This is a genomic window from Streptomyces mayteni (assembly GCF_054783955.1).
Genome location: NZ_BAAGPR010000002.1, coordinates 110,938 through 167,936 on the forward strand (window position 1 = coordinate 110,938; position 56,999 = coordinate 167,936).

A 56,999-nucleotide genomic window follows, 5' to 3' on the forward strand; every position below is an offset into this window, starting at 1 on the left:
CGATACTTCGGGTTCTACGACGAGCAGTCCGACGGGCAGTCCGACAAACAGGCCGGCGAGCAGGCCGGCGACAAGGCCGAGGAGGGCGACAAGTGAGTGGCAACGCGGCGGCGCTGAGCGCCGTGCTGGCGGCGGCCAAGGCGGCCGACCGGGCCGCGCTGATCGGCTACTTCCCGGCCGGTTTCCCCACCGTCGACGGCGGCGTCCGCGCCGTCACCGCCATGGTGGAGGGCGGCTGCGACGTCATCGAGATCGGCCTGCCGCACAGCGACCCGGTCCTCGACGGCCCCGTCATCCAGACCGCCGACGACATCGCGCTGCGCGGCGGCATCCGGATCGCCGGCGTGCTGCGCACCGTCCGCGAGGTCCACGCGGCCACCGGCGTGCCGGTGCTGGTCATGACCTACTGGAACCCGGTCGACCGGTACGGGCCCGAGCGGTTCGCCGCCGAGCTGGCCGAGGCGGGCGGCGCCGGCTGCATCCTGCCCGACCTGCCGGTCGAGGAGTCGGACGCCTGGCGGAAGGCGGCCGAACAGCACGGCCTGGCCACGGTGTTCGTGGTCGCCCCCAGCAGCAGGGACGCGCGGCTCGCCACCATCACGGCGGCGGGCAGCGGCTTCGTCTACGCCGCCTCCCTGATGGGAGTCACCGGCACCCGCGAGTCCGTCAGCCACGACGCGGCGGAGCTGGTGCGCCGCACCAGGGCCACCACCGAACTGCCCGTCTGCGTCGGGCTCGGCGTGTCCAGCGGCCGGCAGGCGGCCGAGGTGGCGGCGTTCGCGGACGGCGTGATCGTGGGCACCGCCTTCGTCAAGCCGCTGCTGGAGCACGACGACGAGGCCACCGCCCTGGCCAGGGTCAGGGAACTCGCCGCCGAACTCGCCGCCGGGGTACGGCGCACGGGCTGACCGCCCGTTCACCGGAACGCGGTCGCGGCGCCTGGGCCGGGCCGCGTTCCGGTAAAGTCGTGGGCCATGGGGACCGACGGGACCGCGGAAGACATACCGTGGCAGCCGCCCACGGCGGTGGAACAGGGCCTGTACGAGGCCGGTTCCAAGGGGGACTGGCCCGCGTTCTTCTCCGTCCTGGCCGGCACCGACCTGTTCTTCCCGATGTCCCAGGAGATGGCCGACGCCGTCCCCGAAGGCCTGCGCTTCAGCACCTTCAAGGACCCCCAGGTCGACGGGCTCTGCGTGGCCGTCTTCACCCGCGGCATGCTGCCGCCGCCGGCCGACGGGCGGATCTTCGAACGCGGCGACCTCGCCGGCCTCGCCAAGTCCTGGCCCAGACCCGTCCGTTGGCTGGCGGTCAACCCCGGCACCCCCGTCGAGACCTTCCTCCCAGCCGAGGCCAAGCGCTGGCGCAAGTACGCCAGGAACGCCACTCAGGAGAGCCAGCTCAAGACGCTGTGGACCGGGCACCGCTCCGGCCCGCTGGCGCACGGCATGGCGTGCGGCGCGCTGCTCTTCGTCAACAACGGCTCCCTCTGGAACCACCTCGGCTGGCAGAACGGCGGCTACCGCGAGGAGCGGGAACTGCTCCGCACCTGGTGGGGGGTGTCGGGGCGCGGCGACTGGCAGAAGATCCAGGAGCGGCTGCTGCGCGGCGAGGTCATCTCGCCCGCCTGGGAGTTCGTGCTGCGGGTGCGGCAGGCGCTGATCCAGGAGTACGGCCCGACGCCCGGCGCCGTGCGGTGGCGCGAGACGGCCGAGCGGGTGCTCGTCTCGCGGACCGCCGAGGTGGTCGACCAGACCGGCCGGCCGCCCGAGTTCGACCTCGACGCCGACATCGCCCTGGTGCAGGAGCTGATCGGCCGGGTGCTGCGCTACGAGGCGCGGTTCAGGGCCGACGGCCTACTCGCCGCCGAGGACTGCGTGCGCTCGGTGCTCGCCTGGGACTTCGGGCGCGCCTCCTGCATGGCGCGCTGGGGGCTCGGCGCTCGCTACTGCGAACTTCCCGAGACCGAGCGGGCGGTGCTGCGCGCCGGCTCCGCCGCCCGCCAGGCGTACCGCTCCTGGTCCGACTTCGCCGCCGGCTACATCCTCGGCCGCTGCCTGCACTTCGACAGCGAGGAGTTCGGCGACTGGTACACGGAGATGGTCGCCGCGCACCGTCTGCTGTCCACGGACCAGGACAGCCCCTGGCTGAGCGTGTCGTGGGAGCAGTCCGCGGCCGACCGCTCGGAGCACTGACGGGGCTTCGCGCCGACCGACTGGCCCGCTGGGCGTGTCCTGACCGGGCGCGGTTCGTTGGCTCAGGGCGTGAGCCAGAGAAATCGTGACGGAAAGCAGAGTGCCCGCGAGCGGATCAGGCGGGCGCGGGAGCGGGAGCGCACCTCGGAGCGTCGGGTGCGCGGTGCCAAGATGGCCGGCGTGTCGTTGGTGATCCTCGCGGCGGCGGCCGGGGTGGGGATCGTCGCGGCGAACAACGGAGACAGCTCCAGCGACGCCACGAACGCCGAGCCGATCACCGTGGGCCCCTCGGACGCGCCGGCGACGCTGACCGTCTACGAGGACTTCCGCTGCCCGGCCTGCGGCCAGTTCGAGGACAACTTCCGCACCACCATCAACGAGCTGACGGACGCGGGCAAGCTGCGCGTGGAGTACCACCTGGTCAGCATCATCGACGGCAACGTCGGCGGCGAAGGCTCCAAGCGCGCCGCCAACGCCGCCGCCTGCGCGCGCGACGAGGACCGCTTCCCGCAGTACCACGACGTGCTCTTCGAGAACCAGCCGGCCGAGCAGGACGACGCCTTCGCCGACACGTCGCACCTGATCAACCTCGCCAAGGACGTCGAGGGCCTCGACTCGGACGCGTTCCGCTCCTGCGTCCAGGACGGCACCCACGACGGCTGGGTCAGCGACTCGAACGCGGCCTTCCTGAACTCGAAGTACAACGCCACCCCGACGATCCTGCTGAACGGCGAGAGCGTCTACGGCGACTCCGCCAACCCGCTGACGCCCGACAGCCTCCGCGACCGGGTGAACGACCTGGCGGACGCCTGACCGTCGGTACCCGCCTCGTGGCGCCGCGTGACGCGTTGATCCTTCCGGGAGCCCCGGTGGCCCCCGGAAGGACCCGCGGATTACCCCATGGGCGCCGGGCAGGGTAGCGTCGGGGACACCATGGAGATCCTTGCCTCGATTCCCAGTCCCGGCGAAAGCGAGATCCACCTCGGACCGCTGCCGCTGCGCGGATATGCGCTGTGCATCATCATCGGCGTCTTCCTGGCCATCTGGCTCGGTGGCAGGCGCTGGGTCGCCCGAGGCGGGAAGCCGGGGACCGTCGCCGACATCGCCGTCTGGGCCGTGCCCTTCGGCCTGGTCGGCGCGCGGCTCTACCACGTGATCACCGACTACCAGCTCTACTTCGGCGACGGCCGCGACTGGGTCGACTCGTTCCGCATCTGGGACGGCGGCATCGGCATCTGGGGCGCCATCGCGGGTGGCGCGCTGGGCGCCTGGATCGCCTGCCGGCGCCGCGGCATCGCGCTGCCGCCGATGGCCGACGCCCTCGCGCCCGGCATCGCGTTCGCACAGGCGATCGGTCGCTGGGGCAACTGGTTCAACCAGGAGCTCTACGGCCGCGCCACCGACGTGCCGTGGGCGGTGGAGATCGACAACGGCCTCGACCAGGGCACCTTCCACCCGACCTTCCTCTACGAGTCGCTGTGGTGCGTCGGCGTCGGCGTGCTGGTGATCTGGGCCGACCGCCGCTTCCGCCTCGGCCACGGGCGCGCCTTCGCGGTCTACGTCGCGGGCTACACGGCGGGCCGCTTCTGGATCGAGTACCTGCGGATCGACGAGGCGCACGAGTTCCTCGGCCTGCGGCTCAACAACTGGACCGCCCTGATCGTCTTCGCGGCGGCCATCGTCTACCTGGTGCTCTCCGCGCGCCGCAGCCCGGGCCGTGAGGAGAACGTCGAGCCGGACGCCGATGCTCAGGCCGCGGAGGCCGAGACCGGCGAGACCACCCCCGAGGCCGGCGCGGCCACCGCCGAGGCCGGGGAGAAGGCCACGGAGGCGGACGCCGAGGCCCCCGAGAAGCCGGCCAAGGCGAAGGCACAAGGCGACGACGCCGCCGACACGAAGCCGGGCGACGAGGACGCCAAGGCCCCGGCGACCTGATCCCCGCCGCTTTCCCCCCACCCATCCTTTCCGGCGGCCCGCGCCTCGCGCGGGCCGCCGCCGTTTGCGCCAGCCAACGTTCGAAAGCCGCAGGTCACGGCGGTTAGTACGTCCTGCCTTGCTAGCCCGCGCAGCCGTTCGGTGTCAGGCTGGGGCCGATCCGTAGCCGAGGGAAGCAGGGCGGCACCGTCATGTCCGCAGAGGCGCACCACAGCCACCGCGACGTCACCGGGGGGTGGCTTCGCCCGTCCGTGTTCGGGGCGATGGACGGTCTGGTGTCCAATCTGGGGCTGATCAGCGGCGTGGCCGGCAGTTCCGCGTCCTCGCACGCCATCGCCGTCGCCGGGATGGCGGGGCTCGCCGCCGGGGCGTTCTCCATGGCGGCGGGGGAGTACACCTCGGTGGCCTCGCAGCGGGAGCTGGTGCTGGCCGAGATCGACGTCGAACGGCGCGAGCTGAGCCGGCATCCCTCGGACGAGCTGGCCGAGCTGACCGAGGTCTACGTGCGGCGGGGCGTCGAGCCCGAGCTGGCCAGGGAGGTGGCCAGGCAGCTGTCCGTCGACCCGGAGCAGGCGCTGGAGATCCACGCCCGCGAGGAGCTCGGCGTGGGCCCCGCCGACCTGCCGTCACCCGGCGTGGCCGCGGTGTCGTCGTTCGGTTCGTTCGCGGTCGGGGCGCTGCTGCCGCTGCTGCCCTACCTGCTGGGCGCCGCCAGCCTGTGGCCGGCCGCCGTGATCGCCCTGGTCGGGCTGTTCCTCTGCGGGGCCGTGGTGTCGCGGGTGACCGCCAGGTCGTGGTGGTACGGCGGCCTGCGGCAGCTCCTGCTCGGCGCCGGGGCGGCCGGGCTCACCTACGCCCTGGGCGCGCTGCTCGGCACCTCGCTGGGGTGACGGCGGCCGGTCGGCGCGATGCCGTGATGCCGGGAATAAGCTTGACCCGCATGGGTGCTATGTCCGCTGAGCGCGTTTTGGGTGAGCTTTGTTTCTGGCGGGTTTCAGTTGTTTGACGGCGGGCATGTGTCCCGCATCGACGAGCAGCGGTGCACCCGTCGACCCCGAAGTGCTTTGGGCGGTCCTGTCCGCCATTTCCGGCGCGGCCAAGTGGAGCTAAGTCCGTATCGTGGACAGTGCTATCCGCTTCCCGGGAACCGGGACATCGTGTAACCTGCACGAAATTTCGCGTATGCCAGGGCCAGCGTCGTCCCTAGGAACCAGCTACAAACCAAGACGACGACGGGAGAGCCGATGCGTTCTGCGTCCCATCCGGTAGCGCAGGGGATGTATGACCCGCGTAACGAGCATGACGCCTGTGGTGTCGGCTTCGTCGCCACTCTGACCGGTGAGGCCAGCCACGAGCTGGTCGACCAGGCGCTCACCGTCCTGCGAAACCTGGAGCACCGTGGGGCCACCGGCTCCGACCCGGACACCGGCGACGGCGCCGGCATCCTCATCCAGATCCCGGACGCCTTCCTCCGCGAGAGCGTCCCGTTCGCCCTGCCCGAGCGCGGCGCCTACGCCGTCGGCATCGGCTTCCTGCCCGCCGCCGAGGCGGCGGCCGCCGAGGCCGTCGCCCGGATCGAGGCCGTCGCCGCCGAGGAGGGCCTGACCGTCCTCGGCTGGCGCGACGTGCCGACCGCCCCCGCGCTGCTCGGCGCCGCGGCCCGCGAGACGATGCCCGCCTTCCGGCAGCTGTTCGTCGCCGACGCGGCGGGCGAGAAGACCGGCCTGGCGCTCGACCGGGCCGTCTTCGTGCTGCGCAAGCGCGCCGAGCGCGAGGTCGGGGTGTACTTCCCCTCGCTCTCCGCCAGGACCGTCGTCTACAAGGGGATGCTCACCACCGGCCAGCTGGAGCCGTTCTTCCCCGACCTCTCCGACCGCCGGCTGGCCAGCGCGATCGCCCTGGTGCACTCCCGGTTCTCCACCAACACCTTCCCGAGCTGGCCGCTCGCCCACCCCTACCGGTTCGTCGCCCACAACGGCGAGATCAACACCGTCCGCGGCAACCGCAACTGGATGCGGGCCAGGGAGTCGCAGCTGGCCAGCGACCTCTTCGGAGGAGGGAGCGCGGACCTGGAGCGGATCTTCCCGATCTGCACCCCGGACGCCTCCGACTCGGCCACCTTCGACGAGGTCCTGGAGCTGCTGCACCTCGGCGGCCGCTCGCTGCCGCACGCCGTGCTGATGATGGTCCCCGAGGCCTGGGAGAACCACGCCTCCATGGACCCGGCCAGGCGAGCCTTCTACCAGTACCACTCCACGATCATGGAGCCCTGGGACGGCCCGGCCTGCGTCACCTTCACCGACGGCGTCCAGGTCGGCGCGGTCCTCGACCGCAACGGCCTGCGCCCGGGCCGCTACTGGGTCACCGACGACGGCTTCGTCGTGCTCTCCTCCGAGGTCGGCGTCCTCGACATCGACCCGGCCAGGGTGGTCCGCAAGGGCCGCCTGCAGCCCGGCCGGATGTTCCTCGTCGACACCGCCGAGCACCGGATCATCGAGGACGACGAGATCAAGGAGCGGCTCGCCGCCGAGCACCCCTACGGCGATTGGCTGGAGGCCGGCCTCATCGATCTGGCCGACCTGCCGGAGCGCGAGCACGTCGTGCACACCCACGCCTCCGTCACCCGCCGCCAGCAGACCTTCGGCTACACCGAGGAGGAGCTGCGGGTGCTGCTCGCCCCCATGGCGGGCAGCGGCGCCGAGCCGATCGGCTCGATGGGCACCGACACCCCGATCGCCGCGCTCTCCGACCGGCCGCGGCTGATCTTCGACTACTTCACCCAGCTGTTCGCGCAGGTCACCAACCCGCCGCTGGACGCCATCCGCGAGGAGCTCGTCACCTCCCTCTACTCCTCGCTCGGCCCGCAGGCCAACCTGCTCGAGCCCACCGCCGCCTCCTGTCGCAGCGTCACGCTCCCCTTCCCGGTGATCGACAACGACGAGCTGGCCAAGCTCATCCACGTCAACGCCGACGGCGACCTGCCCGGGTTCTCCGCCGCCACCCTCTCCGGCCTCTACCGGGTCGGCGGCGGTGGCCAGGCGCTCGCCGACCGGCTCGCCGCCATCTGCGCCGAGGCCGACGCGGCCATCGCCGACGGCGCCCGGATCATCGTGCTCTCCGACCGGCACTCCGACGCCGAGCACGCCCCGATCCCCTCGCTGCTGCTCACCTCCGCGGTCCACCACCACCTGATCCGCACCAAGCAGCGCACCCAGGTCGGGCTGCTGATCGAGGCCGGCGACGTCCGCGAGGTGCACCATGTCGCGCTGCTCGTCGGCTACGGCGCCGCCGCCGTCAACCCCTACCTGGCCATGGAGTCCGTCGAGGACCTGGTCGCCCGCGGCACCTACCTGCCGGACGTCGAGCCGCAGGTCGCCATCCGCAACCTGATCAAGGCGCTCGGCAAGGGCGTCCTCAAGGTGATGTCCAAGATGGGCATCTCCACCGTCGCCTCCTACCGTGGCGCGCAGGTCTTCGAGGCCGTCGGCCTCGACGAGTCGTTCGTCGACACCTACTTCCACGGCACCACCACCAAGATCGGCGGCGCCGGTCTCGACGTCGTCGCCCGCGAGGTCGCGGCCCGGCACGCCAAGGCGTACCCCGCCTCCGGCGTGGCCCCGGCCCACCGCGACCTGGAGATCGGCGGCGAGTACCAGTGGCGGCGCGAGGGCGAGCCGCACCTGTTCGACCCCGAGACGGTCTTCCGGCTCCAGCACTCCACCCGTGAGCGCCGCTACGACGTCTTCCGCCAGTACACCGGGCGGGTGAACGAGCAGTCCGAGCGGCTGATGACGCTGCGCGGCCTGTTCCGGCTGCGGGACGGCGAGCGCCAGCCCGTGCCGCTCGACGAGGTCGAGCCGGTCAGCGAGATCGTCAGGCGGTTCTCCACCGGCGCGATGAGCTACGGCTCCATCTCGCAGGAGGCCCACGAGACGCTGGCCATCGCCATGAACCGGCTGGGCGCCAAGTCCAACACCGGCGAGGGCGGCGAGGACTCGGAGCGTCTTGTCGACCCGACCCGGCGCAGCGCCATCAAGCAGGTCGCCTCCGGCCGGTTCGGCGTCACCAGCGAGTACCTGGTCAACGCGGACGACATCCAGATCAAGATGGCCCAGGGCGCCAAGCCGGGCGAGGGCGGCCAGCTGCCTGGCCACAAGGTCTACCCGTGGGTGGCGAAGACCCGGCACTCGACGCCCGGCGTCGGCCTGATCTCCCCGCCCCCGCACCACGACATCTACTCGATCGAGGATCTGGCCCAGCTGATCCACGACCTGAAGAACGCCAACCCGGCCGCCAGGATCCACGTGAAGCTGGTCTCCGAGGTCGGCGTCGGCACCGTCGCCGCCGGCGTCTCCAAGGCCCACGCCGACGTCGTGCTCATCTCGGGACACGACGGCGGCACCGGCGCCTCCCCGCTCACCTCCCTCAAGCACGCCGGCGGCCCCTGGGAGCTCGGCCTCGCCGAGACCCAGCAGACGCTGCTGCTCAACGGGCTGCGCGACCGGATCGTGGTGCAGACCGACGGTCAGCTCAAGACCGGCCGCGACGTGCTGATCGCCGCGCTGCTGGGCGCCGAGGAGTTCGGCTTCGCCACCGCGCCGCTCGTCGTCTCCGGCTGCGTCCTCATGCGGGTGTGTCACCTGGACACCTGTCCGGTCGGCATCGCCACCCAGAACCCGGTGCTGCGCGAGCGGTTCGCCGGCAAGCCCGAGTTCGTGGTGAACTTCTTCGAGTTCATCGCCGAGGAGGTCCGCGAACTCCTGGCCGAGCTGGGCTTCCGCACCCTGGAGGAGGCCGTCGGCCACGCCGAGCTGCTCGACGTGTCCCGCGCGGTCGACCACTGGAAGGCCCAGGGCCTCGACCTGGCGCCGCTGCTCCATGTGCCGGCGCTGCCCGAGGGCGCCGCCAGGCACCACACCATCGCCCAGGACCACGGCCTGGCCAAGGCCCTGGACAACGAGCTGATCAGGCTCTCCGCCGACGCGCTCTCCGCCGACACCGTGGAGGCCGCCCAGCCGGTGCGGGCCCAGCTCGCCATCCGCAACATCAACCGCACCGTCGGCACCATGCTGGGCCACGAGGTGACCAAGAGGTTCGGCGGCGGGGGCCTCCCCGACGACACCATCGACATCACCTTCACCGGCTCCGCCGGACAGTCCTTCGGCGCGTTCCTGCCGCGCGGCGTCACGCTGCGCCTGGAGGGCGACGCCAACGACTACGTCGGCAAGGGCCTCTCAGGCGGCCGCCTCGTCGTCCGCCCGGACCGCGGCGCCGACCACCTGCCCGAGTTCTCCACCATCGCCGGCAACACCATCGGCTACGGCGCCACCGGCGGCGAGGTCTACCTGCGCGGCCGGGTCGGCGAGCGGTTCTGCGTGCGCAACTCCGGCGCCACCGTGGTCGCCGAGGGCGTCGGCGACCACGGCTGCGAGTACATGACCGGCGGCCGCGCCGTGGTGCTCGGCGCCACCGGCCGCAACTTCGCGGCCGGCATGTCGGGCGGCGTCGCCTACGTCGTCGACCTCGACCACGACCAGGTCAACCCCGGCATGGTCGCCATAGAGGAGCTCGACCAGGCCGACCGCGACTGGCTGCACGAGGTGGTGCGCCGCCACGCCGAGGAGACCGGGTCCACCGTCGCCGACGCGCTGCTCAAGGACTGGGACAACGCCGTCGCCCGGTTCAGCAAGATCATGCCCACCACCTACAAGGCCGTGCTCGCCGCCAAGGACGCCGCCGAGCGGGCCGGGCTCTCCGAGTCCGAGACCCACGAGAAGATGATGGAGGCGGCGTCCCATGGCTGACCCGAAGGGCTTCCTTTCCACCGAGCGCGAGATCGCCACGTCCCGCCCCGTCGAGGAGCGCGTCAGGGACTGGAACGAGGTCTACGTCCCCGGCTCGCTGCTGCCCATCATCAGCAAGCAGGCCGGCCGCTGCATGGACTGCGGCGTCCCCTTCTGTCACAACGGCTGTCCGCTCGGCAACCTGATCCCGGAGTGGAACGACTACGCCTACCGGGGCGACTGGACGGCGGCCAGCGAGCGGCTGCACGCCACCAACAACTTCCCGGAGTTCACCGGGCGGCTGTGCCCGGCGCCGTGCGAGTCCGCCTGTGTGCTCGGCATCAACCGGCCGGCGGTGACCATCAAGAACGTCGAGGTCACCATCATCGACAAGGCATGGGAGGCCGGCGCCGTCACCCCGCAGCCGCCGCAGCGGCTCTCCGGCAAGACGGTCGCCGTCATCGGCTCTGGCCCCTCGGGCCTGGCCGCCGCCCAGCAGCTCACCAGGGCCGGGCACACCGTCGCCGTCTACGAGCGCGCCGACCGGATCGGCGGCCTGCTGCGGTACGGCATCCCCGAGTTCAAGATGGAGAAGCGGCACGTCAACCGGCGCATCGAGCAGATGCGCGCCGAGGGCACCAAGTTCCGCACCGGCGTGGAGATCGGCCGCGACATCGACGCGACCGCGCTGCGCCGGCGCTACGACGCGGTCGTCATCGCCGCCGGCGCCACCACCCCGCGCGACCTGCCGGTGCCGGGCCGCGAGCTCAACGGCGTCCACCAGGCCATGGAGTACCTGCCGCTGTCCAACAAGGTCCAGGAGGGCGACTTCATCACCGCGCCCATCACGGCCGAGGGCAAGCACGTCGTGGTCATCGGCGGCGGCGACACCGGCGCCGACTGCGTCGGCACGGCCCACCGGCAGGGCGCGGCGTCCGTCACCCAGCTGGAGATCATGCCGCGGCCGAGCGAGGCCAGGCCCGGGCACCAGCCGTGGCCGACGTTCCCCATGACCTACAAGGTCACCTCGGCCCACGAGGAGGGCGGCGAGCGGGTCTACGCCGTCTCCACCACCCACTTCGAGGGCGACGAGGACGGCAACGTCCAGTGGCTCCACCTGGTCGAGGTGGAGTTCGTCGACGGCAGGCTGGAGCAGAAGCCGGGCACCGAGCGGCGCATCCCGGCGCAGCTGGTCACCCTCGCCATGGGCTTCACCGGCACCGACCGGGAGAACGGCCTCGTCGAGCAGTTCGGCCTCGACCTCGACGCGCGCGGCAACATCGCGCGGGACGCCGAGTACGCGACGAACGTCCCCGGCGTCTTCGTGGCCGGCGACGCCGGCCGCGGCCAGTCGCTGATCGTCTGGGCCATCGCCGAGGGCCGCGCGGCGGCGCGCGGCGTGGACCGCCACCTGACGGGCGAGTCCACCCTGCCGTACCCGGTGCGGCCGACGGACCGGGCGCTCGCCGCGTGACGGCCTGACGGCCTGAGCTTCTCGACCGTCCTTCCACCCCAGGCTCCGGGCGGGTGCCGGCAACGGCGCCGGCCACCCGCCCGGTTCGCGAGTCGTTCCGTACAGCGTCGTACGGACACCGCCGACGCCCGCCCTCCCCGACCGAAGGGCGGGCGTCGCCGCGTTCTCCCCCACCCACCCCCACGGTCCGGCGCCGCCTTCGGCCCCCGGGCCGCGGGGTCCCACCGCGCGGAGCGCGAAAAGGGGCGGGTGGGTGGGGAGAAAACACCAGCCGAGCCGGCACGGCGCCAGAGGTCCAGTCCACAAACGGTGCCGTTCCGTGATCCGCGGGCCTGGATCGCGTGATGTGGGCGCTGTCACAATCGACCCTCAGCCGGCCGAAGATCGAGTGCGCTTCAGGAGGGGTCTGGTCATGGTGCGAACTCCCGGGGGTGCGTCCCCCCAACCGCGTGGCAGGCGTCTCGACCGTCGATTCCTCGCCGGGGCGGCCGCGTTGTCGCTCGGGTTGTTGACCGCCTGCGGCGGCGGGGACGACGACGGGGACGGGTCGGGCGAGGGCACGACCATCGAGCTGTGGATCATGGAGGGCACCAACCCGGACGCCGATCCCTATGTCGAGGCACTCCAGGCCGCGTTCGAGGAACGGACCGGCGCCACGCTCGACGTGCAGTTCATCCAGTGGGCCGACGCCCACGACCGGATCACCACCGCCATGGCCGGCGGTGAGCTGCCCGACGTGGCGGAGATCGGCAGCACCTGGGCGCCCGAGTTCGGCGCGGCCGGGGCGCTCACCGACATCGCCGGGCAGATCGAGGAGAGCGGGCTCGCCGACGACCTGGTGCCCGCCCTTGAGGAGGCGGCCACGGTGGACGGCGCCGTCTACGGCATGCCGTGGTACGCCGGCACCAGGTCGCTGATGTACCGGGCCGACGTCTTCGCCGAGCACGACCTGCAACCCCCCACCACCTGGGAGGAGTTGCGTGAGGTGGGGCTCCAGCTCAAGGAGCTGGAGCCGGACATGATCCCGTTCCCCGTCATCGGTGGCGGCGAGTACAGCGTGGACGCGTTCATCTGGGGCGCCGGCGGTCAGATAGCCGAGCAGGGCTCGGACGGGCAGTGGGCCTCCACCATCAACGCGCCGGAGGCCGTCGAGGGCATCGAGTTCTACACCTCGCTCGCCACCGAGGACCAGCTGTCGGTGGCCGCGGCCAGCACCTGGCTGGAGACCGACCAGCTGGAGAGCTTCCAGAACGGCGAGGCCGCCATGGTCATCAACGGCAACTGGACCGTCAACACCCTGATCGCCGACGACGCCTCCTGGGCCGACCGGATCGGCGTCGTGCCCCTGCCGGGACAGGAGAGCGGCTTCAGCCCGTCCTTCGTCGGCGGCTCGCTGCTCGGCGACTTCAGCAGCGACGAGCCGGAACTCGCCTGGCAGCTCATCGAGTTGATGACCACCGGCGACCTCGCCACCCAGTGGGCCGACGCCTCGGGCTACTTCCCGGGGCAGCAGTCCCTGTTGGAGGCCGTGCAGCAGGAACAGGACCCGCTGGTCGCCCCGTTCGCCCAGCAGATGGGCGAGGCCGGCGCCAGCGTGCCGGTGACCGAGGCGTACGGCGCCATCCAGGGCGAGCAGCTGATCCCGCAGATGCTCCAGTCGATCCTCTCCGGTGACAAGAGCGTTCAGCAGGCGGCCGACGACGCCGCGGCGGCCATGGACCAGACCTTTGGCGGCTGAGCTCACCAGGAAGGACCCCGAGCGGGCGCCGGCCAAGGCCGGCGCCTCCGCGGGCCCGCGCGCCGCCGCGGCCCGGCGCGCGGCCCGGCTGCGCGCTCTCCGCCCCTGGCTGCTTCTCGCGCCCGCCCTCGCGGTCCTGGCCGTCCTGCTGTTCTGGCCGCTGGTCCGGGTCGTGCTGCTCTCGTTCCAGGACTACGGCCTCCGCCAGATCAACACCGGCGAGAGCAACTACACCGGCCTCGACAACTACCGCGAGATCCTCGGCGACTCGTTCCTCTGGCGGACGGTGCTGCCCAACACCGTGCTGTTCGCCGTGGTCTGCGTGCTGGCCACCGTCGTCGTCGGCACCCTCGTCGCGCTGCTCCTGCAACGCCTCGGCCGCTTCTGGCGGATCACCTGCTCCAGCGTGATCATGATGGCCTGGGCGATGCCGGCCGTCACCGGCACCTACGTGTGGGTCTGGATCTTCGACCCGCTCAACGGCGTCGTCAGCGGCGGCCTCGACGGCCTGGGCGCGATCGAACCCCGGGAGACCAACTGGTTCACCGACCGCTGGTCGTTCTACGCCATCGCCGCGCTCAACGTCGTCCACCACGGCTTCCCCTTCGTGGCCGTCACCGTCTACGCGGCGCTGCTCACCATCCCGCGGGAGCTGCCTGAGGCCGCCCTGATGGACGGCGCCAACGCCTGGCAGCGGTTCTGGAACGTCACCGTCCCCACCATCAGGCCCGTCTTCCTCGTCGTCACCATCCTGTCGACCATCTGGGACTTCAAGGTCTTCGCCCAGATCTACCTGATGCCGGGCGGCGCGGGATCCAACCCGGAGGTGCTCAACCTCGGCGTCTGGTCCTACATCCAGTCCTTCAGCCGCAACGAGTACGGCATGGGCTCCGCCATCGCGGTGCTGCTGACACTGCTGCTCCTCGGCATCACCGTGGCCTACGTCAGGGCGCTGTCCAACGAGAGGGACGACCTGTGAACCGCACCTCGACGGCCGGGCGGTTCTGGCTCGGCGTGGCCGTCGCCGCGCTCCTCTGCTTCACGCTGTTCCCCGTCTACTGGATGATCTCCTCGGCCTTCGACCCCGGCGCCGACCACCGCGGATCCGCCGTCCTGCCCTCCGGGTTCACCCTCGACCACTTCCGCTACGTCTTCGACACGGGGGAGTTCGGCCAGTACCTCGCCAACTCCGCCATCGTCGGCGTCGGGACCGTGCTGCTCTCCGGGGCGCTCGCGCTGTTCGCCGCCATCGCCGTGGCCCGCTTCCAGTTCCGGCTGCGCACCAAGATCCTGGTGATGATCCTGGTCGTGCAGATGGTGCCGCTCGAAGCGCTGGTGATCCCGCTCTTCCTCCAGATGCGCAGCCTGGAACTCCTCAACAGCCTCCTCGGACTGACCATCGTCTACCTGGCGTTCTCGCTGCCGTTCGCCATCTGGACGCTGCGGGGCTTCGTCGCCACCATCCCGAAGGAGATCGAGGAGGCCGCCTACCTGGACGGCTGCGGCTGGTGGCGGATGTTCTTCAGCGTGCTGCTGCCGCTCGTCGCCCCGGGGCTCGTCGCCACCAGCATCTTCGCGTTCATCGTGGCCTGGAACGAGTTCGTCTTCGCGTTCGTCTTCATGCAGGACGACGGCAAGTACACGGCGGCGGTCGGGCTGCACCGCTTCTTCGGCCAGTACAGCACCGACTGGGGCGCCGTCATGGCCGGCTCCACCCTGATCACCCTGCCGGTGCTGGTGTTCTTCGTCCTCGTGCAGCGCCGCCTCGCCGGCGGCCTGGCGGCCGGCGCCATCCGCTGACCCGGCCGGGGCGCCGAGCCGCTCAGGCACCGGCCGGCGCGGACGCCTGCCAGGCGGTGAACAGCGGCACCGAGCCCTCGCCGTCCAACACGACGACGCCGAACGGGCGGTCGAACGCCAGCTCGTGGATCCTGGCCGGTCGCGGCGCGGCGCCCGGCGCCATCGGCACCACCGTGACGGCCGCCGCCCGCACGCCCTCCTCGGCCAGCGCCACCACGCACTCCTGCGCGACCTCGCCGACGCTCAGCCGCTCGGGCGACAGCACGGAGAAGTCCGCGAGCCCCGACGTCGCGCGCCGCACCCCGAGGGCCGAGAGGTGCGGAAGCACCTCGAGCCGGGAGCGCAGCGTCAGCCGCGGCAGCAGCACCCGCACCCGGTCCGCCGCCATCCCGGCGCGCGCCCCCGGCGCGGCCCACGCCGCGGGCAACACCGACTCGGCCGGCGCGCCGGGCGCGCCCAGCACGCAGCGCACCACCGCGGGCCGTTCCCCGCCGGCCCCCACCGCGCAGCGCAACTGCACCACGTCGACCGGCCCACCGTCGCCGCCGGCCACCCGCCAGGCGTCCGCGGGCGAGACGAACGTCCGCATGGTCGGCACCTCGTGCCGCCGCCCGCCGGCGTCGGTGAACGGCGCCCGGCGGGTCGCGGCCGGCGCGAACGGCGACTCCCAACGGGCCCTGAACGCCAGCACGTTCACCAGCACCAGCAGCACGTCGGGCGACAGCGTCACCGGCAGCCGCTCGATCATCCCGCCGCTGGCCGCCCGCACCCAGTCGTCGATCGCCGTCGCGGCGCCCGGGCCCAACTGCCCGAAGCCGATGTCGGGCAACGACTCGCGGTACGCGCGGTAGAGCGGCGTCCTGGCCCAGACGCCCGTCACGGTCGAAAGACCGGCGCAGCGTCCGAGATCCCGCGCCACCTCCGTCGCGGCCGCCGCCGCCTCCTCACCGGCCACCCCCAGCAGGTCGCGCAGCTCCACCGCCGTCCCACCCGCCGCGCCGCCCGCCACGGCGGTCAGCGCCAGCCAAAGACCGGCCGGCGAGCACACGAAGTCCCCGCCGGCCCGCCGTATCGTCCCGTCGGCCGCCACCCGCGCCAACCAGCGCCCGGCCAGCCGCCGTATCGCCTCGTCGTGCGACGCCGCCGTCCCCGCCTCCGCCATCGTCCGCGCTCAACCCTGCCCGTAGCACAGGCAGAACGGCTTCCCGGCCGGGTCCGCGTACACCCGGAACCCGCTCCGCTCCCCACCGCTGTCGTGCAGCAGCGTGGCGCCGAGCGCCAGCACCCGCTCCTGCGCCGCCGCCAGGTCCTCGATCCGCGGCACGTCGAAGTCCAGGTGGAACTGCTGGGGGTACTCCGGGTCCGGCCAACGCGGCGGCCGGTACTCGCCGTGCACCCGCTGGAAGGCGAACCTGGCGCCGGTCGGCGGCACCAGCAACACCCAGTCCCGGTCCGAGTCGTCCACCTCACCGCCCAGGATCTCCCGGTAGAAGCCCGCCAGGGCCGCCGGTTCTGGACAGTCGATCACCGTGCACTGCAGAGTCGCGATCATCCCCGCAGCATAGGCTTGACGGCATGAACAGCAGCAGCACCGAGCTCGACGAGAGCGTGCGCGCGGAGCTGTCCGCGCTGCGCGACAGCATCGACAACATCGACGCCGCCGTGGTCCACATGCTCGCCGAACGCTTCAAGTGCACCCAGCGCGTCGGCCGGCTCAAGGCCGACCACCGGCTCCCCGCCGCCGACCCGGACCGCGAGGCCCGGCAGATCGCCAGGCTCCGCGAACTCGCCGAGAACGCCAAGCTCGACCCCGCCTTCGCCGAGAAGCTGCTCAACTTCGTGATCGCCGAGGTCATCAGGCACCACGAGACCATCGCCAGGGGCACCGCCGACGACCACGACCCGGAACCGACCTGACCGACCCGCCCCCACCGACCCCGCCCCTGGCCGCCCGACCAGCCGGAACCGCGGGCAAAAGGGCCTGCGGCGCCACCGGCCGTGCGGCAGCATGACCCCATGGCGACACCCACCGGGACCACCTCCCTCACCCGCATCGAAGCCGAGTCGCGTGCGGCGCTGCTCGACGTCCACCACTACGCGGTCGACCTCGACTTCGGCCGGGCGGTCGACGGCGCCGACACCTTCCCCTCGACCACCCGGATCCGGTTCACCGCGCGCCGGCCCGGCGACACCTTCGTCGAACTGCGGCCCACCGCTCTCCACGAGGCCACCCTCGACGGGCACCCGCTCGACCCCGCCACCCTCGTCGCCGGGCGGCTCCCGCTGCGCGCCCTCACCGCCGGCGAGCACGAGCTGCTCGTCCGCGCCGACATGCCCTACTCTCGCACCGGCGAAGGCGTCCACCGCTTCACCGACCCCGAGGACGGCCTCACCTACCTCTACAGCATGTGCTGCATGACCGAGGGGCCCCTCGTCTTCGCCGCCTTCGACCAGCCCGACCTCAAGGCCGCCTTCGACGTCACCGTCACCGCGCCCGTCGGCTGGACCGTGCTCGGCAACGGCATCGCCACCGAGGAGAGCCCGGGGCGCTGGCGCTGCGCCACCACCCCGCCGATCGCCACCTACTTCATGGCCGTCGCCGCCGGCCCCTACCACTCGGTCCGCACCGAGCACGCGGGACTGCCCTTCGGCATCCACACCCGGCGCTCCCTCGCCGCCCACCTCGACAAGGACGCCGAGGAGATCCTCGACATCACCCGCCGCTGCTTCGACCGCTACCACGAGATCTTCGCCGAGCCCTACCCGTTCGACTCCTACGACCAGGCGTTCGTCCCCGAGTTCAACGCCGGCGCCATGGAGAACCCCGGCCTCGTCACCTTCCGCGACGAGTACGTGTACCGCTCCGCCGTCACCGACACCCAGCGCGAGGTGCGCGGCGTCGTCATCGCCCACGAGATGGCCCACATGTGGTTCGGCGACCTCGTCACCCTCCGCTGGTGGGACGACACCTGGCTCAACGAGTCGTTCGCCGAGTTCATGGGCTACCAGGTCCTCACCGAGGCCACCGACTTCCGGCCCTGGACCGAGTTCGCCATCACCCGCAAGTCCTGGGGCTACGACGCCGACCAGCGCCCCTCCACCCACCCCGTGGCCCCGGCCCCGGACGCCGTCCCCGACACCGCCTCCGCCTGGACCAACTTCGACGGCATCTCCTACGCCAAGGGCGCCTCCGCCCTCCGCCAACTCGTCACCTGGCTCGGCGAGGACGCCTTCCTCGCCGGCATCAACACCCACTTCGCCCGCCACCGCTTCGGCAACGCCACCCTCGCCGACTTCATCGACGCCATGGCGGAGGCGTCGGGCCGCCCCGTCCACGAGTGGGCCGACGCCTGGCTGCGCACCACGGGACCCGACACCCTCACCCCCGAGCTGGACACCACGGGCGACGCCTGGCGGCTCACCCTCCACCACACCGGCGGCCGCCCGCACCGGCTCCGCCTCGGCGCCTACGACGCCACCGACGGCCGGGGGCTGGCCCCGCGCGGCGCGGCCGTCGAGGTCGAACTGCCCGCCGACGAGGCCACCACCGTCCACGAACAGCCGGGCACCCGTCCCGACCTGCTCATCGTCAACGACGGCGACCTCAGCTACGCCAAGGTCCGCCTCGACCCCGACTCCTGGGACACCGCGCGGCGCGCCCTCGGCGGCCTCCCCGACCCGCTCAGCCGCACGGTGGTGTGGAACGCCGCCCGCGACATGGTCCGCGACGGCGAACTCGCCCCCGACGCCTACCTCGACGCCGCCCGCCGGCACCTCCCTGGCGAGTCGGCCACCGCCCTGCTCGAAGGCGTCATCGGCTTCGCCAGGCACCAGATCGCCGACCAGTACCTGCCCGCCGAGCGCCGCGCAGCCGCCCTCCAGGTGCTGACCGAACTCGCCCACGACATCCTCGGCCGCACCGCCGACGGCACCGACCCCACCCGCCGGCTGATCGCCGTCCGCACCGCCATCGACGCCGCCACCGCCTCCGACACCCTCCGGGCCTGGTGGGCCGCGGGATCCGTGCCCGGCGGCCCGGAGCTCGACCCCGAGCTGCGCTGGCAACTCCTGCACCGGCTCGCCGTGCTCGGCGCCACCGACCAGGCCGAGATCGACGCCGAGGCCCGCCGCGACCCGTCCGCCACCGGCGAGGAGGGCGCCGCCCGCTGCCGCGCCGCACTCCCCGAGCCGGCGGCCAAGGCGGCCGCCTGGGAGGCCATGTTCGACCCGGCGGACCGGCTCTCCAACTACCTGTTCATCGCCACCGCCCAGGGCTTCTGGCACCCCGAACAGCGGGCGCTGCTCGCCGACTACGTGCCGCGCTACTACGCCGACGCCGCCGCCATGGCCGCCCGCCGCGGCCACTCGCTGGCCGTCGCGGCCGGCCGGCACGCCTTCCCCCGCGTCCTCGCCGAGGACCGCACCCTGCGCCTGGGCGAGGCCGCGCTGCGCGACACCGAGCTCACCACGGCGATGCGCCGCGCGCTCGCGGACCAACTCGACGACCTGCGGCGCGCGTTGGCGGCCCGGGAGCGGCGGGCGGACGACGTCGGCTAGCTCGTCACCGCCAGATGGGTCCTGCGGTGGCGCGGCGTCTCGACCTCGTCGAGCAGCGCCACCGCCAGGTCCCGATAGCTGATCAGGTCGCCCAGGTCCCCGTGGGCCGCCACCCGGTAGCGCCCGGACCGCGCGCCCTCCTCGTCGAACAGCCCCGACGGGCTCAGATACAGCCAGTCCACGTCCTCGCCCTCGGCCCGCAGCATCTCGAGACCCGCCCCGTGGGCCCGGCAGAACGGCAGCGACTCCGGCGGCAGCACGGGGGATTCGAGCAACGGCACGCCCGCCGCGTCCGGCAGCAGCGTCGCCAGGCCCACCACGACGAGCCGCCGTGCCCCCGCCGCCCGCGTCGCGCCGAGCAGCGCCCGCGTCGATGCCGCGAAGAACGCGTCGGGATCGGTGCCCGCCCCATAGACGACGGCCGCCGACACCACCGCCTCGTGCCCCGCGACGAGTTCCGCCACCCGCGCCGCGTCCGTGACGTCCCCGGCCACCACCCGCACGCCCTCGCCGGACAGCTCCGGATACCGCGCCGGATCCCGCACCACGGCCGTCACGCCGTGCCCACGCCGCCGCGCCTCCGCGACGACCACCCGGCCGGCCCGTCCGCCGGCCCCGAAAACCACCATCTCGCTCATGCCGCCGACCGTAGCGACCACCCCGGTATCTCCCGGGATACCCGCCGCGCGGCTACCGTGGCGGGCATGAGGGAGCCGCTGCCGCCCGACCTGTTCGAAGAGCTGTGCCCGTCCGGCTACGTGCCGATCCGCTTCGCCGACAAATGGGCCGGACTCATCCTCGCCTGCCTCAGGACCGGGCCCCGCCGCTACTCGGAACTCCGGGTGCCGCTCGCCCGCGTCACGCCCCGGGTCCTCAGCCGGACCCTCCGCAACCTGGAGCGCGACGGGCTCGTGACCCGCACCGTCGGCCGGCGGCCGGCCAGCGTCGAGTACGCACTCACCCCGCTCGGCCGCGGCCTGCTGGAGGTCTACGCCACCGTCTGCGGCTGGACCGCCCGGCACTGGGACGAACTCCTCGACGCCCGCGAGCGGTACGACGCCGCCCACCCCCAGGCCGCGGCCCGGTAGCGGTGGGGAACGAACCGCCGCGAGGCCCCGTCCCCCCTTCGGGGGAATGACGTGGGAAAGCCGGGACTTCGCCCGTCGGCCGGGGCGTACCTTGTGGCCGTTCCCCGTGGCCACCGACCGCGCAGCGCGGCACCGCCACCCGCCATCGGAAGAGGTCCGCCATGCCCGCGCCCGCCGCGCACGATGCCAGCCTGCTCGCGGGCGGCACCTCGGGCCCGCGCGCCCTGCGCCCCCTCCTCGACACCGTGCTCGACGCCCTCGCCGAGGGCGCCGCCGCCCGCTGCGGCCCGCTCCCGGCCGGCGGTCCCGAGGCCACCCGCCGGCTGCTCGCCGCCACCGGCCCCGCGCTCCCCACCCACGGCACCGGGGCCCACCCCGCGCTGCGCGAGTTGGTGCGGGCCCTCGCCGAGGGCGCCGCCGACCCGGCCGACCCGCACTGCGCCGCGCACCTGCACTGCCCGCCGCTGGCCGTGGCCGCCGCCGCCGACCTCGCCGCCAGCGCCCTCAACCCCTCCATGGACTCCTGGGACCAGGCCCCGCTCGCCTCCGCTCTCGAAGACCAGACCACCCGCGAACTCGCCGCCCTCGTCCACCCGCTCGGCCCGGCGCCCGACGCGCTCGTCACCACCGGCGGCACCGAGGCCAACCTCCTCGGCGCCCTCCTCGCCAGGGAACACCGGGCCCACGCCGCCCCCGCCGGCCGGCCCCCGCGAATCGTCTGCGGCGCCAACGCCCACCACAGCGTCCACCGCGCCGCCTGGCTGCTCGGCCTCCCCGCCCCCCGGGTGCTGCCCACCCCACGCGGCGTCCTCGACCCCGCCGCCGTGCGCGAGGCCCTGCTCCGGCTCGACGCCCTGGAGTGCGTCCCCACCGGCCCCACCCCGGCCCTCGTGGTGGCCACCGCGGGCACCACCGACAGCGGCGCCATCGACCCGCTACCGGCCCTCGCCGACGCCGTCGCCGCCGCCCGGCACGCCGGCCGCCCCACCCGCCTGCACGTCGACGCGGCCTACGGCGGCCCGCTGCTCCTCAGCCCCACCCACCGCGCCAAGCTCGCCGGCCTCGACCGCGCCGACAGCGTCACGCTCGACCTGCACAAACTCGGCTGGCAGCCGGTCGCCGCCGGGCTCCTCACCGTGCCGGACGCCGCGACCCTCGCCCCCCTCGGCCAGCGCGCCGAGTACCTCAACGCCGAGGACGACACCGAGGCCGGCCTCCCCGACCTCCTCGGCCGCTCGATCCGCACCACCCGCCGCCCCGACGTCCTCAAGATCGCCGTCACCTTACGAGCACTCGGCAGGTCCGGGCTCGCCGCCCTCGTCGACCGCACCTGCGCCGCCGCCGCCGACCTGGCCACGCTGATCGCCGCCGAGCCCCGGCTCGAACTCCACTCCCGACCGGTCATCAGCACCGTGCTCTTCCGCCCGGCCGGCGCCACCGCGCCCCAGGTCGCCGCCGTCAGACGCCGGCTCCTCACGGACGGCCGCGCCGTCCTCGGCCGCGCCACCGCCGCCGGCCCCGACGGCCGGCCCGGCCTCTGGCTGAAGGCCACCCTGCTCAACCCGCAGGTCCAGCAGAGCGATCTGACCGCCCTGATCAAGCTGGTACTCGACCACTACGACGGCACGACCCCGAAGGACCCCGGCGATGACCACCACTGAGACCGAAGCCCCACTCGACCTCGCCGGCATCGGCATCGGCCCCGCCAACCTGTCACTGGCCGCCCTGAGCTTCCCCATCCCCGGGCTGCGCGCCGCCTGGTACGAACGCCGGCCCGAGTTCCACTGGCACCCAGGGCTGCTGATCGAGGGCACCACCCTCCAGGTGCCCTTCCTCGCCGACCTGGTGACCCTGGCCGACCCCACCAACCCCTGGAGCTTCCTCAACTACCTGCGGCACCAACAGCGGCTCTACCCCTTCTACTTCGCCGAGCGCTTCCACAGCCACCGCGCCGAGTACGACGCCTACTGCCGCTGGGTCACCCGCCAACTCCCCGGTCTCAACTTCCGTCACCAGGTCGACGCCATCCGGTGGAACGCCGACGACTCCGTCTTCGACCTGGACTTCACCCGCCTCGGCTCCCACGGCGAGGCGGAGGCCGTCGGCCGCGCCCACGCCCGCCACCTCGCCATCGGCATCGGCACCGAGCCCCACATCCCCGAGGCGCTGCGCCCCCTCGCCGAGACCACCACCATCCCGGTGCTCCACTCGGCCCACTACCTCGACCACCGCGACCGGCTGCTCGCCGCCGAGCACGTCACCGTGGTCGGCTCCGGGCAGTCGGGCGCCGAGATCTTCCTCGACCTGCTGCGCCGCAGGCCCGAGGGCCGCGAGCGGCTGCACTGGCTCAGCCGCACCCCCGCCTTCGCGCCCATGGAGTACAGCAGGCTCGGCCTCGAGCACTTCACCCCCGACTACTCCCGCTACTTCTACGGGCTTCCCGAGTCCACCAGGGACGACCTGGTGCGGCGCCAGTGGCAGCTGCACAAGGCCGTCGACCACGAGACGCTGTCCGCCATCCACGACGAGCTCTACCGCCGCTCGCTGCACGGCGGTTGGCCGGACGCGGTGCTCACCCCCGGGGTCAGCGTCCGCACCGCGGGCCGCCTCGGCACCACCCAGATCGAGCTGCACCTCGACCACGAGGAGCAGGGCGAGCGCTCCCGGCTGACCACCGGCGCCCTGGTGCTCGCCACCGGCTACCGCGACCGGCCACTCGACCCCCTGCTGCCCGCCCTCGACCAGGAGCTCCGCCGGGACGCGGCCGGCCGGCCCAGGATCCACCCCGACTACCGGCTCGACCTCGACCCGGGCATCACCGGGTCGATCTTCGTGGTCAACGCGGAGCGGCACACGCACGGCGTCGGCGCCCCCGACCTGGGCCTGGTCGCCCACCGCAGCGCCGTCATCCTGAACACCCTGACCGGCGAGCGCTGCTACTCGCTGCCCGAACGGGCGGCCTTCACCACCTTCGGGCTCCGCCCCGCGGCCCGGGCCGGCCGCGCCCCCGAGTTTGCGGCACGCGGAAGGGGGCACTCTCCCTTTCGTTAGCCGGGGCCTCCCCCATACAAGAATGGGGGGCTCAAAAGAGCGGGCCGTTGCTCATTCTGTGAGTTGTCGGTCTCCTCTTTAAAATCCAGCCGCCGTGTGGTCACTTCCGGATAGCCTGCTACTGGCTGGTAACTCCTACAGTTGGCCTATGCGCCGAGCAAAAATCGTTTGCACACTTGGGCCAGCTACCGACTCATATGAGCGCATCGTCGCGCTCGTCGAGGCCGGAATGGACGTGGCGCGACTCAACCTCAGTCATGGCGCCCATCGCGAGCACGAACTGCGCTATCAGCGCGTGCGGCGCGCCGCCGAGGAAAAGGGTCGAAGCATCGGAATTCTGGCCGACCTCCAGGGCCCGAAGATCCGGCTCGGCAGCTTCCGCGAAGGCCCGGTCCTCCTCGAGAACGGCGACGAATTCACCATCACCACCGAGGACGTCGCCGGCGACGTCAACCGCTGCGGCACCACCTACCCAGGCCTGGCCTCCGACGTCAGGCCGGGTGAGCGGATTCTGGTCGACGACGGTCGGGTCGCCCTCGAAGTCACCGGCGTCGAGGGGCCGGAGGTCCGCACCGTGGTGGTCGAGGGCGGCCTCGTCTCCGACCACAAGGGCCTCAACCTGCCGGGTGTCGCGGTCTCGGTGCCCGCCCTCTCCCACAAGGACATCGAGGACCTGCGCTGGGCGTTGCGCACCGGGGTCGACGTCATCGCCCTGTCCTTCGTCCGCAGCGGCGACGACATCAAGGACGTGCACCGGGTGATGGCCGAGGAGGGCCGCTTCCTCCCCGTCATCGCCAAGATCGAGAAGCCGCAGGCCGAGGAGAACCTCCGCGACATCGTCGACGCCTTCGACGGCATCATGGTGGCCCGCGGCGACCTGGGCGTCGAAGTGCCCCTGGAGTCGGTGCCGTTGGTGCAGAAGCGGGCCGTCGCCCTGGCCCGGCGCAACGCCAAGCCGGTCATCGTCGCCACCCAGATGCTCGACTCGATGATCGAGTCCTCCCGGCCCACCAGGGCCGAGGCGTCCGACGTGGCCAACGCCGTCATGGACGGCACGGACGCGGTCATGCTCTCCGGCGAGACCAGCGTCGGCCGGTATCCCGTGGAGACCGTCAGGACCATGAGCCGCATCGTGGCCGCCGCGGAGGACGTGATGCTCTCCGGCGGCCTGCCGCCGCTGACCGAGGGTACCAAGCCGCGGACCCAGGGCGGTGCCGTGGCCCGCGCCGCGGCCGAGATCGGCGACTTCCTCGACGCCAAGCTGCTGGTGGCCTTCACCCAGAGCGGCGACACCGCCCGCCGGCTCGCCCGCTACCGGTCGCCCATCCCCGTGGTCGCCTTCACCCCCGACCCGGCCACCCACGCCCAACTCACCCTCACCTGGGGCGTGGAGACCCATCTGGCACCCACCGTGCAGACCACCGACGAGATGGTGGCCCAGATGGACGAGCGGCTGCTGAGCATCGGCCGGTGCCACAGGGGCGAGATCGTGGTCATGACGGCGGGCTCCCCGCCGTCCACCCCGGGCACCACCAACCTGGTCAGGGTCCACCACGTCGGCGAGGACGACTCCCCGCGCTGACCCGCGACAACCCTCGCTGACCTGCGATGACCCGGGTGGCGCCGGCCACCGGCCACCGGCCGGTGGCACCCGCCCGGTGTTACACCGTGGACACGGGTGGGTGTTTGAATCGGTGCCGGGTGCGGGATTCGAACCCGCAAGCCCTCTCGGGCAGAGGTGTTTGAGACCTCCGTGTATGCCATTCCACCAACCCGGCGGGGAAGCGCCCGGCGAGTGTATCGGCTCGGCCGCCGGGGTGGCGACTAGGTACTCTCATGAGTGCCCCATCAGGCAGGAAACGAGGAGCATCGTGAGCACCCCCGACGTCCCCGACGAGCCCACCACTCCGGCCCAGGCCACCACCGAGGCGGACACCGCTCATGTCCCGCCGAACACCACCCGCGTCGTCATCGCCGAGGACGAGGCCCTGATCCGGCTCGACCTGAAGGAGATGCTGGAGGAGGAGGGGTACACCGTCGTCGGCGAGGCCGGGGACGGGGAGCGGGCCGTGGAGCTGGCGCGCGAGCTGGGGCCCGACCTGGTGATCCTCGACGTGAAGATGCCGGTCATGGACGGCATCTCGGCCGCCGAGAAGATCGCCGGCGAGTCCATCGCCCCGGTGCTGATGCTGACCGCCTTCTCGCAGCGCGACCTCGTGGAGCGGGCGCGGGACGCGGGGGCCATGGCGTACCTGGTGAAGCCGTTCAGCAAGAGCGACGTGGTGCCGGCCATCGAGATCGCCGTCTCCCGGTTCAACGAGCTCAGGAGTCTCAGCCAGGAGGTCGCCGACCTCGCGCAGCGACTCGAGACGCGGAAGTTGGTGGACCGGGCGAAGAGCGTGCTGCAGACCCAGTACGGGCTCACCGAGCCGGCCGCGTTCCGCTGGATCCAGAAGACCTCGATGGACCGCAGGCTCTCCATGCACCAGGTCGCCGAGGCGGTCATCCAGGACGCCGAGGAGAAGCGGCAGAAGCAGCAGCAGAAGTAGCGCCGGAAGCAGCGCCGGAAGCAGCGCCGGAAGCAGCGTCCCGCCCATGAGTTAACTCTCTGTTAATTCATCCCAATTCGGGTCAGGGCGCGCCCGGGGTCCCCACCCCGGGCGCGCTCTTTGCGTTGGTGAACGAACTGGGTCCGGGATGAGCGGATCTTGGGTGGATCGTCCGGTGACCGGTGAGAGGTGTTCTGTTTCCGGCATGTGCCACAGGTCACGAGGCGATCACATCTGTCGCTGTGGTGTGTTCGCGCAGCACAGGGGGCAATAGATTCCGCTGCACGCCGCACCGGTGTGCCATGCGCATGGGAGTGTGCGGTGACGACACGTCTGGCTCGCTCCAGGGGGTTTTGGAAGTGCTCAACAAATCCATCGCGCGGTTCGCGATACCCGTCGTAGCTGGGGCGCTCGTGCTCACCGCCTGCGGCAGTGACGACGGGGGCGACGGCGGCACGACTTACAAGATCGCTTATCAGGGTCCGCTGTCGGGGCAGAACGTGGGCCTCGGCGAAAATATGCAGAACGGCGTCCAGCTCGCGATCAACGAGGCGAATGACTCGGGCGACTACGACTTCGAGCTGGAGTACTTCGCCGCGGACGACCAGGGTTCCGAAACCCAGGCCACCACCGCCGCGCAGAGCGCCATCGACGACTCCGATGTGGTCGCGGTCGTCGGTCCCGCGTTCTCCGGTCCGACCAATGTCTCGGCGCCGCTGTACGGGCAGGCCGGCCTGGCCGCCGTGTCCACCTCGGCGACCAACCCGACGCTGACCGAGCAGGGCTTCCCGACGTTCCTGCGCGCCGTGCCCAACGACAACGCGCAGGGTGCGGCCATGTCCGACTTCCTGGCCAGCACGGACGGTGTGGGGAGCGTCGTCGTGATCGACGACGTGACCCCGTACGGCGAGGGCCTCGCGGACGTCGCGGAGGCGGACCTCGGCTCCGCCGGCCTCTCCGTGACGCGCGAGAGCGTGCCGGCGGACACCGTCGACTACGGTAACGCCGCCCGTTCGGTGGTCGAGTCCGGCGCCGACGCGCTGATCTACGCGGGGTACTACGAGGCGCTGGCGCCGTTCGCGACACGTCTCGACGAGGCTGGGTACGAGGGCATCGTGATGTCGGGCGACGGCTCGAACGACGACGAGCTGATCAACCTGGCAGGCGGCGCGGTGGACGGCTTCTACCTGACCTGCCCCTGCACGGACGCCACCCAGGAGGAGGCCACCCAGTCGTTCGCCGAGCGCTACGAGGCCGAGTTCGGCGTCGCGCCCGGCACGTACTCCGCCGAGTCGTACGACGCGGCGAACATGATCATCGAGCAGATCGCCGCGCTGGCGGCCGAAGGCTCGGTGGACCGGACGGCGCTGTACGAGGCGCTGGCCGGCGTGGAGTACGAGGGGTTGACCAAGACCTTCTCGTTCGACGAGAACGGTGAGTTCACGCAGCAGGCGATCTACCTGTACCAGGTCGAGGGCGAGGCGATCGGCTACGTCGGCGCCGTCGAGGAGCTGGTGGGCGGCTAGCGGCCGCCCGGGCCGGCGGGCGGGCGCGACCCGTGTCGCCCCGCCGGCCCGTCCGCCCCGCTGGCCCGAAAAGGCCCGCTGCCGTTCGTTCCCACAAGGAAGTCAGTCCATGTCCCTTTCCGATATCTGGGACGTGCTAGTCCTCGGTGTGGTGCTCGGCTCGCTTTACGCCGTCATCGCCATTGGCTACACGCTCGTCTACGGTGTTCTCCAACTGCTGAACTTCGCGCACAGCGAGGTCTTCATGGCCGGCGGATTCGGGGGAGTCATCGCGCTCACCCTGTTCGAGCCGGCCGCCGATCCCTCCGGCCTGCAGTCCGTCCTGTATGTGCTGCTCGGTATCTGCGCGGGCGCGGCATTGGGCGGCCTGGTCGCGTTCGGACTCGAAAAGGCGGCGTATCGGCCACTGCGCAGACGGAATGCGCCACGTCTGGTCTTTCTGATCACGGCGATCGGTGCGTCGTTCTTTCTGTACAACCTGGCTGGCAAGCTGTTCGGGCGCTATCCGATCCCGATGCCGTCCATGTACGAGAACCGGAGACTCTTCGAGTTCTTCGGCGCCCCGGTGAGCGTGACGCAGCTGATCATCGTCGTCACGGGTGTGACGATGCTGGTCACGGTGGACTTCGTGGTCAACCGCACCAAGCTGGGCTCCGGCATCAGGGCGGTGGCCCAGGATCCCGAGGTCGCCTCCCTGATGGGCGTGGACATCGACAAGGTGGTCTCCCGGACCTTCGTGCTGGGCGGCCTGATGGGCGGCGTGGCCGGCTTCCTGTTCGGCACCAACCTCCAGGTGGACTACCAGATGGGCTTCCTGCCCGGCATCACGGCGTTCGCGGCGGCCGTGCTCGGCGGCATCGGCAACGTCCGCGGCGCCATGCTCGGCGGACTGACGCTGGGCGTGGTCGAGTCGTTCACGGTCGAACTCTGGGGTGACGCCTGGCGCTACGTCGGCGCCTTCGCCGTGCTGGTGCTGGTGCTGATGCTCCGCCCGACCGGCCTCCTCGGCGAGCGCGTGGGGAGGACGGCATGAGTGCCGATGTGAGTGTCCGCAAGCCGCTCTCGGCGGCGGCGCGGCTCCGGCGGCGGCGCTGGTACCAGCAGCCGCGCTGGCAGCGGCTGTTCGGCATGGTCGTGCTGGCCGTGGTGCTGGCACAGGTCACCGGCGAGCAGGGCGAGCGCAACGACCTCTTCCACGCGATCCAGGCCAACTTCCAGAGCACCGGCCTCCTGGTCTGGCTGGCCGTGATGGTCGGCATCTGGGCGGTGCGCGAGTTCTTCGGTGAGCAGGTGGGCACCCAGCGCCGGCGGCTGGGCGGCGAGATCGCCCGCCCGATCCAACGTCTGCTGGGACAGGTGCGCGGCCAACGCGCCTACCGCTGGGGCGGCCTCGGCGCGCTGCTGGTCTTCCTGATCATCCTGCCGCTGCTGGTCTCCACCTTCTGGCAGCAGGTGCTGGTCGACCAGATCGGCGTCTACGTGATGGTCGCCATCGGCCTGAACGTCGTCATCGGCTGGGCCGGCATGCTGGACCTGGGCTTCATCGCGTTCTTCGCGATCGGCGCCTACAGCGCGGCCTTCTGGACGGGCGGCCTCCCGGTGGAGCCCCCGTTCGAGCTGAACAACTTCCTGGTGATCCCCATCGCCGTGCTCACCTGCCTCATCGCCGGCGTGCTGCTCGGCGCGCCGACCCTACGGCTGCGCGGCGACTACCTGGCCATCGTGACGCTCGGCTTCCACGAGATCGTCTACCTGCTGGCGAGGAACCTCAACGAGTTCACCGGCGGCACCCGGGGCGCCCAGGGCCTGGACAAGTTCTCCGTCGACCTCGGCTTCTGGTCCTACGACTGGGAGTTGGACCCGCAGCCCTACTACTGGGTCCAGCTGGCCGCGATCGTGGTCGTGCTGGTGCTGTTCATCAGGCTCGAACACTCCCGGGTGGGCCGCGCCTGGACCGCGATCCGCGAGGACGAGGTGGCGGCCGCCGCCACCGGCGTCGACACGGTCCGCTTCAAGCTGCTGGCGTTCGCCATCGGCGCGTCGACCTCCGGCGTGGCGGGCGTGATCTACGCCAGCAAGCAGGGCTTCATCAACCCCGAGCAGTTCGTGGTGATGATGTCGGTGCTGGCGCTCGCCTACGTGGTGTTCGGCGGCATGGGCTCGATCCCCGGCGTGCTGCTCGGCACGGCGGTCCTGGTGTGGCTCCCCGAGTACCTGCGGGACACGGTCGACCCCCAGGACCGTTTCCTCTACCTGGGCGGGCTGCTGGTCGTGATGATGATCTACCGGCCGCAGGGCCTGTGGCCCTCGCGCCGCCGGCAGCACGAGTTGAAGATGGCCGAGGAGGGCACCGCGGGCGCCGACGCGCTGGGCGCCCAGCCCGGAGGTGCGCAGTCATGACCACGGAGATGCAGGAGGCGGCGAAGGCCGCGGCGGCCGGCGCGGACGGCGGCGACGTGCTCGACGCCTCTGGCGTGACGCTGCGGTTCGGCGGCCTCACCAGCCTGGACGCGGTCGCGCTGCGCATGGCGCGCGGCGAGATCCTGGCCGTGATCGGCCCGAACGGCGCGGGCAAGACCTCGCTGTTCAACTCGCTCACGGGCGCCTACATCCCGCAGGAGGGGACGATCACGTTCCGTCCGCGGGCCGGCGGCTCGCACGAGTTGCGGGGGCAGAAGCCGCACCGGGTCAGCCGGTTGGGGGTTGCCCGCACCTTCCAGAACATCCGGCTGTTCGGCGCGCTGACCGTGCTGGAGAACGTCAAGATCGCCGTCGAGACGCGGCAGCGCACGGACGCGGTCTCCATCATGCTGGGGCTGCCGAACGCGCGTCGGGACGAGCGGGCGAGCGACCGCAAGGCGCACGAGGTGCTGTCCTTCGTGGGCCTCGAGGAGCGGATCAACGAGCTGGCATCGGCCCTGAGCTACGGCGAGCAGCGCCGGCTGGAGATCGCCAGGGCGCTGGCCACCGACCCCGAGGTGCTGCTGCTCGACGAGCCGGCGGCCGGCACCAACCCGACCGAGAAGCGGGATCTGGAGGTGCTGATCCGGCGGATCAACGTCGACCTGGGCGTCAGCGTGCTGCTGATCGAGCACGACATGCGCCTGGTGATGTCCGTCGCCGACCGGGTGGTGGTGCTCAACTTCGGCAAGAAGATCGCCGAGGGCACCCCCGCCGAGGTGCAGCAGGACCCGGCGGTGATCGAGGCCTATCTCGGGGCCCCGGCCGACGCCGAACAGGAGGCGGCCGTCGCCGAGTTGGTGGCCGAGCAGGCCGAACACGCGGCGCAGGCGGCGGGGATCCCCGCCGCGCGCGCCGGCGAGGCGGACCGGGAGCGGGCCGCGGACGGCGAGGAGGGTACGGCGTGAGCACCGAGGTGGAGTGGGAACCGAAGGGCGCGGCGGACGCCGGGCCCGAGGGCACGCCGCTGCTCGAACTGCGGGATCTGCACGTCTACTACGGCGCCATCGAGGCGCTCAAGGGCGTGAGCCTGACGGTGGGCGAGGGCGAGGTCGTCGCGCTGCTCGGCGCCAACGGCGCGGGCAAGTCCACGACGCTGAAGACGGCGTCCGGCATGATCCAGCCGCGCGCCGGCGAGGTGCTGCTGCGCGGCGAGCGGGTGGACGGCATCAAGTCGCACGAGCTCGTCCAGTTCGGCATCGGCCATGTGCCCGAGGGCCGGCGGGTGTTCGCCCGGATGACGGTGCTGGAGAACCTGCGGATGGGGGCGTACCGGCTCAAGCGCCCCGATCCGGCCGACCTGGACCGGGTGTTCACCCTGTTCCCGCGGCTCGCCGACCGGCGCAAGCAGGTCAGCGGCACCCTCTCCGGCGGCGAGCAGCAGATGCTGGCGATCGGCCGGGCCCTGATGGGCAAGCCGGAGCTGCTGCTGCTCGACGAGCCGTCCATGGGCCTGGCGCCGCTGATCGTCCAGCAGATCTTCGAGATCCTGCGGGAGATCAACGAGCAGGGCACCACGCTGCTGCTGGTCGAGCAGAACGCCTCGCAGGCGCTGCAACTGGCCAACCGCGGCTATGTGCTGGAGACCGGCGCGGTGGTGATGTCGGACGAGGCGTCCGCGCTGCTGTCCGATCCCCGGGTGCGCGCCGCCTACCTGGGCGAGACCATCGAGTGACCACCGGGCCCCGCCAGGGGCTCACACCGGTGTCGTCGGCTCCGCCGCCTGGCCCTGCTGGGCGGCGGGCCGCAGCACGCAGGTGAGACGCGCGGTGCAGACGCGCTTGTCCTGCTCGTCGGTGAGCACGATCTCGTAGGTGGCCGAGGTGCGGCCGGTGTGCGCGGGCGTCGCCACCCCGGTGACCAGCCCCGTCCGCACGGCGCGGTGGTGCGTGCAGTTGAGGTCCACACCGACGGCGATCTTGTTGGGGCCGGCGTGCAGCATGGCGCCCACCGAACCCAGGGTCTCGGCGAGCACGGCGGACGCCCCGCCGTGCAACAGCCCGTAGGGCTGGGTGTTGCCCTCGACCGGCAGGGTTCCGACGACGCGCTCGGGAGCGGCGGACAGTATGCGGACCCCCATCCGCTGCCCGAGCGCGCCGGCGGAGAAGAGCGCCGGCAGGTCGATGCCGAGGCCGGCCCACTGCTCGACGATGTGGGATGGGAACGCGGTGGTGTGCTGCTCGTGCTCGCCCATGGGAGCGTTCTATCAGGTGGTCTCGGGGCGGCGGGCGGCCGGGGTGAGCCGCACGACGAGCGACTTGCTGGTGGGCGTGTTGCTGACGTCCGCCGTGGAGTCGAGCGGCACCAGCACGTTCGTCTCCGGGTAGTAGGCGGCGGCGCAGCCGCGGGCGGTGGGGTAGTGGACGACGCGGAAGCCGGCGGCGGTGCGCTCGGTGCCGTCGGTCCACTCGCTGGTCAGGTCGGCGTAGTCGCCGTCGGCGAGGCCGAGCGCGGCGGCGTCCTCGGGGTGGACGAGCACCACGCGGCGGCCCTTGGCGATGCCGCGGTAGCGGTCGTCGAGGCCGTAGATGGTGGTGTTGTACTGGTCGTGCGAGCGGAGGGTCTGGAGCAGCAGCCGCCCCTCGGGGGCGACGGGGTGTTCGACGGGCGCCGCCGTGAAGTTGGCCTTGCCGGTGGCGGTGGGGAAGCGGCGCTCGTCGCGGGGGCCGTGGGGGAGCGCGAAGCCGCCGGGCTTCGAGACCCGGGCCTCGAAGTCCTCGAAGCCGGGGATCACCCGGGAGACGCGGTCCCTGATCAACCGGTAGTCGGCCTCGAACTCCTCCCAGGGGGTGGCGCTTCGCTCGCCGAGGACCCGGCGGGCCAGCCGGCAGACGATGGCCGGCTCGGAGAGCAGCGCCTCGCCGGCGGGGCGGAGCCGACCGCGTGAGCTGTGCACGATGCCCATCGAGTCCTCGACGGTGACGAACTGCTCACCGGCGGCCTGGGTGTCGCGCTCGGTGCGGCCGAGGGTGGGCAGGATCAGGGCCCGGGCGCCGGTGACGCAGTGCGAGCGGTTGAGCTTCGTGGAGACGTGCACCGTCAGCCGGGCGCGCCGCATGGCGTCCTCGGTGACCTCGGTGTCGGGGGAGGCGGCCACGAAGTTGCCGCCCATCGCGAAGAACACCCTGACCCGGCCGTCCCGCAGGGCGCGGATCGAGTCGACCACGTCGAGGCCGTGCGCGGCGGGCGGCGTGAAGCCGAACTCGCGCTCGATGGCGGCCAACAGCTCGGCCGGCGGGCGCTCCACGATGCCCATGGTGCGGTCGCCCTGGACGTTGGAGTGGCCGCGCACCGGGCAGACCCCGGCGCCCGGCCGGCCGACGTTGCCGCGGAGCAGCAGGAAGTTGACGACCTCCCTGATGGTGGGCACCGAGTGCTTGTGCTGGGTGAGCCCCATCGCCCAGCAGACCACGATGGAGCGCGATTCCAGCACCATGTCGAGGGCCCGCTCGATGTCGGCCCGGTCGAGGCCGGTGGCGCGCAGCGTCTCTGCCCAGTCGGCCTCGTCGGCCTCCTTGGCGAACTCCTCGAAGCCGTGGGTGTGTTCGTCGATGAAGGCGGTGTCGATCGCCGTCGCGTCGCCGTCGGCGTGGCGCGCCAGGATCAGCTTGTTGAGCATCCGGAACAGCGCCTGGTCGCCGCCGAGCCTGATCTGCAGGAAGAGGTCGGTGAGGGCGGTGCCAGGACCGGCGAGGCCGCGCGGCGTCTGCGGGTTGCGGAACCGCTCGAGCCCGGCCTCGGGGAGCGGGTTGACCGTGACGATCCGGGCGCCGCCGGCCTTGGCCTGCTCCAGCGCCGACAGCATCCGCGGGTGGTTGGTGCCCGGGTTCTGCCCGGCCACGATGATCAGGTCGGCGCGGTGGAGGTCGTCGAGCAGCACGCTGCCCTTGCCGATGCCGAGGGTCTCGGTGAGCGCGAAGCCGGACGACTCGTGGCACATGTTGGAGCAGTCGGGCAGGTTGTTGGTGCCGAACTCGCGGGCGAACAGCTGGTAGAGGAACGCGGCCTCGTTGCTGGTGCGGCCCGAGGTGTAGAAGACGGCCTCGTCCGGCGTGCCGAGGGCGCGCAGCTCGTCGGCGACGAGGTCGAAGGCCCGGTCCCAGGAGATCGGCTGGTAGCTGTCGGCGCCCTCGGCGAGGTACATCGGGTGGGTGAGGCGGCCCTGCTGGCCGAGCCAGTACCCGGAGCGCTCGGCGAGTTCGGCGACCGGATGGGCGGCGAAGAACTCGGGAGTCACCCGGCGGACGGTGGCCTCCTCGGCCACCGCCTTGGCACCGTTCTCGCAGAACTCGGCGGTGTGCGGCTTGTCGGGCTCGGGCCAGGCGCACCCCGGGCAGTCGAAGCCGCCGTGCTGGTTGACCCGGAGCAGGGTGAGCGCGGTGCGGCGCACCCCCATCTGCCGCTGCGCCGTCCGCAGAGCCTGCCCGATCGCCGGCAGGCCGACCGCGGAGTGCTTGGGTTCGCCCACCGTGGGTGCGTCCTGGACGGGGTCGGCGGCGGGCGGCTTGGCTGGCATGGCGCGTGCTCCTCTTCCCGTTGGCCCTCCGCCGGGCGTTGCCCGTGGGGAACCTGGTGATCTCCGTGGCGCTCCTGGATCTTGCCACCGATCGTGCCACGCCGAACCTGGAGTGTCAGTGGTCCATGGGAGGATCGGCGACGTGGCTGAGAACGAGAGCTCCGGGAAGGCTGGGATGTCCGAGAAAGGCGAGAAGGGGAAGAGCGGGGCGGAGGCGCCGAGCGCGCCGAGCGCCCCGCGGCTGATGCTGCTTGACGGGCACTCCCTGGCGTATCGGGCGTTCTTCGCGCTGCCCGCGGAGAACTTCACCACCGTGGTGGGCCAGCCGACCAACGCGATCTACGGCTTCACCTCGATGCTGGCGAACACGCTTCGTGACGAGGCGCCCACGCACCTCGCGGTCGCCTTCGACGTCTCCCGCGTCACCTGGCGTTCGGATCGCTACGCGGAGTACAAGGCCACCAGGTCCGCCACGCCCGACGAGTTCAAGGGCCAGGTGGAGCTGATCGGCGAGCTGCTCGACACGATGCGGGTGCGGCGGTTCGCGGTCTCCGGCTTCGAGGCGGACGACGTGATCGCCACGCTCGCCACGCAGGCCGCGGACGAGGGCTTCCAGGTGTCGATCGTCACCGGCGACCGAGACGCCTTCCAGCTGGTCAGCGACCGGATCACCGTCCTGTACCCGACCAAGGGCGTCTCCGAGCTGACCCGCTTCACGCCGGAGAAGGTCCAGGAGAAGTACGGCCTGCCCCCGGCCCTCTACCCGGACTTCGCGGCGCTCCGGGGTGACCCCTCCGACAACCTGCCGGGCATCCCGGGCGTCGGCGAGAAGACGGCCGCCAAGTGGATCAACCAGTTCGGTTCGCTCGACGCGTTGGCGGAGCGGGCCGAGGAGGTCAAGGGCAAGGCAGGCCAGAATCTCCGCGAGCACCTGGATTCGGTCAGGCTCAACCGGGTGCTGACCGAGCTCGCCAGGGACGTGGAACTCGGCTGCGTGCCGGCCGACCTGGCCCGCCAGCCCTACGACGAGTCCGCGCTCACCGTTCTCCTCGACACGCTGGAGTTCCGCAACCCCAGCCTGCGCGAGCGGCTCTTCGCCGTCGACCCGGCCCGCGCCGACGAGCCGGCGCCCGCCCTCGACGAGTTCACGGTCGACGGCGTGCTGCTGACCACCGGCGGCCTCGCCCCGTGGCTCGCCGAGCACGGCGCGGCGCCGCTCGGCCTGGCCACCCTCGACGACTGGAAGCTGGGCGCCGGCAGCGTGCACGCGGTCGCGCTGGCCACGGCCGAGGGCCCCGCGGCCTGGTTCGACCCGGCCCGGCTCGACGAGGCGGACGAGCGGGCCTTCGCCGGCTGGCTCGCCGACCAGGAGCGGCCCAAGGTCGTGCACAACGCGAAGGGCGTGCGCCGGGTGTTCGCCGAGCACGGCTGGGAGCCGGCCGGCATCACCATGGACACGGCGCTCGCCGCCTATCTGGTGCAGCCGGGCCGCCGCTCCTTCGCACTCGACGCGCTGAGCGTGGAGTTCCTGGCCCGCGAGCTGGAGCAGCCCGCCGAGTCTGGCGGCCAGCTGGCCTTCGGCGCCGACGACGAGGCCGAGGCGGAGTCGCTGATGCGGCACGCCCGCACCGTCCTGGATCTCGGCGAGGCGTTCGCCGGTCGCCTCGCGGACGTGGGCGCGGCCGAGCTGCTGACCGATCTGGAGCTGCCCACCTCCGAGTTGCTGGCCAGGCTCGAGCGGGCCGGCATCGCGGCGGACCGCGGCTGGCTGGAGCGGCTCGAGCAGCAGTTCGCGGTCGCCGTCCAGCAGGCCGTCACCGAGGCGCACGCCTCCGTCGGCCACGAGTTCAACCTGGGCTCGCCCAAGCAGCTCCAGGAGGTCCTCTTCGGCGAGCTCGGGCTGCCCAAGACCAAGAAGACCAAGACGGGTTACACGACCGACGCGGACGCCCTCGCCTGGCTGGCCACCCAGACCGAGCACGAGCTGCCGGTGATCATGCTGCGCCACCGGGAGCAGGCGCGGCTGCGCACCACGGTCGAGGGCCTGATCAAGACCGTCGCCCCCGACGGCCGGATCCACACCACCTTCCAGCAGACGGTGGCGGCGACCGGCCGGCTCTCCTCCACCGACCCGAACCTGCAGAACATCCCGGTCCGCACCGACGAGGGCCGGGCCATCAGGCGCGGCTTCGTGGTGGGCGAGGGCTTCGAGGCCCTGATGACGGCCGACTACAGCCAGATCGAGCTGCGGGTGATGGCCCACCTCTCGGAGGACGCCGGCCTGTTGGAGGCGTTCGCCTCCGGCGAGGACCTGCACGACACGGTGGCCTCCCAGGTGTTCGGCGTCGAGCGCGACCAGGTCGACCCCGAGATGCGGCGCCGCATCAAGGCCATGAGCTACGGCCTGGCCTACGGCCTCTCCGCCTTCGGGCTCTCCCAGCAGCTGTCCATCAGCCCCGACGAGGCGCGGAAGTTGATGGACACCTACTTCGAGCGCTTCGGCGGCGTGCGCGACTACCTCCAGCACGTGGTCGAGGAGGCCAGGAGCATCGGCTACACCCAGACGCTGCTCGGCCGCCGCCGCTACCTGCCCGATCTCACCAGCTCCAACCGGCAGCGCCGCGAGATGGCCGAGCGGATGGCGCTCAACGCGCCGATCCAGGGCACCGCGGCCGACATCGTCAAGATCGCCATGCTCAGGGTGGACGAGTCGCTGCGCGCCGAGAAGCTGGCCTCCCGGATGCTGCTCCAGGTCCACGACGAGATCGTGCTCGAGGTGGCCCCTGGGGAGCGCGAGCGGCTCGAGGAGCTGGTGCGGCGCGAGATGGCGGGCGCGGTGGGGCTCCGCGCCCCGCTCGACGTGTCGGTCGGCTGGGGTGACACCTGGGAGTCCGCGGCGCACTAGGCGCTCCGCTGGGAAGCGCCGCGGCGGGCCATCGCTCGTCCGCGGGCCCGCCGTGGCTGGTCACGCAGTTCCCCGCGCCCCTTCGGGGCGCCGTCGTGGCTGGTCGCGTCCAGGCGGCGGGGCCTCCCCCAGGCTCCGTCTGGGAGTTCCCCCAACCCGCGCACTCCCGCGCACTCCCGCGCGAACCGAAGCGGACGTCGGCGGACGCGCCCGTCGCGTCCGCCGTCGCGTTTCCCCAACTGCCCCTCCAGGGACACCGGTAGGTTCTGGCTAGGGAACCGGCACCTGTCGTACTGTCGTCCCGGTCACCGCACCGAGTCGCTGATGGAGGGGAAGACGCGTGGGGTTGCGTATCAGCAGGATCCGCAAGGGAATTTCGGGCTCCGCCGTGGCCGCGGCGGCCATGGCGGCGCTCACGGCCTCCCAGGCGCCGGACGTGCTGGGCAGTGACACCGCGGGGCCGTCGGACCCGGCGGATCGTCCGGCCGTGCAGGAGCCCGCGGACATCGTGGATGACGGTGCGGAGGAGGAGCGTTCCTACCACACCGACCTGCCGCCGCTGGACACCGCGGAGGGCGGCGGAGGCGGCGGCGCCGCGGCCGGCACCGGCGTGGGCGAGGGCGAGGCCGGCATCCCGGCCACCGTCCTCGACGCCTACCGGCGCGCGGCGGAGACGGTCGCCGGCACCAACCCGGGCTGCGACCTGGAGTGGGAGGTGCTGGCCGCGATCGGCAAGGTCGAGTCCGGCCACGCCAGGGGCGGCGACGTCTCCGCCGACGGCACCACCACGACCCCCATCCTCGGCCCGGTGCTCGACGGCAACGGGTTCGCGCAGATCATGGACACCGACCGCGGCCGCTGGGACAGCGACTCCCGCTACGACCGGGCGGTCGGCCCCATGCAGTTCATCCCCTCCACCTGGGCCCGCTGGGGCGCCGACGGCAACGGGGACGGCGTCTCCAACCCGAACAACGTCTACGACGCCGCGCTCGCCGCCGGCAACTACCTGTGCGCCTCGGGGCGCAGCCTGGCCGACCCGGACAACCTGGACCAGGCGCTGCTGAGCTACAACCACTCGTGGGACTACGTGGCGACGGTCAGGTCCTGGCTCGACTACTACCGCGACGGCGTCCACGAGGTGCCGGACGGCGACGGCGGCCTGCCCACCAGCCCCGGCCCCGGCAACCCGCGGAACCCGGGCGCCACCGGCGCGGGGCGCGACGGCGGCTCCTCGGCCGGCCGGGAGACGCCCGTCGACCGGGACACCCCGGCTGGTGGCGACGACCGGCCCGCCCCGCGGCCGCCCGTCGAGGAGGAGGGCTCCGTCACGCCGCGGCCGAACCCGATCGACCCGCCGGACGACGAGGACCCGGGGGAGGAGACCGAGGAGCCCACGGAGCCTGAGGAGCCGGGCGGCGAGAACCCGTCGGACCCGGGCGAGGACCCGTCGGAGCCCACCGACCCCGACGACCCGGCCGACCCCGACGACCCGCAGGACCCCGAGTGCCCGGTGGACCCGGACGACCCGGATGCCCCGGCCGACCCCGACGACCCGGAGGCCCCGGAGACCGGCACGCCGCAGGACCCGGCCGAGACCGAGGACCCGGCCACCGAGCCCGCGGACCCCGAGAACCCGGACGACCCGGACGACCCTGAGAACCCCGACGACCCGGAGGACCCCGACACGTGCGGGGAGGACCCCGAGGACCCGGCCGAGGACGACGAGGAGTCCACGGACGGCGAGAGCGGCGACGGCGCGGAGGGCGGCGCCGAGGCGCCGGCGGCCACCGCCACCAGGCGCGCCGTCTGAGACCCGGTCGGACACCACGCCCGGTGACGCGGTCGTCTCCGGGCGTGGTGTCGTGGATCCCTGCGGCGGGAATCGGCCGGGTTTGGCCTGTTAGGGCCCCACGTGAGGCGAAGCGCGCATTGACCCCGCTCCGCTATGTCCGTATGCTATAAGGCGCGCTGCGGGCCTGCGCGCCTCAGACGGAGTAGGCCGCGCTCGCATCTGTTGTATGTCCCCTCGGTTGTCGAGGCGCTACCGGTTCCAGGGTCCCCGGACCCCGGAACCTATGGATGGCGTCTCTCAGGCTGTCCGGCTTCGGCGGTGCGATATTGGGCCTGCGGCGTAGCAGTGCCTACGAACATGTCCGTACCGGAGCCCTTTACCACATGACGAGCAGCACCGAGACAACCGTGACCACCCCGCAGGTTGCGGTCAACGACATCGGTTCCGAGGAAGCCTTCCTCGCCGCGATCGACGAGACGATCAAGTACTTCAACGACGGCGACATCGTCGACGGCGTCATCGTGAAGGTCGACCGGGACGAGGTCCTGCTCGACATCGGTTATAAGACCGAGGGGGTCATCCCCTCCCGCGAGCTGTCGATCAAGCACGACGTCGATCCCAACGAGGTCGTCGCCGTCGGTGACGAGATCGAGGCCCTGGTTCTCCAGAAGGAGGACAAGGAAGGTCGCCTCATCCTGTCCAAGAAGCGCGCCCAGTACGAGCGCGCCTGGGGCACGATCGAGAAGATCAAGGACGAGGACGGCATCGTCACCGGTACCGTCATCGAGGTCGTCAAGGGTGGCCTCATCCTCGACATCGGCCTCCGGGGCTTCCTGCCGGCCTCCCTGGTCGAGATGCGCCGGGTCCGCGACCTCCAGCCGTACGTCGGCAAGGAGCTCGAGGCCAAGATCATCGAGCTGGACAAGAACCGCAACAACGTGGTTCTCTCCCGCCGCGCCTGGCTGGAGCAGACCCAGAGCGAGGTCCGCCAGACCTTCCTCACCACCCTGCAGAAGGGCCAGGTGCGCTCCGGCGTCGTCTCCTCCATCGTCAACTTCGGCGCGTTCGTCGACCTCGGTGGCGTGGACGGCCTGGTGCACGTCTCCGAGCTCTCCTGGAAGCACATCGACCACCCCTCCGAGGTCGTCGAGGTCGGCCAGGAGGTCACGGTCGAGGTGCTGGACGTCGACATGGACCGCGAGCGCGTCTCGCTGTCGCTGAAGGCGACCCAGGAAGACCCGTGGCAGCAGTTCGCCCGCACCCACCAGATCGGGCAGGTCGTCCCCGGCAAGGTCACCAAGCTGGTGCCGTTCGGCGCGTTCGTCCGGGTGGACGAGGGCATCGAGGGCCTGGTCCACATCTCCGAGCTGGCCGAGCGCCACGTGGAGATCCCGGAGCAGGTCGTCCAGGTCAACGACGAGATCTTCGTCAAGGTCATCGACATCGACCTGGAGCGCCGCCGGATCAGCCTCTCGCTGAAGCAGGCCAACGAGAACTTCGGGCCCGACCCGATGGCCGTGGAGTTCGACCCCACCCTGTACGGCATGGCCGCCTCCTACGACGACCAGGGCAACTACATCTACCCCGAGGGCTTCGACCCGGAGGCCAACGACTGGCTGCCCGGGTACGACAAGCAGCGGGAGGAGTGGGAGCGCCAGTACGCCGAGGCGCAGCAGCGCTTCGAGCAGCACCAGGCGCAGGTCATCAAGTCCCGCGAGGCGGACGCCCAGGCCGAGGCCGAGGCCGCCGGTTCCGGCGGCGCCGGTGGTCAGCAGGGCGGTGGCGGCGGCGGTTCCTACTCGTCGCCGCAGGCCGAGGACTCGGGCGCCCTGGCGTCCGACGAGGCGCTGGCCGCGCTGCGCGAGAAGCTCGCCGGCGGGCAGAGCTGATCGCTGGACCGCGAGGTCCGCACCTTTGTGACGGGCGAGGCCCGCACCCCCTCGGGGGTGCGGGCCTCGGCCCTTTCTCGGGCGGGAATGCCTTCGCCCTACTGGATGTTGTCGCCTGGGTACGCGTCACAGCGGAAGGGGAGCGGTCACGGTGCGCGATCCGCAGGAGTTGTTCGCATGGGAGCCGCGCGGCCTGGCCCTGGTCGACGAGGCGACCGGCGGCTCGGACAGCGCCGGGCCGGTGCTGATCTATCACTTCGAGGGCTTCATCGACGCCGGCGAGACCGGCGGACAGCTGATCGAGCGACTGCTCGAAGGCCGCCCCGCCACGACGGTGGCCAGGTTCGACCACGACCGGTTGATCGACTACCGCGCCCGGCGGCCCACCATGACCTTCCGCCGCGACCGGTGGACGGCCTACGCCACCCCCAGCCTTGAGGTGCGGCTCCTGCACGACGCGACCGGGCAGGCGTTCCTGGTGCTGTCGGGCCCCGAGCCCGACGTGGAGTGGGAGAGCTTCGCGCTCGCCGTGCGGGGGATCGTGGAGCGGCTCAACGTGCGGCTCGCCGTGACCTTCCACGGCATCCCGATGAGCGTGCCGCACACCCGCCCGGTCGGCCTCACCCCGCACGGCAACCGCGCCGCCGAGCTGATGCCGGGCCACCGCGGGATGTTCGACGAGGCCCAGGTGCCGGGCAGCGCGGCCGCGCTGGTCGAGCTGCGGCTCGCCGAGGCGGACCACGGGGTGCTCGGGGTGGCGGCGCACGTGCCGCACTACATCGCCCGCTCCCGGTATCCGGACGCCGCGCTGGTCGTGTTGGAGGCCATCACGGCCGCCACAGGACTGGTGCTCCCGGAGACGGCGCACGCGCTGCGCGGCAGCGCCCACAAGACGCAGAACGAGATCGAGCGCGAGCTGGCCGAGGGCGACTCGGAGCTGGTCGCGGTGGTGCGCGGCCTCGAGCAGCAGTACGACGCGATGGCCGGGGTCGCCACCCGGGGCAGCCTGGTCGCCGAGCCGGTGGACCTGCCGTCGGCCGACGAGTTGGGCGAGGTCTTCGAGCGTTTCCTGGCCGAGCGGGAGGACGGCGAGGGGGAGCGGTAGCCTGCGGCCATGCGCACAGTGGGTCTGACCGGCGGCATCGGGGCCGGCAAGAGCGAGGCGGTGCGGCTGCTGGCGGCACACGGCGCGGTGATCGTGGACGCCGACCTGATCGCCCGCGAGGTGGTCGCCCCCGGCACCCCGGGACTCGCCGCCGTGGTCGCCGAGTTCGGCCCCGAGGTGCTGACGCCGGACGGCGCGCTCGACCGGCCGAGGCTCGGTGCGGTCGTGTTCGCCGACGAGTCGCGCCTGCGGGCGCTGAACGCCATCGTCCACCCTCTGGTGGCCGCCCGCTCCGCCGAGTTGCAGGCCGCCGCGGCGCCCGACGCCGTGGTGGTGCACGACGTGCCGCTGCTCGCCGAGAACCGGCTCCAGGACCGCTACGACCTGGTGATCGTGGTGGACGCCTCGACGGAGACCCGGCTCGACCGGCTGCTGCGGCGGCGCGGCATGACGGAGGCGGACGCCCGGGCCAGGATGGCCGCCCAGGCGTCCCGCGAGGAGCGCCTCGCGATCGCCGACTTCGTCCTCGACAACGACGGCTCGCTGGTCGACCTGGAGCGCCAGGTCGACGAGCTGTGGCCACGCCTCGCCGGCGCCGCCTGACCGCTCCTAGCGGTAGCGGATCAGGTGCAGTGCCCTGATGCCCTCGGTCTCCAGGGAGGCCGACTCGCCGGTCATGCTGTCCAGCAGGACGATGCCGTCGGCCGTGCACATACCGTTGAGCAGCAGGCCCACGGACTCCCGGCCACGGGCGTCGTTCCTGCGGAGCCAGACCACCGCCCTGCTCCCTTCGGGGAAGCTCGCCAACTCGGCGGTCAGCGACAGCCAGTCCTGGTGGTCGCTGGTGGAGATGACGCCGCCGAGCTGGTTCATCGTCGGGGCGAGCCAGGCGGCGGGGCCCGGCTTCGGGGGTGCCACGACCGGCGTTCCGCCCTCCTGCCACCGGTGGAGCCACGGCCAGGGCGTCGAGTTGGGCAGGGCGAAGGGCTGAGCCGGGTTCCTGGGGACGATCAGGGCGGCGTCCAGCATGCCGTCCGCCCAGTGCCCCGTCTCGACGAAGCGTCTCGTGTTGCAGGCGAAGAGCCAGCCGCGCGACCCCTCGTCCGCGGGGTCGGAGGCGACGAGGACGACCTCCCCGCCGTACACCTCGCCGAGCCACGCCTCGGCCTTGGCGATCGCCGCCTCGAAGCTCTCGGCCGGCGCCTGCCAGCCCGGGCCGGCCGTCGCGGCCGCCGCCGCGGGCACCCGGCCGGGGCTCTGGGCCACCGCGAGGACGAGTTCGCGGACGCCCTGCCGCTCGGTGTTGCCCAACCGGCCCGCCATGGGGTCGACCAGCGCTACCCCGTCGTCGGTGTGGTGGGCGTAGAGCAGGTGGCCGCTGGTCTCGACGCCGTCGATCTCGCGGCGTATCCAGACCAGCCCCCGCGCGTCCCGGCCGTACAGCGGGATTTCGGCGGCCAGTTCGTTCCAGTCGTCGAAGGTGGACACGTCGGCGTCGGGCGAGAACTGGTGCACCAGCCGTTCCCACCAGCCGGAGCTCTCGTGCTCAGGCCGCCATGGCAGCGGCGTCGCCTTGGCGCCGCCCAACGCCGCGTGCATGGCGAGGACGCAGCCTCGGGCGTTGGTGCGCCGGGCCTGGGCGAGCGGCTCCCGGGCTCGTGGGGCGGCGTCGAAGGCGGCGAGGTCGGCGCGCGGGTCGTCCGTGGCCGGGTGGAAGGGCGTGGTGGCGTTCTTCGGCACGGCGAGTGACGCGTTGAGCAGGGCCGAGCCGTCGGTGGCCGCGCAGGCGAAGAGCCAGGTCTCGGGCGTCTCCTGGAGCGGGGCGGAACCATGCGGCGCGACCCGGCCCTGGTAGGTCTGGTCGAGCCACCGCACGGCCCGCTCTCGGGGATCACTCATCGCGTGGCCCGAGTTGCGCCTCGAACTCGCTCACAGACCAGGCGCTGGGCGGCCACCACGGCGCGGACCCGTCCTTCGGCACCAGGAGTACCCGCGTCATCGGGGCCTTCGTGAAGTCGCCGGTGTCCAGATGCTCCTGGGTGTCGAAGCGCACGGCCCACACGGCCCGATATCCCCGAGTGAGCTCCGGCTGCATCACGAATGTGTATTGCTCGTCCCGGTAGACGTTCTGCAGATATTCCAACGCGATCCGCAGCGCTTCTTCTTGCGAAACCATGTGAGTGTTCCCTCGTGAATTCCGGAGTGCTAGCCCCGATAGGGCAGGAAGTGTATGGCGGATACGCCTTGTTCCAAGGTCGCCAACTGCCCTGTCTGACCATCCAGATAGACGACCCCGTGTGGTGAATTGACCGCGTTGAAGACATGGCCGGTACCGTTGGGTCTGTCAATGGCCACGACACTTCTTGCGCCCTCTCCTCTGCGTATCAGGTCCTGGGCGATCTCGTCGTAACTGCTCACGGTCTGATAGCGTACGCTCTCTGCGCGCAATGCCGCCTGGTTCACCCATCCGGGACCTCCCATCGGCGCCGCGGTCGCCCGGATGCCGTCGAGCCGGCGGTCGACCGCGACGACGCAGTTCGTGCAGTTCTGGGTGTAGCCGGGATAGCCCGTGGCGTTCACGTCGTTGAGCCAGGGGTAGTTGGTGTCGATGAACCGTTGCGCGTCGGCCGGGTTCATCGAGTCCGCGTGAATGACGGGCGTCGGCTGCCGCCCGAATCTGCTCGCGACGCGGCGTATTGCCACGCCCATTCCGCGAAGACCGCCCCTGATGGCGGTGAGGCCGCCCCTGAGCCCGACGGCGAGGCCGCCGAGGGTGGTGATGCCCTTCATGCCGGGGATGCAGTCGAGCGCGGCGAACGCCACATCCCAGAGGGTGGCCTGGCCGTTGGCGTATCTGTAGAGGGTGTCGGCGAGGACGACGAGGGCGGCGGCGAGGACGATGAGGGCGAGGGGCCCGCCGATGATCATGACGACGATGCCGAGCACCGCGACGACGACCTTGCAGACCTCGACGATGGTGTCCCAGTTCTCGGACACCCAGTGGATGGCGTCCTCCCACCAGCGCCGGTTCTGGATGCCGGCGTCCGACGCCTCGTCGATGCCCGAGGCGCAGTCGCGGGCCGCGTCCTCCCGCATCTCCTTCGCCTGCCTGGCGAGTTCGCGGGCCGCGGAGAGCGCGTCCTCGGCGGCGTCGACCTGGGACCGGGCGCCGGTGGCGGCCTGTCCCGCGGCGGTCGCGTCCCGGGTGGCGGCCCGGACGTCGGCCTCGGAGGGCGGCTCGACGTCGTCGCGTTCGCCCTCGCGCTCCAGGCGTTCGGCCTCCTCGCCGGCGCGGGAGACCCAGTCCTGGGCGTCCGACAACGCGGCCTGGGCCGAGGAGAGATCGGCCTGGGCGGCGATGGCCCGGTCCAGGGCCCGGTCGGCCATGCCCTGGGCGTTCTCCAGCTTGGGCCAGTAGGCGTCCAGGGCAGCGGCGGCCATGTCGTAGGAGGTCTGGAGCTTCTGGAGGTTGCCGGGGACGCCGTCGAACTCGGCGCGGAAAGCCTCGGCGGACCGGCCGGCCCAGTCCATGACGGCCCGGTCCTCCGACATGCCGCGGATCTGCCCCAGGGCATCGCCCACTTCGTCCGCGAAGGTCTGGAGTTCCTCGGCGAGGTCGCGGACCTCGTCCGGGTCACCCGGTGTCGGATCCGAGTCCATGTCGACTGGAGACCAGTCAGCCGGCCGTGCCATGTCGTGTACGCCCCCGTGATGATCGGACGATCATTCTGTCTCACGGCACGCTAAACGCCAGGCCGGGTCGGGTTCAATCGAGGACAGGTCGCAGCTTCATCGCAGAAGTCACCCCCCGACGCCCCCGCCGTGGCGGAACGACGGCAGCCGCCGCCGCACCCGGCGAGCGGTGCCGGTGACGCGGCGCAGCCGTGGGAAGCGGCGGTTCTGCTCGCGGGACATCCGGTCCAGCTCCTCCGCCAGGTGCGCCGAGCGCTTCTCGATGTCCAACTCGTCAAGCATCCGGTCGACCTCGGCGAGCAGCGAGCCGTGCAACTGCCACTGCTTGGGGTGCTCCTGGACCCGGGTCAGCAGCAGCTCGGCGACGTGCTCGCGGCTGAGCCGGGCGGCGTCGAGTTCCACCGCGAGGAACTTCTCCGCCTCGTCGGCGGCGCTGCTGACCTGACTGGTGATCAGCGTCGCGAAGCTGTCGACGGCGCCGGCCAGATAGGTGAAGAGTTCGCGCATCGCGGCCGCCACCTCGGGCGGGAACAGCGGCTCGTCGGTGCGCCGGGTGGCGAGGTCGGTGAGGTTGCGGGACATGGTGCGCAGGATCACCGCGCAGGACTCCAGGGTGTCGAGGCCGGTGCGCAGCACGATCCGGGTCAGCAGCGGCTCCTTGACCCGCGGGTTGAGGCGCAGGCTCTCCTCGGCCTGGGTGAGCGTGATGTCGACCTCGGAGATGGCCTCGTCGAGGCGCCTGGCCTCCTCCATCTTGGCGGCGATCCTGGAGACCGGGGTGCGGGGTTCGTCCGCCTCCTCGCCGAGCCGGTTCAGCAGCTCCCGCATGCGGTGAGCCTGCTGCTCGATGTCCTCGCCGGCCGGGCGCACCCAGATCGGGGGAAGGATCACCAGGTTGAACAGCAGGCCGACGACGGCGCCGATCAGCGTCTCGAGCACCCGGTCCCAGGCGGTCTCCGCGTGCTGGGTCACGCCAAGGACCAGCATGGCGCTGATCGCCACCTCGGGGACGAACTCGTGCACCCGGACCAGGTGGCCGAGGGAGAGCGCGGTGAGGATCAGCAGGCCGAGGCTCCACCAGCTCAGGCCGACCAGGGAGCTGAAGCCGGTGGCGATCAGGACGCCGGCCACCACGGAGTTGACCCGTCGGACGCCGGCGGTGAGGGTGGCGAAGAGCGTGACCTGGACGACGAGCAGCGCGGTGAGCGGGGCGAGCAGCGGGGCCGTCACGTTGGTGAGCCAGGTGGCGACGACATAGGCGAGGGTGGCGGCGGTCGCGGAGCGGAGGGTCTGCACCACCACGGGCTCGCCGCCGCCCCGTTTCGCCAGATCGACGAGGCTCTCCGGTACTTCCGGCACGCCCGGCCCCTTTCGTGGTAAGCGTTCCACCGGCTGGCCGGGCCGAGCTTACCCGTCGAAGTGGGGTGAATCGGGGCATTGGGGGCTATTGGGGTGCGGTGGCTCGGGAGTGGTTTCTGCGTGGCCGTGAGCCGTGTTCGTCTAAGGTGATCCTCGGTACTCTCCGTGGGTTTACCGACACTGACCCACCGTTGGCGATGGGGGAAGACGATGGTGCCGACCGCCTTTGTCGATCGGGCCGACTCGATGGGCAGGTTGTCCGGGGTGGTGGGCGACCTCGTCGCCGGCCGGGGGCAGGTGCTGGCCGTCGAGGGCGGCTCGGGGATGGGCAAGTCGGCGCTGCTCGACGCGTTCGCCGGGGAGGTCGAGCGGGATCCGCGGCTGGCCGGTCGCTGCCGGGTCGTCTCCGTGCGCTGCCGGCCGGACGGCGGCCCTGACACCTCCTTCCTCCTGGCGCTCGAGGCGTTGCTCGCGCTGCGTCCGCCGGCGGAGACCGAGAGCCTCTGGCGGCGCGCCGGATCGGCCGCCCTCCGCTCGGTGCCGGAGCTGCTCGGCCTGGTCGTGCCGGGGCTGCAACAACTGGTGGCGGTCGGCCGGGAGGTCACCGAGGCGGCCATGCGCACCGGGTCCCTGCCGGGGGACAGCCTGTTGCCGCAGCAGGCGGCGATGGCCAGCCAGGTGGCGGGAGCGTTGCGAGTCCAGATCGCCTCCGGCCGGCCGGTGGTGCTCATGGTGGACGACATCCAGTACATCGACTTAACGAGCCTTCAGGTTCTCGACCAGCTGGTGGCCGCCATGCCCGACCTGCCGCTCGCCCTGGTCCTCGGCCACCGCACCAGGGACGGGCTGGCCGGCGACAACGCGGTGGCCGTCGCCGAGGTGTTGCAGGGCTGGGAGAACGCCAGCCGGCTCGACCGCGAACAGCTCTCCGGTCTCCCCGAGGACGCGGTCCGCGAGCTGGTGCGACTCCGGGTGCCGGGGGCCGGCTCCACCTCGCTCCCCGCCCGGCTCAGCGAGGCCACCGGCGGACACCCGATCTTCGTCGAGCAGATCCTCAGGCTGGTGCGCGCCGGCAACGCCGGCCGACCGGCGGCGGTGCCCACCGAACTGCCCGCCGAGCTGCCGATCGCGATCAGTCGGCGCTTCCACCGGCTCGCCGAACCCGTCCGCGACCTGCTGCTGAGCGGCGCGGCCCTCGGCCAGTCGTTCCTCTCCCGGGCGGTCGCCGAGGCGACGGGCGTGCCGCACGACGAGGCCGCCGAGCTGCTGCGCAGGACCGCCCACGACCACGGCCTGGTGAAGGAGCGCGCCGACCGACCCGACTGGGTGTCGTGGCTGGCCTCCGACCTCTACGAGTTCGAGCACGCCGCCCTGCGCGAGGGCATCTACGGCGAGCTGACGGCGGCTCAGCGGCAGCGCAGGCACGCCGACCTGGCCCGGGTGCTGGCCACCCTCGCCCCGCAGACCGGCCCCGGCGAGCCGCCCTGGGCGCTCCGCCTCGACATCGCCGCGCAGCTGCGGCGGGGCGGCCCGTCCTGTCTCGCCGAGTCCGCGGCGGCCCACCTCGGGCTGGCGCGGGACGCGGCGCTCGACGGGCTCTCGTTCACCGACGCCGAGCGCTACTGCGTCGAGGCCATCGAGGCCGCCCGGCGGCTGCCGCCGGACGGCGGCGACCGGGACCGGCGGCTCGCCGAGGCGGCTGAACTGCTGCTGAGCCTGACCGAGGTGCGCTGGCGGGGCCAGGGACCGCAGGGCGGGCTGCCCGACATCGACGCCCTGGCCGCCCAGGCCGAGGAGGCGGCTCGCCGGCTCGCCGACCCGCGGCTGCTGGCCCGCACCGCCCTGCAGCGCGGCAAGACCCTGATGGCCACCCGGGGCCTCGACCCCTCACTGGCCAAGCTGCGGGAGGCTGTCGAGTTGGCCGAGCGCAGCGGGGATCCGGTCGCGCTCTTCGTCGCCACCGTCGAGTACGGGCGGCAGCTGCCCAAGAGCGACCTGCGGGCCGGCCTCGCGGTGCTGTTCCGGGCCGAGGAGATGTACGCCGCCGAGCCGAGCCTCGGCCGCACCGACGACCCGGTGCTCCAGCACGCCCGCAACCTGAACGAGATGCAGCTCGGCGTCAACCTCTTCGACGCCGGCCGCTTCGGCCAGGCGTACGCCAGGCTGACCCGCTGCACGGCGCGGCTGCGATCAGAGACGCTCCGCGCCGAGCTGCCGATCGCGCTCAACTACCTCGCCCAACTGCATGTCGCCATGGGGGCGGAGCCGGCGGCCGAGGCGGCCCTCGTCGAGGCCCGCGCGTTCGAGGAGGCGAGGGGCGGCGACAGCGGCTGGCACGCCTACAACACCGCGCTGCTCGCTTCCGTGCTGGTCAGGCGGGACGGTCAGCGGGAGCGAGCCCGCGAGCTGGCCGGGGACGCCTGGCAGGAGACGCAGCGCACCTGGCTCGCCAACCTGGTGCCGATCGTCCGCAACCTCTACGCCGAGGTGCTGCTGGAGACCGCGGCCGGCCCCGACGACCTGGAGCGGGTCGAGCGGCTCGCGATCGACACCTGCGTCGAGACCGAGGAGAGCGGCATGAGCCGCAGCACGATCGCGGCGCTGATCCTGCGCTCGCGGGTGCTGCTGCGGCGCGGCGGGGTGGACGAGGCGGCCGAGGTGGCCCGTGGCGCGTTGGCGATCCTGGACCGGGACGGGGACAAGCCGGCGCTGCGCACCGAGGAGGTGCTGTGGTACGCCGCCGGGGCGCTCAGGGCCGCGGGCTACGGTGCCGAGGCCGACGCGCTGCTGGAACGGGCCAGGGCCGAGGTCCGCCGGAAGGCGGCCAGCATCGACGACCCCGAGCAGCGGCGGCGCTTCCTGTCGGACGTGCCGCTGAATCGCTGGATCCTGGACGGGACGGACGGGGACTGACGGGCTACAGTGCGACGAGAGCAGGAAGCGGAGATCGGCATGTTCACGATCACCAAGGAATTCCACTTCTCGGCCAGCCATGTCCTCGACCGGCTGCCCTCGTGGCATCCCTGCGCGCGCATGCACGGGCACAACTACGTAGTCGTGCTCGAACTCTCCGCCCGCGCGGATCAGCTCACCGAGGCCGGCTTCGTCCGCGACTACCGCGACCTCGATGACTTCAAGAAGTGGCTCGACGACACCCTCGACCACCGGCACCTCAACGACGTCATGGGCCCGGAGACCCCTACCTCGGCCGAACTCCTCGCCAGGTGGATCTTCGACGCCTGGGCGGACCGCTATCCCGAGCTGACGGAGGTCAGCGTCTCCGAAACCCCCAAGACCCGGGCCCACTACCGGCCGGCACCCTAGGGCTCTCCCTCCCGCAGCATGCCGCTCGCGCGCGCGATCGCGTCGACCTCCAGGGTGTCGCTGACCCGCTGTGCCTTGCGGTGGCGCTCTTCCTCGTCGAGCCGGCGGCGCATCTCCGCCAGCCGCTCCGGATCCTCCGCGACCTCGCGTGGCACCAGCGACCTGGCCCCCTTCACGTGCTCGCCGTCGCCGAGATCCACCACCACGTGCTCGGCACGGTCCTCGTGACCCGGGGAGAGCGCCCCGACCAGGCCCATCAGGGTCAGCATCTCGGCCTGCACCTCGGGGGTGAACAACTCCTGCTCGTCGGACTCCAGATGCAGCCGCATCATCCCGCCCCCGCCCGTCAGCCACGCGTCGAAGGCGCGCATCAGGAGGATGAACTGGTTCGCGGGCATCCGGGCGCGCAGCGCCTCCACGTACACCTCGAGCCGCGCCCGACCGCTCTCGTTGTCCATGGCTCTATCGTGCGACCCCCGGGAGGCGGAGGGAAGGCCGCCTTGGGCCGCGTCCCCTCAGGGGCGGCCGGTGTCGATCACGCAGAAGCGGTTCCCCTCGGTGTCGGCCAGGACCACGAAGTCGGCGTCGGCCGGGTAGCGGTCCCAGTCCACCAGCTCGGCGCCGAGGGCTGTCAGCCGTGCCACCTCGGCGGCCTGGTCGGCGGCGTCCCCCGCGTAGAGGTCGAGGTGGACCCGGGGGTACGGCTGGACCGGGGAGTCGCTCAGGCCCAGTGAGAGGTTCGGGCCAGGGCCCTCGGCCGGGACCAACACCGCCCAGTCGTCCTCGATCTCGTCCCGCGGCACATAGCCGAGGGCCGCGCTCCAGAAGGCGACCGCGCGGCGGACGTCGGCGGCGCCGAGGACAATCGATCCGATACTCAGCATGCGGTCGATGGTAGGAGGAGCCACTGACATGCGGCTTGCGGCGATCACCTGGGAGCGGCTGGCCGGCGAACTCGCCGGGATGATCGACGCCACGCCGCCGGCCGACGGCGGCTCCTGGCCGCGGGTGCTGGTCGACGGGGCGCCGGCCGCCGACGGCGCGGCGCTCGCCGAGGAGACGGCGCGCGAGCTGCGGCTGCGTGGCCGGGCGGCGCTCGTGGTGGCCGCGGCCGGCTTCCTGCGTCCCGCATCCCTGCGCTTCGAGTACGGCCGGCGGGACGCGGACGCCTACTACGAACGGTGGCTGGACACGGGCGCGTTGTGGCGCGAGGTGTTCACCCCGCTGGACCCGGGCGGCAGCGGCCGGGTGCTGCCCGACCTGTGGGACGCGGAGCGGGACCGGGCCACCCGCAGCGGCTATGTGGCGCTGCCACCCGGCGGGGTGCTCCTGGTGCACGGGGGGTTCCTGCTCGGGCAGTGGTTTCCGGCCGACCTGGCCGTGCACCTGAGTCTGACGCCCGCCGCGCTCGCCCGCCGGACCTCGGACGACCTGCGGTGGACGCTGCCGGCCTTCGCGCGGTACGAGGCGGACGTGCGGCCGGCGGAGTCGGCCGACGTCGTGGTCAGGGCGGACGACCCGCGCCGCCCCGCCTGGGGCGTCCGCCAGGCGTGACCGGAATCACCCCCGGGGCGGGGTGAACGGGGGCGAACCGACTTCAGCCGGACGGGAAACTGACACACTGGGTACTCGCACGGTAGGCGTACGGTGACCTGGGAGGTGCCTCCCAGGTCGGGTCTTGGCAGGGGTGGAGTCGGATGAGCGGCGAAGTGAGGCCGTACACCAAGGACGAGGTACTGCACGCGGTGGCCCTGATCCAGGCGCACCTCGCGGAGGATGAGGAGGCCGTGCGGGCGTTGCAGGACGAGTCCGAGGAGAGCGCGCGGCAGTGCGCCCGGGCGATGTTCGCGCTGGCGCACATCATCGTCTTCGGCCAGATCATCCCGGAGATGTGGGTGATCAAGAAGAACCTCGACTTCGGGCACACCAGTCACGTCCCCGAGCTCAACCTCGCGATCCACGTGCTGAAGCGGATGGAGGAGCGGGTCGGCCTCGCCCATGTGCACCCCGTGGTGGGCGCGCTCTCCGCGGGGGACGTGATGGATCTGATCGTGCAGTGCACCGGCACCAGGATGGAGGACGTGCCGGGCTTCCTCGACACGGTGCGCGACCGCACCCTGCGCTCCGTCGAGTTCTGACCACCGGGCCGCCCTACCGCCGAGCCGCCCCTCTCAGCCGGCCGCCGGCATGGTGAGCACGGCCGCGCCGTTGACCCGGTCGGCCGCGAGGTCGTCGAGCGCCCGGTCCGCCTCGTCGAAGGGGTAGGCCGTGACGGCGGTCCTGATCCGGTGTTCGGCCGCCGTGGCCAGGAACGCGCGGCCGTCCTCCCGGGTGTTGGCGGTCACGCTGCGCAGGGTGCGCTCCCGGAAGAGATGGCGCTCGTAGTCGAGGGGCGGGATGGGGGAGAGGTAGATCCCCGCGACGCTGAGCGTGCCACCGCTGTCCAGCGCGCTGAGCGCCACCGGCACCAGGTCGCCCACCGGGGCGAACAGGATGGCCGAGTCCAGCGGTTCGGGAGGCTCGTCCCCGGCGCCGGCGGCCGAGGTCGCGCCGAGGTCGAGCGCCAGCTCGCGGGCGGCGGGGGAGCGGGTGAGCACGTGCACGGTGGCGCCCCGGGCGATGGCGACCTGCGCGGTCAGATGGGCCGAGCCGCCGAAGCCGTAGATCCCGAGGCGGCCGCCGGGCGGCAGGTCGGCGCGGCGCAGCGCCCGGTAGCCGATGATGCCGGCGCAGAGCAGCGGGGCGAGTTCGACGTCCGAGTAGCCGTCGGGCAGGTCGTAGGCGTAGGCGGCGGGGACGGTCAGGTACTCGGCGTAGCCGCCGTCCGCGTCCCAGCCGGTGTAGCGCGAGTTCGGGCACAGGTTCTCCTGGCCGCGGCGACAGGCGCGGCAGGTGCCGCAGGTGTGGCGGAGCCAGGGGACGCCGACCCGGGAGCCGACGGGGTGCCCGGCCGCGTCGGGACCGGCGGCCACCACGTCGCCGACGGCCTCGTGCCCCGGGACCACGGGGGACCTGTGCGGTGGCAGGTCGCCGTCCCTGACATGCAGGTCGGTGCGGCAGACCCCGCAGGTGCGTACGCGGACCAACAGCTCGTCCGCCGCCGGGGTGGGCACGGGAAGCTCGACCTGGTCGAGGCGGCCGGGGGCGCGGACCACCCAGGCGCGCATGGTCGCGGGGATCTGATCCATGTCGCACAACGTACTGCGACTGCCCCTGCTGAGGCCGTTTTTGGGCGGCGGGCCGCTGATCAATAGGATCCGAAGATGATCATAAGAAGATGGTCGGCGATCGCCCTCAGCGCGCTCTTCGCCGCCCTGATGACGGGCTTTCTGTCGACGAGTGCGGTCGCCGATCAGTCCGAGTCCGAGACCGAGGAGGGACCACCACCGCGCGTCGAGCTGGTCCTCGACGTCAGCGGCTCCATGCGGGAACGCGACATGAGCGGGGGCCAGTCCCGCATCGCGGCCGCCCAGCAGTCGTTCAACGAGGTCATCGACGCCGTCCCCGAGGAGGTGCACCTCGGCATCAGAACCCTCGGCGCCGGCAACCCCGGCGACGACCGGGAGGCCGGCTGCCAGGACAGCCAACAGCTCTACCCGGTCGGCCAGGTGGACAGGACCGAGGCCAAGACGGCCGTCGCCACCCTGCGACCCACCACCGGCTTCACCCCGATCGGCCTGGCGCTGCGCGGCGCCAACGAGGACCTGGGCGAGGGCCCCGGCACCCGCCGGATCGTGCTGATCACCGACGGCGAGGACTCCTGCGGCGAGCCCGACCCCTGCGTGGTCGCCCGCGAACTCGCCGCCAGCGGCACCAACCTCGTGGTGGACACCCTCGGCCTGACCCTGGACGACGCGGTGCGCGAGCAGCTGAGCTGCATCGCCGAGGCCACCGGCGGCACCTACACCGCCGTGCAGGACACCGACCAGCTGACCGACCGGCTCAACCAACTGGTGCGCCGGGCCGACCTGCCGGTGGAGAACCCCACGGCCGTCGAGGGCGCCGAGAGCTGCGCCGACGCGCCCCAACTCGCCGTCGGCGTCTACAACGACCGCGCTGAGTTCGGCCAGCACCGCTTCTACCGGGTGCCGCTGACCGCCGGTCAGGAACTGCGCGCCTCCGTGAGCGTCGCCGCCGACCGCCCGGTCAACCCGGACTACGGCGTGCTGCTGCGGGCCGTCGACGAGGAGAGCCAGGAGCTGGTGCGCGGCACCGGCGCCGGCAGCGGCCGCACCGACGTGATCTCCACCGGGCTTCGCTACCCGGTGCCCGAGCTCGCCGAGAGCACGGACGACGAGGACACCCAGGGTGACCGGGAGTCGCGCGTCGTCTGCCTGGAGATCAGCAGCTCGTTCTCGGCGCCCGACGCCGTCGAGCGCACTCCCGGGCTGCCGGTGGAACTGACCGTCGACGTGGTGTCGGCGCCGGACGAGCCCTCCGACCTCGCCGCCTTCGGCCTGGCCAGGGGCTGGGTGCCGCTGCTGCTGCTCACGGGCGTCGGGCTGGTCGTCGGCCTGGCGTGGGGCCTGCTGGTCCGTCTCGGAATCGTCATGGGGAGGGCCTGATGAACAGGGCATCGCGATTCGCCGCACTGACCGCCGCCGTGCTGTTGGCCGGCGTCGGACCGGCCACCGCGGCCGACGGTGAGGACGGGGACACCCCGAACGAGGCCGGCACCGCGTTCCGTACCGCCACCGTGATCGACCAGGACCAGACCGCCACCGCGGTCGCCTCGGCCGGTGACTACCTGTACTGGACCTTCCCGGTCGCCGCCGGCCAGACGGCCACCGCGGAGGCCACCGTCACGCTGCCGGACGCCGCCACCCGCAGCGGCCCCTCCACCTGGCGGGTGGACGTCTACGACGGGCTGCGCCGCCGTCAGGCGTGCACCGAGGGCGAGCAGGTCGGCACCGCGGCGGAGGACGCCACGTCGGTCACGCTCAGCTGCACCGTCCGCACCGTAAGGAGCTGGGCCGAGCCCTGGTCGGACGACCCGCTGCCGGGCGCCTACTACCTGCGGGTCACGGTCTCCGACCTGCCGGAGCGCGACCTCGGCCTGCCGATCGACGTCGAGGTGGCGACCACGATGACGGACGCGGGCGGCTCGGCCGACCGCGGCGGCGACCTCGCCACCCCGCTGCTGCCGGTCGGCACCGCGGGCACCCTCGCCACCGGGGACGCCGGCGCCGACGCCGGTGACGACGGACAGGAAGCGGAGGGGGCCCAGCCGTACCTGGCCGCGCTGCCCGAGCCCGAGGACGGCTGGAACGGCGGCTGGTGGACCGATCGCTGGCTGTGGACCGCGGGCGGCGGCGTGCTCGGCGCCCTGGCCTGCGCCGGCGGCTACCTGCTGGCCAGGCCGCGCCGGTCGAGCGGCGTCTGAGCGGTCACGAGTAACGGTCACGAGGAGTGGTCGGGGCGAACAGCCCGGGGGACGGCGCCGGTTCGGTGCCGTCCCCTCGGCGGTTCAGGGCCCCGGACGGCGATAGCGTGTGCGCATGGATCACAGCGACATCGGCATAGACGAGATCCCGGGCCGCGCCGGCCCCGGCGCGACCGTGGAGGTGGAACCCCGCGGTGTGGGCGCGGTGCGCACCACGTACGCGCCGGAGCCGGACGGCGACCCCGACCCCGGGGAGATCGTCTGGACCTGGGTGCCCTACGAGGAGAACGACGGGCGCGGCAAGGACCGGCCGGTGCTGGTGGTGGCCCGCGAGGACGACGCCGAGACGCTGCTCGCCGTCCAGCTCTCCAGCCGCGACCGCGACCACGACCGCGAGTGGATGCCGCTCGGCACCGGGCCCTGGGACCGCTCGGGCCGGGAGTCCTGGGTCCATCTCGACCGGGTGCTGCGGGTGCACCCCGACGGGATGCGGCGCGAGGCCTGCGCCCTGGACCGCGCCAGGTTCCAGCAGGTCGTCCACAACCTTCAGCTGCGCCACGGGTGGCGCTGACCGACCGCCGAGGAGACCACGTGTCCGAACCCCTGGAGACCATGCCCCTGGACTGGCGGCGGGCGCTGGCCGTCGTCGCCCACCCCGACGACGTCGAGTACGGGACGGCGGCCGCCGTCGCCGAGTGGACCGCCGCCGGGCGCGAGGTGGCGTATGTGCTGGTCACCAGGGGAGAGGCGGGGATCGACACCCTCGATCCGGCCGAGTCGGCCCGGGTCAGGGAGGCCGAGCAGCGCGCCAGCGCCGCGGCGGTCGGGGTGCGCGAGGTGGAGTTCCTCGACCACCGCGACGGGGTGATCGAGGAGGGGA

At 72.3% G+C, this 56,999-nt stretch carries 48 protein-coding genes and 1 tRNA gene (2 of these 49 only partly in view); 36 read left to right on the forward strand and 13 right to left on the reverse strand.

Going from position 1 to position 56,999, the window contains the following annotated elements; all coding sequences use genetic code 11:
- From trpB to ACYVPE_RS01635, 11 genes are all read left to right on the forward strand, one after another.
- Positions 1-96: the 3' end of a tryptophan synthase subunit beta gene (gene trpB / locus ACYVPE_RS01585; RefSeq protein WP_461031503.1), read on the forward strand. Its footprint begins 1,233 nt before the window's first position; 96 of the gene's 1,329 nt are visible here — the last part of the coding sequence; the start codon falls outside the window, past its left edge; it ends in the stop codon at positions 94-96.
- Positions 93-908 (forward strand): tryptophan synthase subunit alpha, encoded by an 816-nt coding sequence (trpA, locus tag ACYVPE_RS01590; RefSeq protein WP_461031504.1) that lies wholly within the window; start codon positions 93-95, stop codon positions 906-908. Before trpB ends, trpA begins: the two co-directional genes overlap by 4 nt.
- 66 nt (positions 909-974) lie before the next feature.
- Positions 975-2,192 carry a DUF1266 domain-containing protein gene (locus ACYVPE_RS01595; RefSeq protein ID WP_461031505.1) on the forward strand — a complete coding sequence of 406 codons (1,218 nt, stop codon included), beginning with the start codon at positions 975-977 and terminating at the stop codon, positions 2,190-2,192.
- Positions 2,193-2,261: 69 nt separating this feature from the next.
- The gene (locus ACYVPE_RS01600; RefSeq protein WP_461031506.1) at positions 2,262-3,005 is read left to right on the forward strand and encodes a DsbA family protein; all 744 of its coding nucleotides are present in this window, start codon (positions 2,262-2,264) and stop codon (positions 3,003-3,005) included.
- Between the two features lie 120 nt (positions 3,006-3,125).
- On the forward strand, positions 3,126-4,127 hold the full coding sequence (gene lgt / locus ACYVPE_RS01605; RefSeq protein WP_461031507.1) for a prolipoprotein diacylglyceryl transferase: 1,002 nt from the start codon (positions 3,126-3,128) through the stop codon (positions 4,125-4,127).
- A 191-nt stretch (positions 4,128-4,318) separates the two neighbouring features.
- Positions 4,319-5,017 carry a VIT1/CCC1 transporter family protein gene (locus tag ACYVPE_RS01610; RefSeq protein WP_461031508.1) on the forward strand — a complete coding sequence of 233 codons (699 nt, stop codon included), beginning with the start codon at positions 4,319-4,321 and terminating at the stop codon, positions 5,015-5,017.
- A gap of 354 nt (positions 5,018-5,371) precedes the next feature.
- Positions 5,372-9,931, forward strand: coding sequence for a glutamate synthase large subunit (gene gltB / locus ACYVPE_RS01615; protein ID WP_461031509.1), 4,560 nt, complete (start codon positions 5,372-5,374; stop codon positions 9,929-9,931).
- Entirely contained in the window at positions 9,924-11,384 is a 1,461-nt protein-coding gene (locus tag ACYVPE_RS01620; RefSeq protein WP_461031510.1) for a glutamate synthase subunit beta, read from the forward strand. The genes gltB and ACYVPE_RS01620 overlap by 8 nt, the downstream gene beginning before the upstream one ends.
- Before the next feature lie 412 nt (positions 11,385-11,796).
- Positions 11,797-13,122, forward strand: coding sequence for an extracellular solute-binding protein (locus ACYVPE_RS01625; protein ID WP_461031511.1), 1,326 nt, complete (start codon positions 11,797-11,799; stop codon positions 13,120-13,122).
- Positions 13,112-14,101 carry a carbohydrate ABC transporter permease gene (locus tag ACYVPE_RS01630; protein WP_461031512.1) on the forward strand — a complete coding sequence of 330 codons (990 nt, stop codon included), beginning with the start codon at positions 13,112-13,114 and terminating at the stop codon, positions 14,099-14,101. Before ACYVPE_RS01625 ends, ACYVPE_RS01630 begins: the two co-directional genes overlap by 11 nt.
- Positions 14,098-14,922, forward strand: a complete 825-nt coding sequence (locus tag ACYVPE_RS01635; RefSeq protein WP_461031513.1) for a carbohydrate ABC transporter permease — start codon at positions 14,098-14,100, stop codon at positions 14,920-14,922. Before ACYVPE_RS01630 ends, ACYVPE_RS01635 begins: the two co-directional genes overlap by 4 nt.
- A 22-nt stretch (positions 14,923-14,944) precedes the next feature.
- Here ACYVPE_RS01635 and ACYVPE_RS01640 read toward each other — a convergent pair whose 3' ends face one another.
- Positions 14,945-16,084 (reverse strand): serpin family protein, encoded by a 1,140-nt coding sequence (locus ACYVPE_RS01640; RefSeq protein ID WP_461031514.1) that lies wholly within the window; start codon positions 16,082-16,084, stop codon positions 14,945-14,947.
- A gap of 9 nt (positions 16,085-16,093) precedes the next feature.
- Positions 16,094-16,474 (reverse strand): VOC family protein, encoded by a 381-nt coding sequence (locus ACYVPE_RS01645; RefSeq protein ID WP_461031515.1) that lies wholly within the window; start codon positions 16,472-16,474, stop codon positions 16,094-16,096.
- Between the two features lie 23 nt (positions 16,475-16,497).
- Here ACYVPE_RS01645 and ACYVPE_RS01650 point away from each other — a divergent pair, with 23 nt between their 5' ends.
- Together ACYVPE_RS01650 and pepN are read left to right on the forward strand one after the other, a co-directional pair.
- Positions 16,498-16,839, forward strand: coding sequence for a chorismate mutase (locus tag ACYVPE_RS01650; protein WP_461031516.1), 342 nt, complete (start codon positions 16,498-16,500; stop codon positions 16,837-16,839).
- A gap of 99 nt (positions 16,840-16,938) precedes the next feature.
- The gene (pepN, locus tag ACYVPE_RS01655; protein WP_461031517.1) at positions 16,939-19,479 is read left to right on the forward strand and encodes an aminopeptidase N; all 2,541 of its coding nucleotides are present in this window, start codon (positions 16,939-16,941) and stop codon (positions 19,477-19,479) included.
- Here pepN and ACYVPE_RS01660 read toward each other — a convergent pair.
- Entirely contained in the window at positions 19,476-20,117 is a 642-nt protein-coding gene (locus ACYVPE_RS01660) for an NAD(P)-dependent oxidoreductase (RefSeq protein ID WP_461031518.1), read from the reverse strand. The two genes, pepN and ACYVPE_RS01660, sit on opposite strands and share 4 nt — an antisense overlap.
- Positions 20,118-20,183: 66 nt before the next feature.
- Between ACYVPE_RS01660 and ACYVPE_RS01665 the strand changes: the two genes are divergently transcribed.
- The 4 genes from ACYVPE_RS01665 (at position 20,184) to pyk (ending at position 25,200) form a co-directional block, all read left to right on the forward strand.
- On the forward strand, positions 20,184-20,567 hold the full coding sequence (locus ACYVPE_RS01665) for a winged helix-turn-helix transcriptional regulator (RefSeq protein WP_461031519.1): 384 nt from the start codon (positions 20,184-20,186) through the stop codon (positions 20,565-20,567).
- Between the two features lie 161 nt (positions 20,568-20,728).
- On the forward strand, positions 20,729-22,228 hold the full coding sequence (locus ACYVPE_RS01670) for a pyridoxal phosphate-dependent decarboxylase family protein (protein WP_461031520.1): 1,500 nt from the start codon (positions 20,729-20,731) through the stop codon (positions 22,226-22,228).
- The gene (locus tag ACYVPE_RS01675) at positions 22,215-23,618 is read left to right on the forward strand and encodes a lysine N(6)-hydroxylase/L-ornithine N(5)-oxygenase family protein (RefSeq protein WP_461031521.1); all 1,404 of its coding nucleotides are present in this window, start codon (positions 22,215-22,217) and stop codon (positions 23,616-23,618) included. The genes ACYVPE_RS01670 and ACYVPE_RS01675 overlap by 14 nt, the downstream gene beginning before the upstream one ends.
- Positions 23,619-23,766: 148 nt before the next feature.
- Positions 23,767-25,200, forward strand: coding sequence for a pyruvate kinase (gene pyk, locus ACYVPE_RS01680; protein WP_461031522.1), 1,434 nt, complete (start codon positions 23,767-23,769; stop codon positions 25,198-25,200).
- Positions 25,201-25,313: 113 nt separating this feature from the next.
- Here the strand turns inward: pyk and ACYVPE_RS01685 are convergent.
- Positions 25,314-25,396: transfer RNA gene (locus ACYVPE_RS01685), tRNA-Leu, on the reverse strand.
- Between the two features lie 93 nt (positions 25,397-25,489).
- On the opposite strand from ACYVPE_RS01685, the gene ACYVPE_RS01690 reads away from it, so the two are divergent.
- From ACYVPE_RS01690 to ACYVPE_RS01715, 6 genes are all read left to right on the forward strand, one after another.
- Complete coding sequence (locus ACYVPE_RS01690; RefSeq protein WP_461031523.1) at positions 25,490-26,167, forward strand: ANTAR domain-containing response regulator; 678 nt, start codon at positions 25,490-25,492, stop codon at positions 26,165-26,167.
- A 359-nt stretch (positions 26,168-26,526) separates the two neighbouring features.
- Positions 26,527-27,693, forward strand: coding sequence for a branched-chain amino acid ABC transporter substrate-binding protein (locus ACYVPE_RS01695; RefSeq protein ID WP_461031524.1), 1,167 nt, complete (start codon positions 26,527-26,529; stop codon positions 27,691-27,693).
- 109 nt (positions 27,694-27,802) lie between these two features.
- Positions 27,803-28,726 carry a branched-chain amino acid ABC transporter permease gene (locus tag ACYVPE_RS01700; RefSeq protein WP_461031525.1) on the forward strand — a complete coding sequence of 308 codons (924 nt, stop codon included), beginning with the start codon at positions 27,803-27,805 and terminating at the stop codon, positions 28,724-28,726.
- A complete protein-coding gene (locus tag ACYVPE_RS01705) occupies positions 28,723-30,093 on the forward strand; it encodes a branched-chain amino acid ABC transporter permease (protein ID WP_461031526.1) in 1,371 nt (456 codons plus the stop codon). Before ACYVPE_RS01700 ends, ACYVPE_RS01705 begins: the two co-directional genes overlap by 4 nt.
- Positions 30,090-31,061 carry an ABC transporter ATP-binding protein gene (locus ACYVPE_RS01710; RefSeq protein WP_461031527.1) on the forward strand — a complete coding sequence of 324 codons (972 nt, stop codon included), beginning with the start codon at positions 30,090-30,092 and terminating at the stop codon, positions 31,059-31,061. Before ACYVPE_RS01705 ends, ACYVPE_RS01710 begins: the two co-directional genes overlap by 4 nt.
- The gene (locus ACYVPE_RS01715; protein WP_461031528.1) at positions 31,058-31,828 is read left to right on the forward strand and encodes an ABC transporter ATP-binding protein; all 771 of its coding nucleotides are present in this window, start codon (positions 31,058-31,060) and stop codon (positions 31,826-31,828) included. The genes ACYVPE_RS01710 and ACYVPE_RS01715 overlap by 4 nt, the downstream gene beginning before the upstream one ends.
- Positions 31,829-31,849: 21 nt before the next feature.
- Here ACYVPE_RS01715 and ACYVPE_RS01720 read toward each other — a convergent pair whose 3' ends face one another.
- Positions 31,850-32,347: a PaaI family thioesterase gene (locus tag ACYVPE_RS01720; RefSeq protein WP_461031529.1), complete on the reverse strand. Its 498-nt coding sequence runs from the start codon at positions 32,345-32,347 to the stop codon at positions 31,850-31,852.
- 12 nt (positions 32,348-32,359) lie between these two features.
- The gene (locus tag ACYVPE_RS01725) at positions 32,360-34,669 is read right to left on the reverse strand and encodes an FdhF/YdeP family oxidoreductase (protein WP_461031530.1); all 2,310 of its coding nucleotides are present in this window, start codon (positions 34,667-34,669) and stop codon (positions 32,360-32,362) included.
- Between the two features lie 175 nt (positions 34,670-34,844).
- Between ACYVPE_RS01725 and polA the strand changes: the two genes are divergently transcribed.
- The 5 genes from polA to coaE all read left to right on the forward strand — a co-directional run bounded on the left by polA (position 34,845) and on the right by coaE (position 42,963).
- Positions 34,845-37,574 carry a DNA polymerase I gene (gene polA, locus ACYVPE_RS01730; protein WP_461031531.1) on the forward strand — a complete coding sequence of 910 codons (2,730 nt, stop codon included), beginning with the start codon at positions 34,845-34,847 and terminating at the stop codon, positions 37,572-37,574.
- A 340-nt stretch (positions 37,575-37,914) separates the two neighbouring features.
- Positions 37,915-39,384: a lytic transglycosylase domain-containing protein gene (locus ACYVPE_RS01735; RefSeq protein ID WP_461031532.1), complete on the forward strand. Its 1,470-nt coding sequence runs from the start codon at positions 37,915-37,917 to the stop codon at positions 39,382-39,384.
- Between the two features lie 365 nt (positions 39,385-39,749).
- Entirely contained in the window at positions 39,750-41,255 is a 1,506-nt protein-coding gene (gene rpsA, locus ACYVPE_RS01740) for a 30S ribosomal protein S1 (protein ID WP_461031533.1), read from the forward strand.
- 151 nt (positions 41,256-41,406) lie between these two features.
- The gene (locus ACYVPE_RS01745) at positions 41,407-42,360 is read left to right on the forward strand and encodes a proteasome assembly chaperone family protein (RefSeq protein ID WP_461031534.1); all 954 of its coding nucleotides are present in this window, start codon (positions 41,407-41,409) and stop codon (positions 42,358-42,360) included.
- Positions 42,361-42,369: 9 nt separating this feature from the next.
- Positions 42,370-42,963 carry a dephospho-CoA kinase gene (coaE, locus tag ACYVPE_RS01750; RefSeq protein WP_461031535.1) on the forward strand — a complete coding sequence of 198 codons (594 nt, stop codon included), beginning with the start codon at positions 42,370-42,372 and terminating at the stop codon, positions 42,961-42,963.
- Between the two features lie 6 nt (positions 42,964-42,969).
- On the opposite strand, the gene ACYVPE_RS01755 is transcribed toward coaE, so the two are convergent.
- The 4 genes from ACYVPE_RS01755 to ACYVPE_RS01770 form a co-directional block, all read right to left on the reverse strand.
- Positions 42,970-44,259, reverse strand: a complete 1,290-nt coding sequence (locus tag ACYVPE_RS01755; RefSeq protein WP_461031536.1) for a YrhB domain-containing protein — start codon at positions 44,257-44,259, stop codon at positions 42,970-42,972.
- Complete coding sequence (locus ACYVPE_RS01760) at positions 44,252-44,536, reverse strand: YrhB domain-containing protein (protein ID WP_461031537.1); 285 nt, start codon at positions 44,534-44,536, stop codon at positions 44,252-44,254. Before ACYVPE_RS01760 ends, ACYVPE_RS01755 begins: the two co-directional genes overlap by 8 nt.
- Before the next feature lie 29 nt (positions 44,537-44,565).
- Complete coding sequence (locus tag ACYVPE_RS01765; protein WP_461031538.1) at positions 44,566-46,020, reverse strand: toxin glutamine deamidase domain-containing protein; 1,455 nt, start codon at positions 46,018-46,020, stop codon at positions 44,566-44,568.
- Between the two features lie 141 nt (positions 46,021-46,161).
- Positions 46,162-47,412, reverse strand: coding sequence for an FUSC family protein (locus tag ACYVPE_RS01770; RefSeq protein WP_461031539.1), 1,251 nt, complete (start codon positions 47,410-47,412; stop codon positions 46,162-46,164).
- 210 nt (positions 47,413-47,622) lie between these two features.
- Between ACYVPE_RS01770 and ACYVPE_RS01775 the strand changes: the two genes are divergently transcribed.
- The gene (locus tag ACYVPE_RS01775; protein WP_461031540.1) at positions 47,623-50,325 is read left to right on the forward strand and encodes an AAA family ATPase; all 2,703 of its coding nucleotides are present in this window, start codon (positions 47,623-47,625) and stop codon (positions 50,323-50,325) included.
- A gap of 39 nt (positions 50,326-50,364) precedes the next feature.
- A complete protein-coding gene (locus ACYVPE_RS01780) occupies positions 50,365-50,736 on the forward strand; it encodes a 6-pyruvoyl trahydropterin synthase family protein (RefSeq protein ID WP_461031541.1) in 372 nt (123 codons plus the stop codon).
- Here the strand turns inward: ACYVPE_RS01780 and ACYVPE_RS01785 are convergent.
- Together ACYVPE_RS01785 and ACYVPE_RS01790 are read right to left on the reverse strand one after the other, a co-directional pair.
- A complete protein-coding gene (locus tag ACYVPE_RS01785) occupies positions 50,733-51,194 on the reverse strand; it encodes a hypothetical protein (protein ID WP_461031542.1) in 462 nt (153 codons plus the stop codon). The genes ACYVPE_RS01780 and ACYVPE_RS01785 overlap by 4 nt on opposite strands.
- A gap of 57 nt (positions 51,195-51,251) precedes the next feature.
- Complete coding sequence (locus tag ACYVPE_RS01790; protein ID WP_461031543.1) at positions 51,252-51,620, reverse strand: VOC family protein; 369 nt, start codon at positions 51,618-51,620, stop codon at positions 51,252-51,254.
- Positions 51,621-51,648: 28 nt separating this feature from the next.
- Between ACYVPE_RS01790 and ACYVPE_RS01795 the strand changes: the two genes are divergently transcribed.
- Positions 51,649-52,290 carry a nucleoside/nucleotide kinase family protein gene (locus ACYVPE_RS01795; protein ID WP_461031544.1) on the forward strand — a complete coding sequence of 214 codons (642 nt, stop codon included), beginning with the start codon at positions 51,649-51,651 and terminating at the stop codon, positions 52,288-52,290.
- A 143-nt stretch (positions 52,291-52,433) separates the two neighbouring features.
- Entirely contained in the window at positions 52,434-52,874 is a 441-nt protein-coding gene (locus tag ACYVPE_RS01800; RefSeq protein ID WP_132819299.1) for a DUF6224 family protein, read from the forward strand.
- A 33-nt stretch (positions 52,875-52,907) separates the two neighbouring features.
- Here ACYVPE_RS01800 and ACYVPE_RS01805 read toward each other — a convergent pair whose 3' ends face one another.
- Positions 52,908-53,903, reverse strand: a complete 996-nt coding sequence (locus ACYVPE_RS01805; RefSeq protein WP_461031584.1) for a zinc-dependent alcohol dehydrogenase family protein — start codon at positions 53,901-53,903, stop codon at positions 52,908-52,910.
- Between the two features lie 96 nt (positions 53,904-53,999).
- On the opposite strand from ACYVPE_RS01805, the gene ACYVPE_RS01810 reads away from it, so the two are divergent.
- The 4 genes from ACYVPE_RS01810 to ACYVPE_RS01825 all read left to right on the forward strand — a co-directional run.
- Complete coding sequence (locus ACYVPE_RS01810) at positions 54,000-55,301, forward strand: VWA domain-containing protein (RefSeq protein WP_461031545.1); 1,302 nt, start codon at positions 54,000-54,002, stop codon at positions 55,299-55,301.
- On the forward strand, positions 55,301-56,119 hold the full coding sequence (locus tag ACYVPE_RS01815) for a hypothetical protein (RefSeq protein WP_461031546.1): 819 nt from the start codon (positions 55,301-55,303) through the stop codon (positions 56,117-56,119). The genes ACYVPE_RS01810 and ACYVPE_RS01815 overlap by 1 nt, the downstream gene beginning before the upstream one ends.
- A gap of 115 nt (positions 56,120-56,234) precedes the next feature.
- On the forward strand, positions 56,235-56,690 hold the full coding sequence (locus tag ACYVPE_RS01820; protein ID WP_461031547.1) for a type II toxin-antitoxin system PemK/MazF family toxin: 456 nt from the start codon (positions 56,235-56,237) through the stop codon (positions 56,688-56,690).
- A 41-nt stretch (positions 56,691-56,731) separates the two neighbouring features.
- A protein-coding gene (locus ACYVPE_RS01825; RefSeq protein ID WP_461031585.1) for a PIG-L deacetylase family protein crosses the window boundary here: on the forward strand, positions 56,732-56,999 show its start. It continues 449 nt past the right edge of the window; 268 of the gene's 717 nt are visible here — the first part of the coding sequence; its start codon is at positions 56,732-56,734; the stop codon falls past the right edge of the window.

What these genes read in the sequence shown, in the direction of transcription:
- ACYVPE_RS01765 (WP_461031538.1), bottom strand. Translation starts at nt 46,020, where the DNA reads ATGGACTCGGATCCGACACCGGGTGACCCGGACGAGGTCCGCGACCTC.
- ACYVPE_RS01800 (WP_132819299.1), top strand. Translation starts at nt 52,434, where the DNA reads ATGAGCGGCGAAGTGAGGCCGTACACCAAGGACGAGGTACTGCACGCG.
- ACYVPE_RS01640 (WP_461031514.1), bottom strand. Translation starts at nt 16,084, where the DNA reads ATGGCGGAGGCGGGGACGGCGGCGTCGCACGACGAGGCGATACGGCGG.
- ACYVPE_RS01760 (WP_461031537.1), bottom strand. Translation starts at nt 44,536, where the DNA reads ATGGTTTCGCAAGAAGAAGCGCTGCGGATCGCGTTGGAATATCTGCAG.
- pyk (WP_461031522.1), top strand. Translation starts at nt 23,767, where the DNA reads ATGCGCCGAGCAAAAATCGTTTGCACACTTGGGCCAGCTACCGACTCA.
- ACYVPE_RS01780 (WP_461031541.1), top strand. Translation starts at nt 50,365, where the DNA reads ATGTTCACGATCACCAAGGAATTCCACTTCTCGGCCAGCCATGTCCTC.
- ACYVPE_RS01795 (WP_461031544.1), top strand. Translation starts at nt 51,649, where the DNA reads ATGCGGCTTGCGGCGATCACCTGGGAGCGGCTGGCCGGCGAACTCGCC.
- ACYVPE_RS01805 (WP_461031584.1), bottom strand. Translation starts at nt 53,903, where the DNA reads ATGCGCGCCTGGGTGGTCCGCGCCCCCGGCCGCCTCGACCAGGTCGAG.
- ACYVPE_RS01720 (WP_461031529.1), bottom strand. Translation starts at nt 32,347, where the DNA reads ATGGGCGAGCACGAGCAGCACACCACCGCGTTCCCATCCCACATCGTC.
- lgt (WP_461031507.1), top strand. Translation starts at nt 3,126, where the DNA reads ATGGAGATCCTTGCCTCGATTCCCAGTCCCGGCGAAAGCGAGATCCAC.
- ACYVPE_RS01785 (WP_461031542.1), bottom strand. Translation starts at nt 51,194, where the DNA reads ATGGACAACGAGAGCGGTCGGGCGCGGCTCGAGGTGTACGTGGAGGCG.
- ACYVPE_RS01710 (WP_461031527.1), top strand. Translation starts at nt 30,090, where the DNA reads ATGACCACGGAGATGCAGGAGGCGGCGAAGGCCGCGGCGGCCGGCGCG.
- pepN (WP_461031517.1), top strand. Translation starts at nt 16,939, where the DNA reads ATGGCGACACCCACCGGGACCACCTCCCTCACCCGCATCGAAGCCGAG.
- ACYVPE_RS01670 (WP_461031520.1), top strand. Translation starts at nt 20,729, where the DNA reads ATGCCCGCGCCCGCCGCGCACGATGCCAGCCTGCTCGCGGGCGGCACC.
- ACYVPE_RS01650 (WP_461031516.1), top strand. Translation starts at nt 16,498, where the DNA reads ATGAACAGCAGCAGCACCGAGCTCGACGAGAGCGTGCGCGCGGAGCTG.
- coaE (WP_461031535.1), top strand. Translation starts at nt 42,370, where the DNA reads ATGCGCACAGTGGGTCTGACCGGCGGCATCGGGGCCGGCAAGAGCGAG.
- ACYVPE_RS01820 (WP_461031547.1), top strand. Translation starts at nt 56,235, where the DNA reads ATGGATCACAGCGACATCGGCATAGACGAGATCCCGGGCCGCGCCGGC.
- gltB (WP_461031509.1), top strand. Translation starts at nt 5,372, where the DNA reads ATGCGTTCTGCGTCCCATCCGGTAGCGCAGGGGATGTATGACCCGCGT.
- ACYVPE_RS01660 (WP_461031518.1), bottom strand. Translation starts at nt 20,117, where the DNA reads ATGAGCGAGATGGTGGTTTTCGGGGCCGGCGGACGGGCCGGCCGGGTG.
- ACYVPE_RS01810 (WP_461031545.1), top strand. Translation starts at nt 54,000, where the DNA reads ATGATCATAAGAAGATGGTCGGCGATCGCCCTCAGCGCGCTCTTCGCC.
- ACYVPE_RS01675 (WP_461031521.1), top strand. Translation starts at nt 22,215, where the DNA reads ATGACCACCACTGAGACCGAAGCCCCACTCGACCTCGCCGGCATCGGC.
- ACYVPE_RS01755 (WP_461031536.1), bottom strand. Translation starts at nt 44,259, where the DNA reads ATGAGTGATCCCCGAGAGCGGGCCGTGCGGTGGCTCGACCAGACCTAC.
- ACYVPE_RS01620 (WP_461031510.1), top strand. Translation starts at nt 9,924, where the DNA reads ATGGCTGACCCGAAGGGCTTCCTTTCCACCGAGCGCGAGATCGCCACG.
- ACYVPE_RS01700 (WP_461031525.1), top strand. Translation starts at nt 27,803, where the DNA reads ATGTCCCTTTCCGATATCTGGGACGTGCTAGTCCTCGGTGTGGTGCTC.
- ACYVPE_RS01645 (WP_461031515.1), bottom strand. Translation starts at nt 16,474, where the DNA reads ATGATCGCGACTCTGCAGTGCACGGTGATCGACTGTCCAGAACCGGCG.
- polA (WP_461031531.1), top strand. Translation starts at nt 34,845, where the DNA reads ATGTCCGAGAAAGGCGAGAAGGGGAAGAGCGGGGCGGAGGCGCCGAGC.
- ACYVPE_RS01775 (WP_461031540.1), top strand. Translation starts at nt 47,623, where the DNA reads ATGGTGCCGACCGCCTTTGTCGATCGGGCCGACTCGATGGGCAGGTTG.
- ACYVPE_RS01725 (WP_461031530.1), bottom strand. Translation starts at nt 34,669, where the DNA reads ATGCCAGCCAAGCCGCCCGCCGCCGACCCCGTCCAGGACGCACCCACG.
- rpsA (WP_461031533.1), top strand. Translation starts at nt 39,750, where the DNA reads ATGACGAGCAGCACCGAGACAACCGTGACCACCCCGCAGGTTGCGGTC.
- ACYVPE_RS01790 (WP_461031543.1), bottom strand. Translation starts at nt 51,620, where the DNA reads ATGCTGAGTATCGGATCGATTGTCCTCGGCGCCGCCGACGTCCGCCGC.
- ACYVPE_RS01625 (WP_461031511.1), top strand. Translation starts at nt 11,797, where the DNA reads ATGGTGCGAACTCCCGGGGGTGCGTCCCCCCAACCGCGTGGCAGGCGT.
- ACYVPE_RS01595 (WP_461031505.1), top strand. Translation starts at nt 975, where the DNA reads ATGGGGACCGACGGGACCGCGGAAGACATACCGTGGCAGCCGCCCACG.
- ACYVPE_RS01705 (WP_461031526.1), top strand. Translation starts at nt 28,723, where the DNA reads ATGAGTGCCGATGTGAGTGTCCGCAAGCCGCTCTCGGCGGCGGCGCGG.
- ACYVPE_RS01815 (WP_461031546.1), top strand. Translation starts at nt 55,301, where the DNA reads ATGAACAGGGCATCGCGATTCGCCGCACTGACCGCCGCCGTGCTGTTG.
- ACYVPE_RS01610 (WP_461031508.1), top strand. Translation starts at nt 4,319, where the DNA reads ATGTCCGCAGAGGCGCACCACAGCCACCGCGACGTCACCGGGGGGTGG.
- ACYVPE_RS01665 (WP_461031519.1), top strand. Translation starts at nt 20,184, where the DNA reads ATGAGGGAGCCGCTGCCGCCCGACCTGTTCGAAGAGCTGTGCCCGTCC.